Source organism: Fulvivirga sp. AWR4_260 (assembly GCF_056158185.1).
The window spans coordinates 4152342-4201690 of sequence record NZ_JBSWSU010000015.1; the positions used below are offsets into that span (position 1 = coordinate 4152342).

At 36.8% G+C, this 49349-nt stretch carries 37 protein-coding genes (1 of these 37 only partly in view); 18 read left to right on the forward strand and 19 right to left on the reverse strand.

Going from position 1 to position 49349, the window contains the following annotated elements; genetic code table 11:
- The 8 genes from ACXACQ_RS23380 to xerD all read right to left on the reverse strand — a co-directional run.
- A protein-coding gene (locus tag ACXACQ_RS23380) for a DUF2851 family protein (RefSeq protein ID WP_474978427.1) crosses the window boundary here: on the reverse strand, positions 1 to 644 show its 5' portion. 631 nt of this gene lie to the left of the window's left edge; 644 of the gene's 1275 nt are visible here — the first part of the coding sequence; the start codon lies at positions 642 to 644; its stop codon lies off the left edge, out of view.
- Between the two features lie 9 nt (positions 645 to 653).
- A complete protein-coding gene (pyrF, locus tag ACXACQ_RS23385) occupies positions 654 to 1475 on the reverse strand; it encodes an orotidine-5'-phosphate decarboxylase (RefSeq protein WP_474978428.1) in 822 nt (273 codons plus the stop codon).
- 131 nt (positions 1476 to 1606) lie between these two features.
- Positions 1607 to 4324, reverse strand: coding sequence for an alpha-amylase family glycosyl hydrolase (locus ACXACQ_RS23390; RefSeq protein ID WP_474978429.1), 2718 nt, complete (start codon positions 4322 to 4324; stop codon positions 1607 to 1609).
- A 234-nt stretch (positions 4325 to 4558) separates the two neighbouring features.
- Entirely contained in the window at positions 4559 to 6163 is a 1605-nt protein-coding gene (locus ACXACQ_RS23395) for a DUF6377 domain-containing protein (protein WP_474978430.1), read from the reverse strand.
- 126 nt (positions 6164 to 6289) lie between these two features.
- A complete protein-coding gene (gene lolA1, locus ACXACQ_RS23400; RefSeq protein WP_474978431.1) occupies positions 6290 to 6931 on the reverse strand; it encodes an outer membrane lipoprotein periplasmic chaperone LolA1 in 642 nt (213 codons plus the stop codon).
- A 122-nt stretch (positions 6932 to 7053) separates the two neighbouring features.
- Complete coding sequence (locus ACXACQ_RS23405) at positions 7054 to 9552, reverse strand: FtsK/SpoIIIE family DNA translocase (RefSeq protein WP_474978432.1); 2499 nt, start codon at positions 9550 to 9552, stop codon at positions 7054 to 7056.
- 179 nt (positions 9553 to 9731) lie between these two features.
- Positions 9732 to 10757: a quinone-dependent dihydroorotate dehydrogenase gene (locus ACXACQ_RS23410; RefSeq protein WP_474978433.1), complete on the reverse strand. Its 1026-nt coding sequence runs from the start codon at positions 10755 to 10757 to the stop codon at positions 9732 to 9734.
- Positions 10758 to 10884: 127 nt separating this feature from the next.
- Entirely contained in the window at positions 10885 to 11784 is a 900-nt protein-coding gene (gene xerD / locus ACXACQ_RS23415; protein ID WP_474978434.1) for a site-specific tyrosine recombinase XerD, read from the reverse strand.
- Positions 11785 to 11864: 80 nt separating this feature from the next.
- On the opposite strand from xerD, the gene aroQ reads away from it, so the two are divergent.
- The 3 genes from aroQ to ACXACQ_RS23430 are packed head-to-tail and all read left to right on the forward strand — an operon-like array spanning position 11865 to position 14316.
- Positions 11865 to 12296, forward strand: a complete 432-nt coding sequence (aroQ, locus tag ACXACQ_RS23420; protein ID WP_474978435.1) for a type II 3-dehydroquinate dehydratase — start codon at positions 11865 to 11867, stop codon at positions 12294 to 12296.
- The gene (locus ACXACQ_RS23425; RefSeq protein ID WP_474978436.1) at positions 12293 to 13375 is read left to right on the forward strand and encodes an aminotransferase class V-fold PLP-dependent enzyme; all 1083 of its coding nucleotides are present in this window, start codon (positions 12293 to 12295) and stop codon (positions 13373 to 13375) included. Before aroQ ends, ACXACQ_RS23425 begins: the two co-directional genes overlap by 4 nt.
- 38 nt (positions 13376 to 13413) lie before the next feature.
- The gene (locus ACXACQ_RS23430) at positions 13414 to 14316 is read left to right on the forward strand and encodes a cation diffusion facilitator family transporter (protein ID WP_474978437.1); all 903 of its coding nucleotides are present in this window, start codon (positions 13414 to 13416) and stop codon (positions 14314 to 14316) included.
- 282 nt (positions 14317 to 14598) lie between these two features.
- Here ACXACQ_RS23430 and hslU read toward each other — a convergent pair whose 3' ends face one another.
- The 3 genes from hslU to lon are packed head-to-tail and all read right to left on the reverse strand — an operon-like array spanning position 14599 to position 19526.
- On the reverse strand, positions 14599 to 16005 hold the full coding sequence (gene hslU / locus ACXACQ_RS23435; RefSeq protein ID WP_474978438.1) for an ATP-dependent protease ATPase subunit HslU: 1407 nt from the start codon (positions 16003 to 16005) through the stop codon (positions 14599 to 14601).
- A gap of 2 nt (positions 16006 to 16007) precedes the next feature.
- Positions 16008 to 17036 (reverse strand): type IX secretion system protein PorQ, encoded by a 1029-nt coding sequence (gene porQ, locus ACXACQ_RS23440; RefSeq protein WP_474978439.1) that lies wholly within the window; start codon positions 17034 to 17036, stop codon positions 16008 to 16010.
- 27 nt (positions 17037 to 17063) lie between these two features.
- On the reverse strand, positions 17064 to 19526 hold the full coding sequence (lon, locus tag ACXACQ_RS23445) for an endopeptidase La (RefSeq protein WP_474978440.1): 2463 nt from the start codon (positions 19524 to 19526) through the stop codon (positions 17064 to 17066).
- Between the two features lie 121 nt (positions 19527 to 19647).
- Here lon and ACXACQ_RS23450 point away from each other — a divergent pair, with 121 nt between their 5' ends.
- Entirely contained in the window at positions 19648 to 21678 is a 2031-nt protein-coding gene (locus tag ACXACQ_RS23450; RefSeq protein WP_474978441.1) for an OmpA family protein, read from the forward strand.
- Between the two features lie 46 nt (positions 21679 to 21724).
- Here the strand turns inward: ACXACQ_RS23450 and ACXACQ_RS23455 are convergent, their stop codons facing one another.
- The 3 genes from ACXACQ_RS23455 to ACXACQ_RS23465 all read right to left on the reverse strand — a co-directional run bounded on the left by ACXACQ_RS23455 (position 21725) and on the right by ACXACQ_RS23465 (position 25756).
- Positions 21725 to 22300 carry a C40 family peptidase gene (locus tag ACXACQ_RS23455; protein ID WP_474978442.1) on the reverse strand — a complete coding sequence of 192 codons (576 nt, stop codon included), beginning with the start codon at positions 22298 to 22300 and terminating at the stop codon, positions 21725 to 21727.
- A 93-nt stretch (positions 22301 to 22393) separates the two neighbouring features.
- A complete protein-coding gene (locus ACXACQ_RS23460; protein WP_474978443.1) occupies positions 22394 to 24553 on the reverse strand; it encodes a glutamine synthetase III family protein in 2160 nt (719 codons plus the stop codon).
- 408 nt (positions 24554 to 24961) lie between these two features.
- Complete coding sequence (locus ACXACQ_RS23465; protein WP_474978444.1) at positions 24962 to 25756, reverse strand: M57 family metalloprotease; 795 nt, start codon at positions 25754 to 25756, stop codon at positions 24962 to 24964.
- A gap of 209 nt (positions 25757 to 25965) precedes the next feature.
- Here ACXACQ_RS23465 and ACXACQ_RS23470 point away from each other — a divergent pair, with 209 nt between their 5' ends.
- Complete coding sequence (locus tag ACXACQ_RS23470; protein WP_474978445.1) at positions 25966 to 28830, forward strand: S8 family serine peptidase; 2865 nt, start codon at positions 25966 to 25968, stop codon at positions 28828 to 28830.
- Position 28831: 1 nt separating this feature from the next.
- Here the strand turns inward: ACXACQ_RS23470 and ACXACQ_RS23475 are convergent, their stop codons facing one another.
- The gene (locus ACXACQ_RS23475) at positions 28832 to 29737 is read right to left on the reverse strand and encodes a CDP-alcohol phosphatidyltransferase family protein (RefSeq protein WP_474978446.1); all 906 of its coding nucleotides are present in this window, start codon (positions 29735 to 29737) and stop codon (positions 28832 to 28834) included.
- Positions 29738 to 29942: 205 nt separating this feature from the next.
- On the opposite strand from ACXACQ_RS23475, the gene ACXACQ_RS23480 reads away from it, so the two are divergent.
- The 3 genes from ACXACQ_RS23480 to ACXACQ_RS23490 are packed head-to-tail and all read left to right on the forward strand — an operon-like array spanning position 29943 to position 33580.
- Positions 29943 to 31772 carry an LTA synthase family protein gene (locus tag ACXACQ_RS23480; RefSeq protein WP_474978447.1) on the forward strand — a complete coding sequence of 610 codons (1830 nt, stop codon included), beginning with the start codon at positions 29943 to 29945 and terminating at the stop codon, positions 31770 to 31772.
- Complete coding sequence (locus ACXACQ_RS23485) at positions 31773 to 32678, forward strand: diacylglycerol/lipid kinase family protein (RefSeq protein ID WP_474978448.1); 906 nt, start codon at positions 31773 to 31775, stop codon at positions 32676 to 32678.
- The gene (locus ACXACQ_RS23490) at positions 32657 to 33580 is read left to right on the forward strand and encodes an SMP-30/gluconolactonase/LRE family protein (RefSeq protein WP_474978449.1); all 924 of its coding nucleotides are present in this window, start codon (positions 32657 to 32659) and stop codon (positions 33578 to 33580) included. The genes ACXACQ_RS23485 and ACXACQ_RS23490 overlap by 22 nt, the downstream gene beginning before the upstream one ends.
- A gap of 16 nt (positions 33581 to 33596) precedes the next feature.
- Here the strand turns inward: ACXACQ_RS23490 and ACXACQ_RS23495 are convergent, their stop codons facing one another.
- Entirely contained in the window at positions 33597 to 34319 is a 723-nt protein-coding gene (locus tag ACXACQ_RS23495) for a DUF4197 domain-containing protein (protein WP_474978450.1), read from the reverse strand.
- 280 nt (positions 34320 to 34599) lie between these two features.
- On the opposite strand from ACXACQ_RS23495, the gene ACXACQ_RS23500 reads away from it, so the two are divergent.
- Together ACXACQ_RS23500 and ACXACQ_RS23505 are read left to right on the forward strand one after the other, a co-directional pair.
- Positions 34600 to 35865, forward strand: a complete 1266-nt coding sequence (locus ACXACQ_RS23500) for a competence/damage-inducible protein A (RefSeq protein WP_474978451.1) — start codon at positions 34600 to 34602, stop codon at positions 35863 to 35865.
- Positions 35866 to 35906: 41 nt separating this feature from the next.
- Positions 35907 to 37217, forward strand: coding sequence for a dihydrolipoamide acetyltransferase family protein (locus ACXACQ_RS23505; protein ID WP_474978452.1), 1311 nt, complete (start codon positions 35907 to 35909; stop codon positions 37215 to 37217).
- A 48-nt stretch (positions 37218 to 37265) separates the two neighbouring features.
- On the opposite strand, the gene ACXACQ_RS23510 is transcribed toward ACXACQ_RS23505, so the two are convergent.
- Positions 37266 to 37616: an arsenate reductase family protein gene (locus tag ACXACQ_RS23510; RefSeq protein ID WP_474978453.1), complete on the reverse strand. Its 351-nt coding sequence runs from the start codon at positions 37614 to 37616 to the stop codon at positions 37266 to 37268.
- A 152-nt stretch (positions 37617 to 37768) separates the two neighbouring features.
- On the opposite strand from ACXACQ_RS23510, the gene ACXACQ_RS23515 reads away from it, so the two are divergent.
- The 8 genes from ACXACQ_RS23515 (at position 37769) to bioA (ending at position 44906) form a co-directional block, all read left to right on the forward strand.
- A complete protein-coding gene (locus ACXACQ_RS23515) occupies positions 37769 to 38395 on the forward strand; it encodes an AAA family ATPase (RefSeq protein WP_474978454.1) in 627 nt (208 codons plus the stop codon).
- Between the two features lies 1 nt (position 38396).
- Positions 38397 to 38753: a hypothetical protein gene (locus ACXACQ_RS23520; protein WP_474978455.1), complete on the forward strand. Its 357-nt coding sequence runs from the start codon at positions 38397 to 38399 to the stop codon at positions 38751 to 38753.
- Between the two features lie 78 nt (positions 38754 to 38831).
- Positions 38832 to 39971: a cystathionine gamma-synthase gene (locus ACXACQ_RS23525; protein ID WP_474978456.1), complete on the forward strand. Its 1140-nt coding sequence runs from the start codon at positions 38832 to 38834 to the stop codon at positions 39969 to 39971.
- Between the two features lie 145 nt (positions 39972 to 40116).
- On the forward strand, positions 40117 to 40809 hold the full coding sequence (locus tag ACXACQ_RS23530) for a hypothetical protein (RefSeq protein WP_474978457.1): 693 nt from the start codon (positions 40117 to 40119) through the stop codon (positions 40807 to 40809).
- A 122-nt stretch (positions 40810 to 40931) separates the two neighbouring features.
- Entirely contained in the window at positions 40932 to 41795 is an 864-nt protein-coding gene (locus ACXACQ_RS23535) for an SDR family oxidoreductase (RefSeq protein WP_474978458.1), read from the forward strand.
- A 102-nt stretch (positions 41796 to 41897) separates the two neighbouring features.
- Entirely contained in the window at positions 41898 to 43037 is a 1140-nt protein-coding gene (locus ACXACQ_RS23540) for an aminotransferase class I/II-fold pyridoxal phosphate-dependent enzyme (RefSeq protein ID WP_474978459.1), read from the forward strand.
- A complete protein-coding gene (bioD, locus tag ACXACQ_RS23545) occupies positions 43034 to 43648 on the forward strand; it encodes a dethiobiotin synthase (RefSeq protein WP_474978460.1) in 615 nt (204 codons plus the stop codon). Before ACXACQ_RS23540 ends, bioD begins: the two co-directional genes overlap by 4 nt.
- Positions 43635 to 44906 (forward strand): adenosylmethionine--8-amino-7-oxononanoate transaminase, encoded by a 1272-nt coding sequence (gene bioA / locus ACXACQ_RS23550; protein ID WP_474978461.1) that lies wholly within the window; start codon positions 43635 to 43637, stop codon positions 44904 to 44906. Before bioD ends, bioA begins: the two co-directional genes overlap by 14 nt.
- On the opposite strand, the gene ACXACQ_RS23555 is transcribed toward bioA, so the two are convergent.
- Together ACXACQ_RS23555 and ACXACQ_RS23560 are read right to left on the reverse strand one after the other, a co-directional pair.
- A complete protein-coding gene (locus tag ACXACQ_RS23555) occupies positions 44907 to 46526 on the reverse strand; it encodes a mechanosensitive ion channel family protein (protein ID WP_474978462.1) in 1620 nt (539 codons plus the stop codon). It lies immediately after the preceding gene.
- A gap of 12 nt (positions 46527 to 46538) precedes the next feature.
- Positions 46539 to 49250 (reverse strand): hypothetical protein, encoded by a 2712-nt coding sequence (locus ACXACQ_RS23560; RefSeq protein WP_474978463.1) that lies wholly within the window; start codon positions 49248 to 49250, stop codon positions 46539 to 46541.
- Positions 49251 to 49349 lie beyond the last annotated feature (99 nt).

Sequence of the window (49349 nt, forward strand, 5' to 3'; positions counted from 1 at the left end):
ACCTCATTATTTATATGTTTTTGAATCAACTTTTGAGGCAAGAACTGTGATAGCTGAAAAAAGCTTTCGGCATTTATTTTAAAACCGAAATTTTTCGCCAAGAGTTGATGTGCTGTTTCTTGCCAATTATTAGTATTGTTAGCCAGTAATTTCAGCACTAGTGATGCTTTAATGTGTAAGCGCTCAAGCAGCATCTTATCTAACAAAGAGAGCCAAACCAAAGGCTTTACCCTTTCAAAAAGTCCACTACAAGGAATAGCGACCTTTTTATTAACCAGCTCTTGATAATTAAATATCAGTCTTTCATCAATTTTACCAGAAAGGCTTAAGGTTGGAATTTCACTACCATCTTCCCTTAAAATGGGCTTATCATTTTGCCACACCACATGCAGCACCACACTGTTATATGACTTATCGAATTGATGCAGGTGCTGGTTCCAGTCCGAAGACTTAACATGAATTTCAACATGACCTCGCCATTCAATGCCATCAATTAAGATTTTAGCCTCCTTAAAATCAGGTCCTGCATCATTATTATAAAATCCGGGGTGAATTACATTTAACTCATTTCCCAGAGCTGTTAGAAGCTCTCCTTTCTGAAAATACTGATACTGCCATATAAAATGAAGGAAAGCCTCTTTCATAGACCTGATTTATTCCATGAACTTATCTATATATAATTTCATTTCTTTTTGTAATGCTTCTGCTTCTTTAGCAGCCACTTCGGCAAAGTCTTCGTTCTGAGAAGCATAGATAATCCCCCTAGAAGAATTTACTAACAACCCACATTCGGGAGTCATACCATACTCAGAAACGTCTTTAAGGCTACCACCCTGAGCTCCTACACCAGGCACAAGAAAGAAGTTTTTCGGTGCAAGCTTACGTATCTCCCCTATTTTATCAGCCCTTGTAGCGCCTACAACAAACATCAACTCATCTTCTGATGCCCACTCCTGGCTTTTCTTGATCACATGTTCATACAAGGCCTGATCACTCTCCCTATCGGTTAAAAGTTGAAAATCCGCACTACCAGGGTTAGAAGTATGTGCTAACAAGATAACCCATTTATCTTTAAACTCAAGAAATGGCGTAACAGAATCACGTCCCATATACGGAGCCACTGTAATGGAATCAAAATCCATATTATCAAAAAAGGCTTTAGCATAAAGCTTAGAGGTGTTGCCTATGTCCCCTCTTTTTGCATCTGCGATGGTAAAAATATCTTCAGGAATATAAGCCACTGTTTTGGCTAAGCTTTCCCATCCCTTGGCTCCTAAAGCCTCATAAAAAGCAATGTTTGGCTTGTATGCTACTGCAAAATCTTTAGTAGCGTCTATTATGCGCTTATTAAACTCAAAAATTGGATCTTCAAATTCATGCAAGAATGCAGGTATCTTTTCAAGATCGGTATCTAACCCTACACATAAGTAAGATTGCTTTTTCTTAATTTGTTGTATCAGTTTAGCCTTATTCATAAAACAAAAATAAAAAAACAAATCAATAGAAAGCTGATATTCAGCTAAAGATACTCCACTGACGTACAATCTCTAATAAATAAAAAAAGCCTCCTCAAACTAAGGAGGAGGCTCACTAACAATCACCACTCTTACTTCTTCTGAATTAATTTAGTAGTAATTCCATCTTCAGTGATAAGCTTCAATACATAAATTCCTGATTTCAGCCCTATCAAATCAATCTCATTATTCTCAACTTTTACGTCATTCAATATTTGCCCTTTACTGTCTAATAGCATTACATCATTTACCTGATTACCTGCTATATGCAACACATCACTTGTAGGGTTTGGATACACCTCCACACTTACCGAACTTTTTATATCATCAACACGAGCTGTTATACTATTCACCTTAGTTATTTTCAACCAATTGATATTCCAATCAGACTGCAATGCGTAAATACCAAAATTGTAAGTTCCTGCATTTATATTAACCATGTGCGACACTGTTGTCCAATTTTGCCAACCACCTGTATTAGCAAAACTAACTTCACCCAGCACATTAGCTCCTGCGTTTACATCTAAAGTGAAATTACCTCCATCACCTCCGCTTGCTACGCGGTATTCAACCATGTAGGTTCCGCTTTCTGGGATATTAATATTAGCGTAAGACATCCAGTCTCCAGCGTTAATATAACCCACATTACTACCGCCTTCAGCACAAGCTTCCACTTCTACTCCACTCATAGACGCATAGCTTTCAGCCTCTATAGTAAGCTCAAAATTCGCTTGACTTACTGCTTCTATGGTCCATTGACTACTATAAGCTCCCTCTCCAATGCCTTCAGTATATTCTGCATAACCTAGGAGGTTTTCAATATTTATGTAGCTATCACTTTTCCATCTATTCTGTATTCTCACATACCCTGAGGTCTCCACTAACTCCCATTGAGCGCTCCAAAAGTCAGTACCTGCCCCTGACGCTTCCACATAAGCTAACTCGTGTTCTACATTTAATAAATCTCCTGTAGCTCTATTTTTGAACAATATGTATCCATCTACCGTAAGTTGCTGCCACTGCGCATTCTCTCCTGTAATATCGCCATACTTAGCTTGGTCGCCATCATCGTACAGGTAAGCATTATTCCATCTGTTTTTAATTGTTACATACCCATCCGTTCCCTGTGGAAGTACCGCAACCACCACCTCATCAGTGGCCGTTAAATCACCATCACTTACAGATAGCCTAAACACATAGGAATGACCTGCCTGCAAACCTTCAACCTGTGCAGTTAACTGATGAGAAGAAGTTATACTTACAGCATCGCCCGAAACTTGAGTCCATTCAACAGATAACTGATCTCCATCTTCATCAGTAGCACTACCTTGAAGTATAGCACTTAAAATATCACTACTCAACGATTGATCGGCTCCGGCATAAACTTGAGGAGCATGATTACCAGAATCACCTGTACCTTTCTTAAACACTTTATATTCAAAAGCACCCAGCGAAATTGTGCTGCCTAGCGATATGGATCCGTTGCTGTAAGCATCGCTCCATCCTGTTTTAGAAAGCTCACTTGGCAAAGACACTGCCCCTTGATTACCTCGTAAATTAATAGCCACTAGCACCTGCTCACTTCCATATGTTTTTGTAAACGCGAGGATATCATTATTACTAAAATTCCAGAGATCGCCACGTCTTATTGCAGCACTTTCTGTTCTAAAGCTCAATATTTTTGAGTACTCATTAGCTATGGCAGGATCTCCATTCCAGTCGATATCAACAGCGGTCCATGGCCATGGGTTACGCTCATTAAAACCAACCTCTTGTCCTCCATATAAAAATGGCACACCCCTCATGTAAGCACACGCTACAAAGTTTGCCATAATTGCAGATTGAGAACCAAAGACTTTCATTGCAGGTCCAAACTCATCATCCCTTCCGTTTACATCATGATTATCAGTAAACCTCACCACGCGCTGATTTGGATTGGCAGTGCTATATTCAGAATTAGTTACCTGTTGCAAAACATTGACAGACGCCCCGTCCTTTACATCAGTAATACCATCGTAGTAAAATCTAAATCCAAAAATCATGTCGAAGCCTGCGGTAAAAAGATCTGTTCGATCACCCTCAGCAAATAATATCAAATCGTGAGAAGAAATCCCTCTCAAATTATCAACAGCTTGTTTCCAAAAATCTGTGGGAGGATTATTAGCATAATCCATTCTATAGCCATCAATATTGGCCGCAAACACCCAATATCTTAGAGCTTCTATCACTTGATTTCGCATTTCATAATTATCAAAATTAAGAGCTGCTACATCCTGAAATTCTGGCAAAGGTTGAATTTCCCCTGCCCCATTGCGGACATAATAATCCGGGTGCTGAGATATCCATTGGTGGTCCCATGAGGTCTGGTTAACTACAAAATCTAACATCACAGCCATGTTTCGCGCATGAGCCTCATCTACCAAGTGTCTTAAGTCATCTAATGAACCAAACTCACTACCCACCGTTTTAAAATCTTTTACACAATAGGGAGATATGGTACTTCTTGAATCTTGGCCTACAGGATAAATAGGCATTAAATAAAGGACATTTGTACCTAATGCTTTTATTTGATCTAAGCGCGAAGTAACTCCGTTAAGGTCTCCATTTTGACTAAACGCCCGAATGTTAACCTGATACATATTTACATCTTTTGGGTCAGGCACACCTGAAAAAGGCGTACCGTATTGTGGAGGATCCTGTGCCAACACTGGTAGTGACAAAAGCAAGAACAGGCCACAAATGAATAAATACTTGTAATTACGCCAGCGCATGATCACGCTGACCTTTGGGTGGTGTTTTTTTAATTTCATTTTTATTGGGATTAGGTATTGTTTATTTAGCACCTCTACCATTTCGCTCACGGCTACATTGGTAGTAAGCTGCTAAACAACAAAGCACGTTGTCAACCCAATTATTCACAAAATGTAATTAACAAATATAAATAATTATAAACTCAAATAATATTTAATTACCTGACAATCAAACATTTAAAACAAAACCGGATTTACAAAAATATAAATACAATATGGCTATTTTTTCCTAGGTCAATGAGCTTTAATGTGCATTAACTGTTGGTCAAACTTCACATTACTGACAAAAGATTTATTTTTAACACGATTTTTATAAGCGTAAATAGTGTTAACAGAATACCCCAAAATATTTGCAATTTTTTCAGCGTCATTAATCCCTAATCTCAATAATGCAAATATTCTCAACTCCGTAGTAAGCGTTCCATCAGCAGGCACATTCCATTGATTTGCTTCATCAAACATCTCATTAAATTGACTTACAAAATCAGGGAATATCCTAAAAAAAACCTGATCAAACTTTTTGTAAAGTTGCTCGCGTTCCGCTTTCATATGAATACTATTGACCAAGAACTTAGCATCGTCATATTTTCTATCCATTAACTTTCTAGAAAGACCATCTTTAAGTTTTTCTATCTTAGCCAGGTATTCACTATTACTACTAAAGTAATCTCCAATATATTCATCCTTAATTTTATCTGACTCTCTTAGTAAGGCAATGGTATTCATCAGGTCATTATTAGTTTTTTTAATAATGACCTCAGCTGCTTTCATTTTTTTATATTGCTTAAAGCGGATATATAAAAACCCACCTATAGCTATTACCACCAGAGTAATAATTAAAGCATAAAATATTAACAATTGTCGCTGCTCTTCAAGCTGCCTTAGCCTTGCCGCATCTATCAGCGGAATGAATGCCGCAACCTGAAGCTTACGTTGCCTAGCTCCATAATACTCCGCATCATCCATAGCCTTATGGATAAAGTCATCAGCATCATTTAAGGCCCCCTTTTGATACAGTATCTTGGCAAGGTTTAGCGCTGCAAGATTTTCTTTTGTGGCAGATTTCACATCCAAAGCCACTGCATTTAACAAAAGTACCTCGGCTGTAAGGGTATCTCTTTTAGCCAGAAACAAAAAACCTAGTGTAGAACTAACGATAGCTTTTTGATGAGTAGTTAAATGTGGCAATGACAGCAACCTTTTAACTTTTTTGGTTGCTAAAACCACTCTACCATTACGCAAATGCTTTACCCCTTGCATAAAAAGATGGTCATAACTATCTGCTTCACTAAGCATAATGGCAGAATCCGCATAGGCCTCAGCATTAGCCCCATACATACCCGAAAAGTGATTATCGCTATTATAATCCTGAAGATCATAATATGCCCTAGACAGCAATGAGAAATAATCGACCTTTAGTTTTTTACTTAAAAGTTTACTATCAACTCTGGTTAAGGTGTCAAATGTTTCTTTAAATAAGCCGGAAGACAAAAGCGTATGCGCTAATTGCACTTGTGCTGCGGCTATCTTTTTATGATTTCCAATTTGGTACCCTAAATGAATTAGATCAGCAGCATATTTAAAAGCAGAATCATACTTAAAATTCTGATATAGGTCACAAAGCTTTTCACACACCTCGTATTTTTGATCGGAAGATTTGGCCACTTCATACCTCTCTCTCCATTCACTGATTACTTCGCTCCTTTTATCATCATACTGCTGATAGTTGTGCACCAAATGTAAAACATGAGTTTTTAGGCTATCGTAATTAGAAAGGCAAATAGCCTGCGAAAAAGAAAGCAATAAAAATAAAATTGATAAAAATGATTTACACATCATAGGTTATAAAGCTACCCGCTAAAACAAAAGTTAACGACAATTTATATCATCTTGTATGAAAATCACAAAACAAAAAAAGCCATACCTTCCGGCATAGCTTCTATTCAATAATTTATCGTAAGTATCTTACCTTAAGTCAATTACATCTACACCAGGATACTTAGCTTTGTCAAAAGCAAAGAAATTAGGCTTTGGCGTAATGTTACTGTTAAAGTTTTTAATAGTGTACTTATACTTATTTCCAGACTTATCGAACATAATCCAGCTCTTCAGCTCATTACTCTTCTGACCTATAAATAACTTGATTTTGAAAAATTGAGCATTTTTATCGTTGGGTACTAAGTCCACAACTGACGACACCTCTCCATCAACCGTTTCAGTACCTATGTATATGTATTTATATCCACTTTTATATGCATCATAGATTTTAGATGGTGAAATTTCATCCTCATCAGGATGGTATGTATCAATATTTACCTCATTCACATCGGGCAAATAAGTCCATACTGTAGTGCCGTTATTTATCACTACCTGATCGTCCATCTCTAATTTATACATATCACCCTTTACAGTGATTTTACCTCCAAACTCTTCGTTAATACCGTCAGTTTCGTTAATTAACGATGAAGTAATATCTGCACTGTAAGCAGGTATTTTCTTCATTTTATTACTCATGGCATCCAGCACTTGTTTTGCCTGTGGGTCTTGCTGAGCAAATGAAACTATTCCGATAAGTGAAAACATCAATAAGAAAGTGATCTTTTTCATTACAATGTATTTAATTAAGTTTTTTTATTCTAAACAAAGGCCTGCAAAGCTAAACAATATATATGGCAGAGTCATGAGTTTTAGGACATTTCCCAGATAGACCGTTTTAACTTAACAAGTTATTAAAGATCCTTCAATAATTGTTCCAAACTATATTCATCCGGAATTAATACTTCTCTGGCTTTACTTCCTTCAAAAGGACCCACGATACCAGCAGCCTCTAGCTGGTCAATTAACCGACCTGCTCTATTGTATCCCAGTTTTAGTTTTCTCTGAATCAATGAAGTACTTCCTTGCTGATGCATAACTATCAACCTTGCGGCATCATCAAAAAGAGCATCTCTATCAGCCAAATCTACTTCACCCACACCTGAAGAATCGTCATCGCCTTCAAACTCTGGTAGCATATAAGCAGACTCATAACCTCTTTGCTCACCAATGTAATCACAAATGCGCTCTACTTCTGGTGTATCGGCAAATGCACATTGTAATCTAATGGTGTCAGAACCTTGAGAAAGCAGCATATCTCCCATACCGATCAGCTGATCAGCACCACCAGCATCAAGAATGGTACGTGAGTCAATTTTAGAAGTTACCCTAAATGACAGACGAGCCGGGAAGTTAGCCTTAATAACACCGGTAATTACGTTTACTGATGGCCTTTGGGTGGCTACTACCAAGTGAATACCGATAGCACGTGCTAGCTGAGCCAAACGTGCAATTGGGGTTTCCACTTCTTTACCTGCCGTCATCATCAAATCTGCAAGCTCATCAATAACTAGCACTATATAAGGCATAAACCTATGTCCTTTTTCAGGATTTAATGATCGCTTAACAAACTTGGCGTTATATTCTTTTAAGTTTCTGGTACCTGCCTCCTTCAATAAGTCATAACGATTATCCATCTCAATACACAAAGAATTTAGTGTATGAACCACCTTTTTGGTATCTGTAATAATCGCCTCATCAGTATTAGGCAACTTAGCCAAGAAATGCCTTTCGATTTTATTAAAGAGTGTTAATTCCACCTTTTTAGGATCCACTAACACAAATTTTAGCTGAGAAGGGTGTTTTTTATAGAGAAGTGAAGTCAATAATACGTTAAGCCCTACCGACTTACCTTGACCTGTAGCACCTGCCATAAGTATGTGAGGCATTTTGGCTAAATCAATAACGTGTACCTCATTAGAAATAGTTTTACCCAATGCCACAGGCAGCTCCTTATCGCTTTTCATAAACTTCTCGGTAGAAAGCACAGATTTAATACCAACCATTTCGCGGTTAGTATTCGGCACTTCTATACCAATAGTTCCTTTCCCAGGTATTGGGGCAATAATCCTAATCCCCAAGGCGGCCAATGATAGAGCAATATCATCTTCAAGGTTTTTAATTTTTGAAATTTTAACCCCCGCCTCTGGCACTATCTCATATAATGTAACTGTTGGGCCAATGGTAGCTTTAATACTGGAAATCCCAATTTTAAAGTTGACCAAAGTCTCTATAATCTTGTCTTTATTTTTCTCTAACTCCTCTTTAGATACTTGTACCCTACCGGTATCATAATCTTCTAATAAATCTAAAGTAGGGTATTGATAAGAGCCTAAATCTAATGTAGGATCATAATTTTCCTGTACAGAGGCCGCTGTCTCTTTCGGCTCTTGTGCTACAGAAAATGCAGGGGTATCGGGCCTATTATTCTGAATAGGGCGCTCTTCCGGCATAGTAACATCTAATTCCAAAGATGCCTGATTGGTAGGCTTCCTTGTGGGCGCAGGCCGTTGCTCCAACACAAATTCATTCTCGGCTAATTCATCCTCCTCTTCTACTGGCTCTGGCCTTACCGGCTGATTGCTCACTGGCTTGGTAGGTTGTTCAGGCTGTTTTTTCACCTCGTCTTTCTTCATCTCGTGCACCATGGCACTTTCACTTTCTGCCACACCTGATTTAATTTCTTTCTCCAAGTCTTCTACACCTTCTTTAATTTTACCTTTAAAGCCCATAATGGTGGTAACATTATAGAAGTAAATGATAAATGCTATTAGAGAAAATATCAGCAACAAAAGCGTACCCCAACCGATAAGCCCTTCAGAAATGATAGATAATTGATAACCTATTCCTCCGCTTAAGAAGCCCCATTCGGAAACGCCTTCAGTACTAAATACTAAGTATCCTAATAAAATACTTACCCAAAGAGTAAAGAACAGACAAAAAACAAAAGTGGAATACACACTTACCAACTCCCTTTTCATTACTATTTTATAACCTAATACAAAAAGTAATGGAGGTGTAAAAAAGGCTGCTAACCCAAACCAACGAAATATAAAAAAGTGAGATATGTAGGCTCCGTATAATCCTAACCAGTTATCGGCATCTCGCCCCGACTGCACTATTCCTGTCTCTCCAATGGCTTCTACCACACTTTGATCAGCCTTACCTGTAAATAGGTATGATATAAAAGCTGTAAGCAAAAACAATGAGCTTATTAATAAGAAAAATCCGAAAGTCAAATGAAAGCGTCTATCTTTCAAAAAAGCTAGCTTCAAATTCAGATTAAGCTTTTTACCTTCCTTTTTTTCTTTTGGTTTTTTAAATGTATTCGATTTATATGTGTTTTTTGCCATATTTCAAAAAATACAAAAGTAATAAAATTTAAATGCCATATCCAGTGAAAACGGATAGTCATCTTATATATTTTAAAGTATTAAAATAGAGAGAAAAATAACGCCACACAGAGAAAATAACACCCTGATAATCAATATAAAATAACCGAAATTCTCTCTTTAAATGAAAAGACTACTTACTAAACAAGTTTTTTATTAATTCGTTTGACCATTGCCGGTCCATCATAAATAAAACCAGAGTAAACCTGAATCAAAGAAGCTCCGGCCTCCAAACGAGCACGAGCATCATCAGCATTCATAATTCCACCTACAGATATAATTGGAAAATCAACCGGCAGTTGTTGCCTTAAGTATTTTAGAATATTCAAAGCTCTTACTGTGAGAGGTTTTCCACTCAACCCTCCGGCTCCTATAGCTTCTACCTTAGCTGCACTTGACTTCAGCCCTTCTCTTGAAATTGTAGTATTATGAGCAATTAATCCATCTAGCTTTACTTCTTCTACTATGTTCACAATATCATCTAATTGCGAATTGCTCAAATCTGGAGCTATTTTTAGTAATATAGGCTTCGGCTTTTCTTGCTGACGGTTCAAGTCCATTAAACCTTGTAATAGCTTAGTTAAAGGTTCCTTATCTTGTAATGCTCTTAAATTAGGTGTATTTGGTGAGCTAACATTAACTACAAAGTAATCTACTACCGGAAATAACTTCTCATAGCAGTATTTATAATCATCAAAAGCATTCTCATTTGGTGTAATCTTATTTTTACCTATGTTTCCACCTACTACTACAGACGATTTCCTTTTTTTCAAACGCTCTACAGCGGCCTCTACCCCTTCATTATTAAAGCCCATGCGGTTAATAATGGCCTGGTCTTCTGGCAACCTAAATAACCTAGGTTTTTCATTTCCGTCTTGGCCTTTTGGTGTTACAGTACCTATTTCTATAAAACCAAAGCCAAAGCATTCTAACTCATCTACAATTTTAGCATCCTTATCAAAGCCAGCCGCCAAGCCTACAGGGTTTTTAAACTTGATACCAAAATATTCTCTTTCCAGCGATTTATCTTCTACACAATAAGAGCTTCGCCAAATGGCTTTCATACCAGGAATAGCTGCAGCAGTTTTAATACTGTTAAAAGAAAAATGATGAACCTTCTCCGGATCAAATTTAAATAACAGTGGTCTAATTAAGGATTTGTACACGTTTTCAGTCAGTTAATGCCAATTTAGCTGCAAAGATAATGGTTTGTCCATCTCCTGCACAGTTCGTTATAGAAAAAGGACTTACATCTCTACCAAAAGTCTCTGATAACTTTAAACGGTAAGCCTATTAACTTCTAGGGTGAAATTCCTGAATCACCTGCCTCAGGTAATCTCTATCTAGGTGTGTGTATATTTCTGTTGTGGTTATAGATTCATGGCCGAGCATCTCTTGCACTGCCCTTAGGTCAGCTCCACCTTCTATTAAATGTGTGGCAAATGAATGCCTAAATGTATGTGGACTTATATTTTTATTCAACCCGATTTCCTCTGCCAACCTTTTTATGATGGTAAATATCATCACGCGAGTTAGTTTCTTGCCCCGCCTATTTAAAAAAGCATAATTCTCATGACCATCAGCTATATTCAAATGCAAACGCACCTCATCAGTATAAATCTGCAAATATTTTAATGCCTCTTTACCTACTGGCACCAGCCTTTCTTTATCTCCTTTCCCTATTATCCTTAAAAAACCAATGTCTTTATAAATATTGGTCAAGCGTAAATCTACCAGTTCAGAAACCCTTAACCCAGAGCTATATAACACTTCAAGCATCGCCCTATTGCGCTGCCCCTCTGGAGTAGAGTGGTCAATAGCGGCAAACAGCTGATCTATCTCATGCACATTTAACGTATCAGGAAGCTTCCTTCCCAGCTTCGGCCCTTCTAGCAAGGCAGTAGGATCTTCTTCTATGTAATCTTCAAACAACAGATATTTATAAAAAGCTTTAACACCAGAGAGAACACGCGCCTGCGAGTGCGGAGTCATTCCCAATTCATTCACATAAGTGAGGAAGTCACGTAAAAAAGCAGAAGTTACTTTTATTGGACTCAAGCCCGAATTGGACATTTCGGCAAACTGTTTTAGCTTTACGATGTCATGCACATAGGCTTCTATTGAGTTCGCTGATAATGATCTTTCCAGTTTAAGGTAATTCTTAAAATGATTGATGTAAGTATCCCAATTCATGTAATAATCTCTACTTTTAAATATTAGTAGTAACTAGCGCTGGCAATAATAACTACAAATAACACTGTAAGGTATATTTAATGAAAATAATTATCGTTAACGGGCCCAATTTAAACTTACTAGGTAAAAGAGAGCCTGAAATTTATGGCAGTCAGGATTTTGAAAGTTTCTTCAACAGCATAAAAGATAACTTTGAAGGTGTAGAGCTAGAGTATTACCAATCGAATATAGAAGGCGAACTAGTGGGTAAAATTCAAGAAAAGGGATTTTCATACGATGGCATAATTCTCAATGCAGGAGCATACACCCATACTTCAGTAGCCATATCGGATGCTATAGCAGCTGTTACCACCCCTGTAATAGAAGTGCATATTTCAAACATTTATGCTCGTGAGGAGTTCAGACATAAGAGTATAATAAGTAAAGAATGTATTGGCATGATTTCCGGATTAGGAATTGAAGGATACTTATTAGCCATAACATACCTTATTAATAGAAAAAATAAAAAATGATAAGCTTTTATCCAGGCCCTTCAAGAGTAGAAGAAAACATCCCTGCTTACGTGCAAGAAGCATATGAACAAGGTATATTAAGCATCAACCACAGAAGTGATGCTTTTATGAAAATATATGCTAAAACTGTAGGCTTACTCAAAGACAAATTAGACATTCCTGCTGATTATGGCATTGTTTTCACCTCTTCAGCTACTGAGTGTTGGGAAATAATAGCACAATCGCTAATTGACAACCAAAGTTATCATTTTTATAATGGCGCCTTTGGTCAAAAGTGGTTTGAATACACTCAAAAACTTTCACCCTATGCCATCGGCTATCAGTTCGATATAGAGCAAGAGCTAAAAACTGGTGAAATTGATTTATCTTCTGAAGAAGGCGTGATATGCATTACTCAAAATGAAACTAGCAATGGCACTCAACTGGACAACAGCAGAATTGCCAAATTGAGAAAAAAATATCCTAACCATATTATTGCTGTTGATGCCACATCATCTATGGCCGGTGTTAAACTCGCCTTTGAAAATGCAGATGTATGGTATGCTTCTGTTCAAAAATGCTTTGGATTACCCGCGGGGCTAGGCATAATGATTTGCAGCCCTAATGCTTTTAAAAAGGCAGAAACATTGAATGAAAACTCTCATTACAATAGCCTTAATTTTCTAAAAGAAAAAATGGAGTTATACCAAACTTCTTATACGCCAAATGTGATGAACATTTACTTATTAATGCGTGTAATGGAGAACAGAAAGCCTATAAATAAAGTAGAAAAAAAATTAAAGAAAAGACTTAATGCGTACTACAACATATTAGAAAGTAGCATGGGTAAGTTTCATTGTTTAATTGAAAACGAAAATGTAAGATCAGAAACTGTGCTGGTAGTTTCGGGTAAGGCTGAAGATATAGAGCAAGTGAAAGAAAAAGCCGTTCTGCAGGGAATAATATTAGGAAATGGCTACGGAGACTACAAGGCTACTACCTTTAGAATTGCTAACTTCCCTGCCATAAAAAAAGAAGAGTTTAAGCTTTTAAAACAGTTTTTAAAAGAAAATATAAGTAGCAAAACAGTGAGCGCCTAACATCGCTACTGGTTAATTTCATTATGTAAAACGGCCACATGGGACACCACCATCACCATCACGGACATGACCATCATCATCACCATGGTTCAGGAAATATAAAAGTTGCTTTTTTCCTAAATCTCACCTTTACTATTATTGAAATAGTTGGTGGTTTTTTCACCAATAGCATGGCCATTTTGTCTGATGCTTTGCATGATTTGGGCGACTCGCTTAGTCTTGGGCTATCCTGGTATTTTCAAAACCTATCTGCTAAAGGCAGAGACAAGACCTTCTCGTATGGTTATGCAAGATTTTCATTATTGGGTGCCATCATTAACTCTGTAGTTCTACTTACAGGATCAATTATTATTATTTACAAAGTAATACCTAGGCTAATAACACCACAACAGCCCGAGACCAATGGCATGATTTGGATGGCGGTTTTAGGAATATTAGTAAATGGCGCAGCAGTTATTCGCCTTAGAAAGGGCAGCTCTATTAATGAAGAAGTAGTATCTCTTCACTTACTGGAAGATGTACTCGGCTGGGTAGCTGTGTTAATAGGAGCTATTGTAATGCATTACTTCGATGCCCCCATCATTGACCCTATACTTTCTTTAGCTATCTCTGGGTTTATTTTATTCAATGTATTCAGAAATATCAAAAAAAGTTTTACCATAATACTACAAGGCACCCCAAAACACCTCGAGCTTGAAAGCATTAAAAATAAAATAGAAGCTTTTACAGAAATTAAAGAAGTCCATGACTGCCATTTATGGTCTATGGATGGAGAATACAATATTTTCAGTGCCCACTTGGTTGTAAAATCTTCATACAACATAGAAGAGCTAGCCGCCATTAAAAACAAAGTAAGACTAGCGCTAAAAGAAGATGAAGTAGCCCATGCTACATTAGAATTCGAAACAGAAAACGAAACCTGTTCATTAGCGCACTGTTAAAAAAAATAGCCTTGAAAATATCAAGGCTATCAAAATGCACTCCTTTTGCATATAGCACATTTTATTCGTAAAGAATTTCTTATTGAACCAAAAGCAGTATCAGTAACACGACCTGCTTTCTATATGAATTAATATAATTTTAGTCTGAAAAGCAAGTTAAATTCTCACTCTTTATTCACTTTAGCTGCATTAATACAACTCCTTAATGGTTTTGGTTCATCCATTTAAAGCAAAAAAGCACCCGATAAATCAGGTGCTTCTCAAGTCTTTAGGATTTATTACTTAAAGTATAAATTCACTTAAATCTTTATTCTTAACAAGACCCGTTAGTTTATCCTTCACCATCTCTCTGGTTATAACAATATTAGCATTAGGCCCTATTTTATCTGGCACATCAAACAAGAATTCATTCAATAGCTGGCTCATTACCGTATGTAGTCTTCTGGCACCGATATTCTCTACCTCCGTATTGATATTAAATGCGGTTTCAGCAATTTCTTCAAGCGCTTCTTCTTGAAATGAAAGCTTCACTTCTTCTGAAGCCATTAAAGCCTCATACTGTTTCGTGAGTGCATTTCTTGGCTCTTTAAGAATATGATAAAAGTCTTGTTTAGTCAAATTATCTAATTCCACACGGATGGGAAAACGCCCCTGAAGCTCTGGTATCAAATCAGAAGGTTTGGCCACATGAAAGGCCCCAGCTGCAATAAACAAAATATGATCAGTTTTTATAACTCCGTATTTTGTATTTACTGTACTTCCTTCTACAATGGGTAATAAATCACGCTGTACACCTTCTCTGCTCACATCTGGTCCGCCACCACCTTTCTTAGAGCCACCAGCTATTTTATCAATCTCATCAATAAATATAATCCCAGTGTTTTCTGCTTTGGCTATTGCCAGGTCTTTCACCTCATCCATATCGATAAGCTTGGCAGACTCCTCCTCCATCAAAATTTTTCTAGCCTCTTCTATGGTCACCTTCCTCTTCTTAGTTTTTTTAGGCATCATGCCACTAAGCATCTCCTGAAGGTTAATCATTGAAGATTCGTCAACCATTCCTCCTCCGATCATACCTACTCCAGGATTAGAGGGCTTTTTAACATTAATATCGATCTTACGATCTTCTAGCTCTTTATTTCTAATTTTCTCTCTAAAGCGCTCTCTCGTTTGCTCATTGAGTTCATTATCATTAGATGGCAGTTCTCCTGTTACAGTTTCTGTAGAAGCCGGATTTTTAAACTCACCATTGTTTCCCTTAATAGGTGGTATCAATGCATCAAGAATAATATCTTCTACTATCTGCTCAGCCTTTACTTCCACTTCCTTCTTCTTCTCCTCTTTCACCAAGTTCACTGATTGCTCTACCAAATCACGAACCATGCTTTCTACATCTCTACCTACATAACCTACTTCAGTAAACTTTGAAGCTTCTACTTTGGTAAATGGAGCATTGGCTATTTTTGCCAACCTACGAGCTATTTCTGTCTTACCTACACCCGTAGCTCCTATCATTAAAATATTATTAGGTACTATTTCCCCCTGAATTTCAGACTTCACATTCATCCTCCTCCACCTGTTTCTAAGAGCAATAGCTACATTCCTCTTCGCCTCTTTCTGACCAATAATATATTTATCAAGCTCCGCAACTATCTCTTTGGGAGTTAAATATGTCTCCTGATTTATCATAATTACATTGTTCTTTTTCTAAAAAATAAATTTGTATTAGCAGTAAGGGTAAATACATTAGAACCTCCGGCCGCATGGTACCCCACCCTACTATATGCTATACTAAATGCTTTTATTTTGGCCATAAAACCAAATGAGAATCCTGCTCCACCAGCTGTATTCTCTAACTTTAACTCTTGCCTAACCAAATGGTTATACCCTAGTCGTAAATTAATATTTTTTGTTAACAGCACTTCAGCACCTATTACTACATGGCGCATCACTTTATCAAAAGTACCTTTCTCTTCTTCCACAATCACCGATTGAGGATTGTAGTAACTGATATTTCCTTGATATAAATTGTAAGCTGTCAAAGAAAAACGAAAAGGCATATGAAGTGGCTTATAAGTTACCCCAGCCTGAATATCAAACGGAAGCTTGCTATTTGCTGTTTCAGTATAATCATTGAACTTAAATCCAATATTTTTAAAAACCAGACCCGCTGTAAAATTAGCGGTAGGATGTACAAACGCTCCTCCTAAATCTACCGCTAACGCATTGGCATTATATACATCAATATTAGAATTGAAAAATTTTAGAGAGCTACCCATTATAAAGTTTCCAATCTGATGCGAAGAACCTAGATAAACTACGGTTTCTCCTGCATTAAAATCGTTTAAATAAGCCCCCGTTGCGTCATAGCCTTCCATTTCGCCATAAGAGAACCTACTAACCCCCATAAACCAACTGCCCCACTTTTCAAATTTGTGCTGATACGCAGCAGAAACTGTATTTACATCTGCCACATAGTTGAGGTAACTAAAAGATGCTTGGCCTGAAAGCGTATCGGTGGCCAAAGCCGGATTGGAAAAAGCAAGATTTATGTCCTGCCCTACTAAAGAAACATTAACACCGCCCAAGCCTGCTAAACGGGCTGTAGTAGGCACATTATTAAATTCAAACGAACGATTTCCTCCTATTTGAGCATATAAAGAGTGGGTAGCGAAAAGTGCTACCCATATTATTAAGAATGCCTTAATGCTTCTTGTCATATTCTACATGTCTAAAGTACTGGTAATTTAATCCTTATCTTTAGACTCTTCAAATGTAAAAGCTACTGGCTTTTTAACCTTTTCCTTCAAAAGCGCTAATTCCAATACCTGTCCTACATTTTCGACATAATTAATTTTTAAATCCTTGATATAATTATCATCGATTTCAGCTATATCGCGTTTATTTTTAACTGAAAGAATAATTTCTTTTATACCAGCTCTTTTTGCTGCAAGAATTTTCTCCTTTATTCCTCCCACAGGCAATACCTTTCCTCTCAAGGTAATCTCACCAGTCATGGCAAGTTTATCTTTTACTTTACGCTGCGTATAGATTGACGCTAATGAGGTTAGCATAGTAATACCCGCTGAAGGCCCATCTTTAGGCACTGCGCCTGCAGGCACGTGTACGTGAAGATCGTAATGATCAAACGCACGCTGATCTATTCCTATTTCTTCGGCATTGGCTCGTAAATATGAAATAGCAGCCATAGCCGATTCCTTCATTACATCCCCTAACTGCCCAGACAATGTAAGCTTACCTTTACCTTTACTTAAACTTGACTCTATGAAAAGAATCTCTCCACCCACAGGAGTCCACGCCAAGCCAGTAACAACTCCTGCTATATCATTACCTTGATACAGTTCTTTATCAAAACGTTCTCCTCCAAGGATATCAATAACTTTCTCAGGAGTTACGGTTTTCTCGTATTCCTCCTCCATAGCTATAGACTTAGCCACATTTCTTATTACAGACCCCAGCGTTCTTTCTAGGTTTCTTACCCCAGACTCGCGAGTATAACCTTCTATCACTTTCTCTATGGCCTTTTTATTTAAAGTAACGTCTTTGCTTTTCAAGCCATGCTCGTCCTTTTGCCTAGGTATTAAATGCTTTTTAGCTATTTCTACCTTTTCCTCTTGTGTATAGCCACTAATTTCTATAATCTCCATCCTATCTCTTAAAGCAGGGTGAATAGTTTCCAACGAGTTGGCTGTGGCTATAAACAATACCTTTGAAAGGTCATAATCCAATTCAAGGTAGTTATCCGCAAAGGTATTATTCTGCTCAGGGTCAAGCACCTCCAATAAGGCAGAAGCAGGATCACCTCTAAAATCAGAACTTACTTTATCTATTTCATCTAAGATAAAAACCGGATTAGAAGATTGAGCCTTTTTTAAGCTCTGAATAATTTTACCAGGTAAAGCGCCTACATAAGTTTTTCTGTGTCCTCTAATTTCTGCCTCATCATGTACCCCACCCAGTGACATTCTGACATATTTACGTTTCAATGCCTTCGCAATTGATCTTCCCAATGAGGTTTTACCAACCCCAGGAGGGCCATAAAGGCACAAAATAGGCCCTTTCATATCTTGTTTCAGCTTTAATACTGCCAAATATTCTATGATCCTATCTTTGACCTTTTCCATTCCAAAGTGATTTTTATCCAAAATCTTTTTGGCTCTCTTTAAGTCAAAATCATCTTTAGTGAACTCATTCCAAGGCAATTCTAAGAGAAGCTCTACGTAGTTCATGGCTACTGGGTACTCTGCTGCAGCCGGATTCATACGCATAATCTTATCCAACTCTTTGTTAAAGTGCTTCTGCACCTCCTCATTCCACTTCTTCTTATTACCTTTAGCTCTAAGATTTTCTACCTCCTTATCTGGTCCATCATAACCTAGTTCATCTTGAAGAACCTTCATCTGCTGCCTTAGGTAGTAATCGCGCTGCTGTTGATCTATATCAGTATGTACTTTCTTCTGAATATCATACTTTATTTCCAACAATTGAATTTCCTTAAGCATAAATTCAAGCAACAAGGTTGCTCTTTCCATGCCATTACTAATCTCTAATAACCTTTGCTTATCAGAAACTTCAGCATTGAGGTTAGAAGAAAGAAAATGAGTTAGAAAACCAAGATCATGTATATTATCTAAAGCCATTTGTGCTTCCTGAGGAATCTCAGGGTTAAGCTTCAGTATTTTCGATGCTGCATCCTTTAATGACTGAATTACAGCCTTGATCTCCTTTTCATCATCAGCAGGATACTCACTAGTAAGCAAGTTTATCTTAGCTGTAATGTAAGGGTCTTCTTTTACGATTTCATCTATTTCAAAGCGGCTTTTCCCCTGTATTATAATAGTAGTATTTCCATCAGGCAACACTAGCATCTTTATAATCTTAGCTACCGTACCTATCTGATAAATATCTTCTACACTCGGATCTTCCGTTTTTACATTTTTCTGTGCTACTACACCTATATATCTATCCCCTTCGTAGGCCTTCTTTACTAATTTAATAGACTTTTGCCTCCCTACAGTAATAGGAATTACAACCCCTGGGAAAAGAACCGTATTTCTGATGGGCAAAATAGAAATCTCCTCAGGCAAGTCCTCCTTAGTTACCTCAGAATTATCTTCAGGATTAATCAACTGAATCAAATCTTCCGAATCTTCCTGCACTAAATCTGATAAAAACAATTTATTAAACATATGATATGTCTTACGTTAGTATAAATATGCCACAATGACACATTTTATATATAAATATCTGAATTTTGAGTTTCCATAATATTTGTCAATAGCTATGCCAAAAACTCTTTGTACGGAATTCTTGAAAAAATTACAATTTTATAACATCTTTAAACACTGTGGGGCTATTGACGTACGTTTACTAGGAATGATTAAATGGATTTTAAGTATTTTATTAATTTTTGGAGCTTCTGGCATCCTTTCCGCGCAAATAAAATCGGGTGGTGTACTTATGCTCAATGACAGCACATCAGGATATAGCAGCTCTGACTTATTCCGTTTTCCTAATATAAATAAAATACCTTACTTCCGTAATGAAAGCAAACTAAAGCACATAGAAAAATTACAAAAGGAAGATGCATGGATAGCTTTATATCCACAGTTGCGCACCTACATAAAGCAGTTTGGCATTATGAATTTCTACAAAGACACCAAAATGCTTTGGAGGCTAGCCAAACTTACCGAAACCTACGGAGACTATGAAGAGGCTAAGCTTCTATACAAACTTGTATTAAAACATCATAGAGAAGACATTAACATTACCGAAGTAGAACTTTATTATGACTCGTTAACTACTAACGACCGCGACTACTTTGTACCTCTGGAATATTATTACGAATTGGTTGATTACAGAAAAGAGGTAGACACGCTGCGCCCTCCAAGAAGTGTACTTCTCAACATGGGCCAAGTGGTAAACTCCCAAAAGTCTGATTATGGCCCTACCCTAAGCTCTAATGACGACATATTAATATTCACCTCAAAAAGAAACAGTCATTATAGAGGTTTTGACCCTGTAAATGATGAAGATTTATTTTTCACAGATTACGCGTATGGAAACTGGGGAGAAGCTAAGGAACTAAAAAAACTGAACAGCTCGTACAATGAAGGCTCTGCCACTTTAAGTAAAGATGGAAAAACTATATATTTTGCGCGATGCAACTCCCCTGGAGGCTATGGCGACTGCGACTTATTCGTGTCTCACCTATCCGAAGATAGCACTTGGACTCAACCCCAAAACTTGGGGTCAGGAGTAAACAGCATAGCCTGGGACTCTCACCCATCACTGTCTCATGGAGAAGATACATTATTCTTTGCCTCCGATAGGATTGGTGGCTTTGGCTTATCAGACATATACTATAGCACAAAATCTATTGATGGAAATTGGAGCAAAGCCCAAAACTTAGGTCCAATAATAAACACCAGAAACTCAGAAGTAAGCCCATTTTACCATCATACCAAGGATGTGCTTTATTTCAGCTCTAATGGACAAAACCTGAATTTTGGAGAATTTGACATTTATAAGGCGTATTATGATGATCACAATTGGACTGAGCCTCTTAACATAGGGCCACTTGTAAATGGCACAGGAAGTGAATTTTATTTTACGATAGATTCTAAATCACAAAATCTGTATTATGCCCGCTCAGTAGAGGAAGAGATGAGCAACCTTGACCTCTATTCTTTCCCTGTGCCCATGGAAGCTCAACCTGATGCCACCACCAAAGTAACAGGCTCATTAACTAATAGCGAAACAGGCGAACCTTTCAAAGGCATTGTTTCTATTATTGACCTTGATAATGGAATTGAAGTGGCTCCTAAATTCCTTAGGCCTGACGGTTCATTTGAATTTGACCTTATCAACAAGAACAATTACTTGCTGATTATACAGGGAGAAGACTTCTTTAGAATAGAAGAAATATTTTATCTGGATGGCGAAATGGAGCTACACAGGCAAACGACCCCTATAGCCACCAAATTAAAATTCGAGTCAATGGAGTTTGAAGAAAACAAAGCTGACCTTACCTCTGCGATGTATGGAGATTTAGACAAAATGGCCGATTTCTTATTAGACAACCCTGATTACAGCCTAAAAATTAATGGCCACACAGACTCTGATGGAAACGAAAGTTTTAATTTAAGGTTATCTCAAGAGAGAGCTGATGTAATTAAGGAGTATCTGGTACATTTTGGAGGTGTGGAAGCCGAACGAGTAGAAGCAAAAGGATATGGCAGCTCGAAACCTATTGTAAAAGAAGTAACGCAAGAAGACAAACACCTCAACCGAAGGGTGGAGTTTCAGATATATAAGACTAACGAAGCGGAAGGAAACTAAAAAAACAAAAGGTGAACCTAGAACTAGGTTCACCTTTTGTTTTTTTTTAATCTTTTAAAACTCTTCTAGCTCCCATAAAACGAGCATTATAATATTTATTACTTAGCGTATCTTCCACCACTCCCCTATGTGTAGAGCTATGAATGAAACTTACCCTACCATCAACATTAGAAGTTACAATACCAACATGCCCCACTCTATTTACGCCTTTGGTCGGACTTTTAAACACCAACAAATCTCCCTTAGACACAGCATCAGTGTCGATTGACTCTCCAAACTGAGCCTGCAGAATAGATGAAGCAGGCAGCGCTACATTAAAATTTTTAAACACATAACAGGTAAACCCAGAACAATCAAAAGCTCCAGGACCTTTCGCAGCATACTTGTAAGGCAATCCTTTAAATTGTACTGCATAATCAATGAGGCTATCGCGTAGGGTTTTAATTTCTGCCAAAGCCGTAAAGTTCATACTATCTACAGAATCAATTTCTGGATGGTAATATTCCGCCAATAAATCAGGATGCTCCGATTCATTATGACGCATAGCAGTGTTTATAACCACCACAATTAATAGCACAACATAAAACAACTTGTCTTTTACAATACGAGTCAAAATATGCATAAAACGTTTTCTGTTAAGTTTCGCCCTATATAAACAAAAAGCAGGTGAAAAAATTCCACCTGCTTTTATCTTTACGAGAGCTTTGTTTTTTTATTATCTCAAAAACAACATTTCTCTATATTTTACTAGAGGCCAATCTTCATCATCAACTAGCATCTCTAATTTATCTACTGCATAGCGAATTTTCTCGAAATAAGCTCCTTTTACATCATCGCAGTATCCTGTAGCTCTTTCTCTCAAATCATCTACTTTATTAAGCTTTTTACGAGCCTCAATCATACCATAAACATCTTTTCTTAATGAACTGATGTATTCTGATACCGATTTAATGATATTAATCACTTCATCATTATTAACTCCTAAAGCTTTTAACCCTTCAGCGTTTTTGATTAACTTATTTTGATAGGCAATAGCTGTAGGTATAATATGGTTAAGCACTAAATCTCCCATTACTCTCGATTCAATTTGAATCTTCATAATGTAGCTCTCCCATCTAATCTCGTTTCTGGCATCAAGTTCAATATCATTCAACACTTGATGTTTGTTAAACATTTTTCTTGATTTATCTGTAAGGTAAGCATCAAGAGCTCTAGGTGTATCCTTAATGTTAGATAAACCTCTTTTTTTAGCTTCTTCCACCCACTCATCAGAGTATCCGTCACCTTCAAATCTAATAGCCTTTGAATCTTTAATATACTTACGAAGAGTGTTTACAATGGCCATTCTCTTCTCAGTTCCTTTTTTCATCTCAGCTTGTACGCTTTCATAAAATTCTGTAAGCTGCTCTGCTATGATAAGGTTAAGCACAGTCATTGGAGATGATGAGTTTTCATTAGCTCCTACTGCTCTAAATTCAAATTTATTACCTGTAAATGCGAAAGGCGAAGTCCTGTTTCTATCAGTGTTATCTAGTATAATTCTAGGTATTTTATCTATACCTAATTTCATATACATGTTTTCACCTTTTTCTACTTTAATGTTACCTTTTTTCTCTAACTCATCTAACACTTGAGTTAATTGAGACCCGATAAACACTGACATAATTGCCGGAGGTGCTTCGTTAGCTCCTAATCTATGATCATTACCTGAAGATGCAATACTTGCACGTAATAAATCTGCGTGCTCATAAACTGCTTTAATAGTGTTTACAAAGAAAACTAAGAATAATAAATTTTCTCTGGCACTACTACTAGGCTGAAATAAGTTAACTCCTGTATTAGTAATTAATGACCAGTTGTTATGCTTACCACTACCATTAAGCCCCGCAAATGGCTTTTCATGGAATAAAACTTTTAGGCTATGACGCTCAGCCACGCGAGACATCACATCCATCAATAACTGGTTATGATCAGAAGCTACGTTAATATCTTCAAACAAAGGAGCTACCTCAAACTGACTTGGCGCCACCTCGTTATGACGAGTACTTACAGGAATACCTAACTTCAATGATTCGGCTTCAAATTCCCTCATAAAATCATAAATACGAGAAGGAATAGACCCAAAATAGTGATCATCAAGCTGCTGACCACGCGCTGGATTATGTCCAAATACCGTTCTTCCAGCCATCACAAGATCAGGGCGAGAAGCATATAACGCTTTATCTACCAAGAAATATTCTTGCTCGCAACCTAAACTAGGCTTAACACGAGTCACCTTCTTGTCAAACATTTGACAAACCTTAGTAGCTGCTCTATCTACAGCCTCTACAGCTTTTAATAAAGGAGCTTTATTATCTAGCGCTTCTCCTGTGTAAGAAACGAAAATTGTAGGTATACATAATGTAGTACCATAAACAAACATTGGAGAACTAGGGTCCCAAGCGGTATAACCTCTAGCTTCAAATGTACTTCTTATACCTCCATTAGGGAATGAAGATGCATCAGGCTCTTGCTGAACAAGAGCACTTCCTTTAAATTTTTCTAATCCTAGTCCTGCATCAAAAAACGTATCGTGCTTTTCGGCAGTTGAACCTGTTAATGGCTGAAACCAGTGAGTATAATGTGTAGCTCCTTTATCTAAAGCCCATGCCTTCACTGCAGATGCCACCGCGTCAGCTGTGTCTGCATCTATTTTAGTTCCGTCTTCAATAGCTTTTTTAACTCTCTTGTATACATCTGGCGCTAGCAAAGTTTGCATTTGCTTCATACCAAATACATCTTGACCATAAAAGTCTGATATTTTCCCTGGAGCAGTAACCTTAATAGAAGGTCTGTTATTAGCTAACTCCAAAGCTTTAAAGCGTAAGTGTGCCATATTGGTTTTAATATAATTTTAATTCAAGTAATAAAATGTAAATTTTATCTGATTCGGCCATTAAATGAGTTTAATACTAACCGAACCCTTTCAAATCTACCTATTATTCATTCAAAAAAGAAAAAGTTATCAAAAAATGAATGGTTTAGATAAAAAATAACGTAAACCTCAAAATTTCAAACCTTTTCGAAGTCAAAACGCTTAAAATTTCACGTATATTGCTCACTTTTTAATTTTAATTTAACATTTCAGCCAAAAAATTAACCTTAAGGCTTGAAGGCCATTTCTACTCTAGAATAGAAAATAAAATAAATGAAAAAAGCCGAGATTACTCCCGGCTTTGTCAGCGATTATAAGCTTATGATATTTTAATAAATTGTTTGTTTAATGGGGTTTTGGATACTTATATTAATATAAGTACTCTAGTGCAACTCTGTCATAGTAAGAAAACTCACCATCTTCGCTAGCACTGAAACATGATAACATAATAGAATTTGAATCATATGAAGAAGGAGTTCCTGGGATTTGGACTGCTCCAACACCACCATCACCTTCATTACCACCTGATCCACAGCTATAAGCTCTGTTGAAATAATCTGTATGACGTAATCCTACAGTGTGACCAATTTCATGAGTCATTACGTGTTCTACTACGTCAACTCCGTAATTAGCAGTACCTGGATAAACATTAACACTGCTATAAGGAGCTCCATTACCTGTAGGGAAACCAGCAACACCACCAGCGCCACTACCACTACTTTGAACAAGTATGTCGTAGCTACCAGTACTTCTTACAAAAGTTAACCCAATGTTTAAGGCATTATAGTTAGCAATAGCCATATCTAATCCTTGGCTCATAGTTGTACTTAAGCCATAGCCTCTTACACGGATAGTTCTTGGTGAACTTACCAAGTTGTAAGTTCTATACTGCTCACCTTCGGGTCCGTTTACAATTGTAGGCTCGCCCATATTGGCTAAAGCCTCTTCAGTAACAATCAGGTCACCTTCTACTAAATAACCCTCTTCTACTTTTTTAATACCATCAGTATTAAATTTCAGATCCTGAAATCTTTTAATTACGGCTTCAGAAACACCGCTATTATTTACAGTAGGTTCAGATTGTTGCTCTTCTTCACAAGAAGTAAAAACGATTGATAAAGCCATAGAAGTTATAGCTAATCCTGTTTTTAAATTTAATTTCATAGAATTGTTTTGTTTAGGTCGATTATAATCACTGACGGCCGCAAGGTAAACCAAGGATTTCAGTATCAAAATTATTTTTCGACCCCAATATCAATCATGTAATATTATTCTGAATTTGAAATAGATGAATGATTTTTATTTTGTCAATATTACATTCTATATACTTTAAGCTATAGAATTATTGATTTCATTACAATATTCAATCAAAAATGCCCAAATCAGCCACCATTATCACTATACTTATAATTTTAAGCCGACTATCTTTAGCTCAGCAAGAGGATTTTAGAAATGAAATCAGCAAGTACAATTTCATCGTTGATAACCAGGAAGTTAAAAACCTTAACTCTTGTAATGAAGGATATTACATGGTCTCTTTAAGTGATAATCAACCCGCAACACTTCAAGAGTATATTAAAAACACATCTGCACGTAAACTAAGTGAGGAAAAGTACATAATTTATCTAAGCAAAGAATACACAGAAAGTGCGCGCACAAATGCATTAAAAGGGTATAAAGTCAATAACAATTGGAAGCTGACCAAGGAGTTACAATCAATATTGAATTCTGATTCAAATAGTTCTACAAGACAATTTATTATCAAGACAAAGAACATTAAGTCATGTAATGTTTTAACAAACTATAACAAAAACTTAAAGATCATTAAACAATTTCATCACACTCATACATTAATTGTTGAAACAACAACCGAAACCTTAAAAAATGAAATAATACCAAACAAAGATATAGTTTTCATTAACTTATTTTCTCCATTTCCATCACCTGAAAGCACTATTCCAGGTCACAACCTTAACGTAAACCAAATCAATAAACTCAAGCGCTATTTCCCCTACTTAAAAGGTGAAGACATTCGTATTTCATTAAAAGAAGAAAAGTTCAGGGAAACCGATTTAGATCTTTTAAACAGGAGCATTCCTTCATCCTTGGCTTCTAACAACTATTCATCTCACGCCACAGACATGGCCACAATAATAGCCGGGGCAGGAAACACCTCCCCATACACTGTAGGAGTAGCTTCTGCCGCTCAACTTTCATCTTCTTACTACACCAATCTATTACCAGACGATGCCTCATATTTCGCCAATGACAATATTTACCTTCAAAACCACTCTTACGGCACCAGTATAGAAAATTATTATGGAGCATTGGCTGAGGCATATGATTACAGCACTGCTCAAAATAAAAAACTACTGCACATATTCTCCATCGGAAATAATGGTGCAGGCATTGACAGCCTAGGCACCTACCAAGGAGTATCAGGCTTCGCCAACATGACGGGGAATTTCAAAATGGCAAAAAACATTATAACTGTAGCCTCTGTAGATACGGTCTATAAGCCTGACGCGGTAGTATCTCGAGGCCCTGCTTTTGATGGCAGGGTAACGCCAAGTATTTCCGCCTTTAGCCTCTCAGGCTCTTCAGCATCTACAGCCCTAGTGTCGGGCACTGCTGCCATTATGCAAGAAGCTTATTTTAAGCAATTCAACTCTATGCCTGATGCTGCTATAATAAAAGCCATACTACTCAACACTGCTGACGATGTAGGCAGAGAGGGAATTGACTTTGCCACAGGCTATGGCAACCTTAATAGCTATAAAGCGCTTAAAAATTTAAAAAACGAACAATATCTAATTGACAGCATAGAGTCATCATCGAGCAAAAGCACCACTATTGACATACCTGAAAATGTACAGAACCTAAAGATACTAATTACCTGGTGGGATCAGCCTGCCGCTGCCAATGACTACAAAGCACTTGTTAATGACCTTGATCTGAGCATATACCATAATCAGAAAAAGTGGCTCCCGTGGGTATTGAACAGCTACCCACACGAAGATTCCCTGATGCAACTTCCAAAACGCAACACAGATCACCTCAACACGGTAGAACAGATAACCATAGAAAAACCTGATGTTGGAACATATAACATCGAAATCAAAAGCAATGAACTAAAAACTCCATATCAAAAATTTGTTATTTCATATGACTGGGATACTGTCAATAATTTTAATTGGAGCTACCCCGTAAAAAACGATATACTCCCCTACACTTCTGAAATAAATAGCATCATCAGGTGGAAAAGCACCTTCTTCACTCATGGCTCACTTAGTTACTCCTTAGATAATGGTAACACTTGGACATTAATTAACAACCACGTTGATTTAAGCAAAGGCTACTACACATGGTCAACGCCCAATATTTACAGCAGGGCATTGCTAAAAATGTCCATTGATGATGAAGAATATATTTCTGAGGGCTTTAGCATAAGCACAACCCCAAAACCTACTGTAGGCTTTAACTGCACCGATTCGGTTATGATTGCTTGGCCAAAGAATGACGTTTATAAAAAGTATATAGTTTATTCATTAAAAAACAATTTCTTAGAGCCCATTTTTGAAACCCAAGACACCAGCTACATATTCAACAAAGAAACTACAGCCGAGCAATTGTTTGCTGTAGAGCCTCAGTTTACTGATAATGCTCCTGCGGCAAGAAGTCTAACATTCGACTATCAAATACAAGGAACAGAGTGCTATTTCATCAGCTTCTTAACTAATGAACATCAAGCAGAAGGGTATATTGAACTAAACTTAAAACTAGGAACACTTTATCAAATTGAAGAAGTAGTGTTTGAAAGACTTAATTCAAGTGGCAACTATGATATAATTTCAAGCTCTAGCCCTAATAACATAGAGATATTAGCTAAAGACAACAATCCAAATCAAGGTTTAAACTTATATAGGGCGAGGCTTATTTTTAAGAATGGTCAAGAAATTTACACTGATAACATTCCGGCTTATTTCCTTTCTACTTTAGAAGCATTGATATTTCCTAACCCCGTTAACAACAACAGCGAATTAAGTGTATATTCAAAATCCTTTGAGTCATTTCCTTCTGCGCTAACAATTTATGATGATATGGGCAGAGAAGTATTATCACAAAAACTAAACTCAGAAAGAGAATTTGTACTTATCCCCAATTTAAAACCCGGAATTTATATATACAAGATCAACAACCAAAACACCTCAACTACAGGCAGGTTGTGTATAAAGTAGACTATTCTTTTACATCAGTTACTGTTTCCACCTCACCTACAGACAACGTTTTGATAGCCTTCACTAATAGTAATATAATATTAACCAATAAGTACACACTTAAAATAAAAATAGTGTAATTAGGTTTAAAGAATGAGCTAAAGTAATGGACTGTCAGAAATATAGGCAAAAATAAATCAGGGCTGCGCTCCACTCCATCACCAAGCTGCGTCAACAGTAAACGGCCAACATACAAAACTCCGTAAAAAAGAAGGACCACCAATGCAACCAAAAGACCAAATGACAGATAAGTAATAAACCCTACAGCAACAAAAAGCACAATAAACATCCAACCACCATAAGTAATATTAGGTGTGCGAATAATATTAGCGATTAAGTTGAACACCACTCCTACTAATACCACAATCATACCTGCTTCTATAAATGAATAGCTAGACACATCAGGAACATCAAAAAAAACATATATTCCTTCATTAGAAGACGCTAAAAAAACAACGACTAAAATAGCCTTTAGCTCTAAAAACGAAATCTTTTTCTTTACTAGAATACTCGTTTTATATTGTTCATAATATTTAGTCATGTTAACAAGGCAGGCTGTTGCCATTAAAGCAAGAACAAGCCACTCATGAGAAATAGTATAAAAATTAAGAACTATAAGCAAAAGTGCCCCTTGATTAAACAATTCAAAAAAGTGATCTAAAAATTCACCTAAAGCAGATGCTCTCCCACTCATCCGAGCTTTTACTCCATCTACCTTATCACATACAATCTGAAAAACCAGTAGTCCAGTAACCATCAAAAAATTGGCATACAAAGAAAAAGGCGAATAATAAGAAATGAAAAGCGCCAAATAAATAGCGAAATGCCCTAGTACCGTAATAAGGTTTAAAGAAATTTTATCTGACAACTTATTCGCTAATGGTTCAGCTAGTTGCTTTTCAAAAACAGGTGATAAGGCCGACTCATTTCGAGTCCTGTATTCATAAGATCTCATTTCACAAAGAAAGCGAAAATTGAGCGATCGTAAGTAGTCAAGCATCACTTTAAAACACCTCAGTTAATATAAAATTAATATTATCTTTGCGCTTATTTAACAAAATGACGGGTAGGTAATGAAAGAACGCATTAAACTTTTTTTAAGTTATGGTGCTTATTGGATGATATTTTTCTTCGTTTCAAGAGTGCTTTTTCTATTATATTACTACAATCTCACTACTGAGCTTACATCACAAGACATATTTTTATCTATACTAAATGGCGCCAGACTAGATCTATCTGCCACAGGGTATTTCCTGCTTTTACCAGGACTGGTCATATGCATTACAAGCTTCTTTAGATCATCATTTACAGAATATTTTCTAAATATTTACACCGCATTAATCACTTACATATGCGGCTTTGTTGTTATTCTGGATTTGGAAATGTACCAACATTGGAGTTTTAGATTGGATGCAACACCTTTATTATACATTGGCCAAGACACAACTATTGCTATTAGCGGCACAGCATTGGCCATTTTAATAATCAGCTGGCTTTTATTAAGCACCATATTTTATCTAGGCTATTCACGTTTTATAAGACTACAGGCAAAAGACCTCAATGCCTCTGACTGGAAGACCAGTTTAGTGATGCTTCTATTCACAGCGGCAATGATTGCTCCCATTAGAGGAACTACAGACGTAGCTCCCATCAACACGGGCACGGTTTATTTCCACCCTACTAATACTTATGCGAATCATTCTGCAATAAATGTGGTATGGAACACTGGGTATGCGCTTAGCAAATTAAATAAACTCAGGTACCCTGAAAACTTCTACGACAAAGATAAAACCACTGCCTTTTTCCAAGAACTCCACTCCAAGCCAGTTAATACCGAAAAATTATTAAAAACTGATAGACCAAATGTAATACTGATAATTATAGAAAGCTTTACATACAGGTTTATAGAACCGCTAGGCGGAATACCCGGAATAGCTCCCAACTTCAGCCGGTTGGCGAAAGAGGGGGTATTATTTGATCACATTTATGCCAGCGGTGACAGAACGGACAAGGGTATTGTGGCTGTACTAAGCGGATACCCATCACAGCCCTCAGGTTCTATCATCAAATACCCCAAAAAGACATCGAGCCTACCTTATCTAAGCAAAAAATTTGAAGAGGCGGGATACACTACAGGTTTTACCTATGGCGGCAATATTGATTTTGCTAATTTCAGGTCATACTTGAGCACTGCTCGTTTTAATCAAATCACACATAGCGGAAGCTTCCCTGATGAACTCAACAATTCTAAATGGGGAGTGCACGATGGGTATGTCTTCGAAAGGTTTGGGCAAGAAGCTGACACCATCTCTCGTCCATTTTTCAAAACAATGCTAACCCTTAGCAGTCACGAGCCTTTTACTGTACCAATGGAAACTTATATTGAAGGCGATGATGATATCTCTAAATTTGAAAATTCAGCACATTACACAGACAAGTCATTAGGTGAATTTATAGATCATGCTAAAAAATCAGATTGGTGGGACAATACATTAATTGTAATCACGGCTGATCATGGTCACCCTATGCCCGACAATCAAGGCTTGACCAATCCAAGAAGATTCAAAATACCATTGCTTTGGCTAGGTGGGGCTCTCAACAAAACTGACACTGTTGTACATACTTATGGCAGCCAAACAGACATTGCTACAACAATACTCAATCAGGTACAGTTGCCTCACGAAGACTTCATTTTCTCCAAAGATTTACTCAATAAGAATGACGAAGGTTTTGCGGTATTCATATTTAACAGTGGCTATGGCTACGTAGCCCCTGAGCACACTTTTGTTTATGATAATGTAAGCAAAAACTATGTAATAGAAGAGGGTGAAAAAACAGAGGATGACTATATGCCCGGAAAAGCCTTTATGCAGATGTTGTACACAGATTATAATAAGCGCTAAATGAAGAGCAATATCGTAAAAGCTTTATTTATCATCAACCCTAAGTCAGGCACTTCAAAAAAGAAGAACATGCCCGATTTAATCTCAAAATGTATTGATCAGAATATCATTGAATCACATATCATATTCACTGAATACGCTGGCCATGGCATTGAAATAGCAGAAAAACATAAAAATGGTTTCGACCTTGTTGTAGCCATTGGTGGAGATGGCACTATTAACGAAATAGCCCGACCTTTAATAAACACCTCCACCAAACTAGGAATTATACCCATGGGCAGCGGCAATGGACTGGCCAGACATTTAGGAATTCCGTTAAACACAAAAAAGGCTTTAAAACTTTTAAACCTAGGGCACTCCACTACTATAGACACTATTTCATTAAATGAAGACATGTTTTTAAATGTGGCTGGAGTAGGATTTGACGCTCATATCGCCAAGCTTTTTGCTGGCAGCGAAAAAAGAGGGTTCATTTCGTATACAAAACTGGCCTTTTCTGAAATATTGAAATTTAAATCGCTAGGGTATAAACTTATTATAGATGGAGAAGAGAAAATTGAAAAAGCACCATTTTTAATCTCCATTGCTAACTCTTCTCAATATGGAAACAATGCCCATATAGCTCCATTAGCAGAAATTACAGATGGACTAATGGATGTTTGTATACTGCAAAAAGCGCCCACATGGTATTATCCCAAACTCATTTTCCATCTATTTAACAGAAGCTTGCCCAAATCACGGTATTACCGAAGCTTCAAAGGCAAGGAAGTTATCATGGAACTTCTAACCCCAGACTCAGAAAAAAATATCCATATTGATGGCGATCCGTATCTACTTAAAGAAACATTAAAGCTAAAAGTAAACCCACTGTCTCTTAAAGTAGCATGCAAACCAATAAACAAGTAAAATCATTCGCTTATCTGACCTTTCTATTATCACTATTCACCACATTTACCAATAAGGCTCAGGTTGAAGACTTTCAGCACATCATCGCCCCAGAAGCTGAATTAACATTAATTGATAGTTCATTCAGCTTTACAGAAGGGCCTGCCGCTGACAGCAATGGAAATGTTTACTTTACCGATCAGCCCAATAATGCCATTTACGTTTGGAATGCTACCAATGATAGCATTTCGCTTTTCACTAAATCATCAGGCAGGTCTAATGGATTATATTTTGATAAGCACGGTCATTTAATAGCTTGCGCAGATTTAGACAATCAATTATGGAAATACGATAAAGAAGGAAATCATAAAATTTTAATTGAAGAATATAATTCCAATCTATTAAATGGCCCTAATGACGTATGGGTGCATCCTAATGGAAAACTCACCTACTTCACTGACCCTTTATACGAGAGAGATTATTGGGGCAGAAACAAAAGCATGCAGCAAGATGGCCAACATGTATACTTACTTCATAGAGGGAAACTTAAAAGAGTTACCACAGATCTCAATAAGCCAAATGGAATTGTAGGATCTAAAAATGGCAAAAAGCTCTTCATTGCAGATATTGGAGCTTGGAAAACTTACGAATACGACATCAATAAAAAAGGCGACTTAACCAACAAAAAACTATTTGTAAAACAAGGAGCAGATGGCATTACAATAGATGAAAAAGGAAACCTTTATTTGAGTGGAAAGGGTGTAACAGTATTTAATCCAGCAGGTGAAAAAATAGCTTACATTCCAGTACCCGAACCTTGGACAGCTAATGTATGCTTTGGAGGCCCGAGTAACAAAACTCTATTTATTACAGCCAGCAAAAGCATCTATAAAATAAAAATGAATGTACAAGGAGCTAATTAAGCTCCTTGTACATTCATTAGTCTTGTGCTGCAAATACCTTTTTTAATAAATCTGTAGTTCGAGCTACAGGGTCTTCTCTTATTTTCTTTTCTTCCTGAGCCACCAAATAAAATAAACCTTCAATAGCTTTATCGGTAGCATAATCATTCAAATCAGGATTTACATCATCTACAAGTGGGATTTTATTATAAGTATTAATAATATCACCATAATATTTTGTAGCACTTACCTTATCCAGCGAACTTTTAATAACGGGCTTAAACTTTGACTTCAATTGAGCTGAAGTTGTGCGCATTAAGTATTGAGTTGCAGCATCATCATCTCCTTTTAAAATATTCCATGCATCTTGAATAGTCATAGCCTTAATAGCCGAAACAAATATGGATTTAGCTTCCTTAGCGGCATCTTCAGCGCCTCTATTCAAAGTCATCACAAACTTATCCACCTCATTTCCTAAGCCTATCTGCCGAAGCTTATCTTCCACCTTTTGCACATCTGGAGGAAACGGTATTTTTATCTTACCATTTTTGTAGTAGCCATCCACTTTAGACGCCTGAGCAGATCCATTAGTAATACCTTTTATTAATGCCTCCTTCAGACCCGCAGCCACTTGTTCGGAGGTTAATCCTCCTCCATTACCCAGCGCATCGTTGATACTTCCTAGCGTCTGGTTAATTTGAGTACTAGTACAGGCCATCACCAGCACCATTAATAACATTATTGAACTTATTCTCAGCATATCAGTGGTTTATTTTCTGCTACAATTTACAAAATAGCTACCAACATTCAGAGAAAAGCGCAAAATTCACCCAACAAACAATAATACAAATACATATTTAATAAACGATCATTTGGTAAAATCATAGCTATTCACACTAATCTATCGGCTTTTAGTTAACGTGTAAAAAGTTGTTAATAAATAAGTAGATTTGTAATGCTCGGTATTATTAAATAGTTGAAATAAAGCAGCTTCAACTACATTAAAACTAAGCATTTAACATTGATCGTAACTAAGAAAGATGTACAAAACCAAAGCTGAAATACTGACCATTGGAGATGAAATACTCTATGGCCAAATAACAGATACTAACTCACAGTGGATGAGTGCCGAACTTGACAAAGTTGGCATTAAGACTATTCGAAAAACTACCGTAAGTGACGATAGAGAAGAGATTCTTACTGCTTTTAAAGAAGCTGAAAATCGTGCTGACATAGTACTTATAACAGGAGGTTTAGGCCCAACCAATGACGACCTTACAAAACCTTGCTTAGCAGAATACTTTGGCTGCGAAATTGAAATGCATGAAAAAGCATTGGAAGAATTGACCGCTTTTTTCGAAAGCAAAGGAAGAGAATTAACAGAAATAAACCGTCAGCAAGCAGCACTACCTACTTGCTGTGAAATGGTGAGCAATATTCTAGGTACCGCTGCAGGTATGTGGTTCAATAAAAACGGAAAAGTTTTTGTTTCCATGCCCGGTGTACCGCACGAAATGAAAAGAATGATGACGGACACCATCATTCCTAAACTACAATCTGTTTTTAAAACAGACATTATATATCATAAAGTAATTAAGACCATAGGCATTGGTGAGTCGTGGTTAGCTGACTTAATCAAAGAATGGGAAAATAATTTACCCTCTCACATAAAACTAGCCTACTTACCTAGCATGGGGCAAGTACGCTTAAGGCTAACAGCTATTGGTAACGATAAACCGGAGCTTGAAAAGCAAGTAGAAGAGCAGATAACTGCCCTACTCCCGCTTGCAGGAAAATATGTTTATGGTTACAATGAAGACCAAATAGAATCTGCCGTAGGTGAAATACTAAAAGATAAAAAGCTCACTCTATCTATTGCAGAAAGTTGCACTGGCGGTTTTGTATCGCACCTTATCACAAGTATAGCAGGCAGCTCTGAATATTTAAGGGGCAGTATAATCCCTTACCATAATGATTTAAAAATTGGTAATTTAGAAGTAAACGAAAACACACTTAAAACACACGGAGCAGTTAGTGAAGCTACTGTAAGTGAAATGGCTAATAATGTTAGAAATATTTTTAATGCCGACATTGGAATAGCCACAAGTGGAATAGCAGGCCCCAACGGAGGAACACCTGAAAAGCCTGTAGGCACAGTATGGATTGCTTTTGCTGACGGAGAGAAAACAATAACTAAAAAATTACAGTTATGGAAAGACAGAAGTATTAACATAAAAGCAACTGCCAACGCAGTACTTAACCTGATCAGAGTTAGCTTAACTCAAACAACAGGTGACAATAACTAATACTTAAATTTTGCTTATTTTTTCAATATAGATATAATAACATGGCTCTAGTAGAATTAATAATGCCCAAAATGGGTGAAAGCATCATGGAAGCAACCGTTCTTTCATGGCTCAAAAAGGAAGGTGATACTATAGAACAAGATGAATCTGTTCTTGAAGTAGCTACTGACAAGGTGGATACTGAAGTACCTTCTACTCATGCAGGTGTTCTAAAAGAAATTTTAGCCAAAGATGGAGAGGTAGTAGAAGTTGGTAAACCCATAGCTATCATAGCCACAGAAGGTGATGATTCAGCACCTACTAAATCCAATGAATCTGCCGACACTAAAGTCGAAAAACAAGAGACGGCAGAAGTTTCGACTGCAGCAAGTACAGAGACAACAACAGCAACTATAGAAAAAAGAGATGCTAATGGCAGATTTTACTCTCCATTAGTTAAAAACATAGCAAAGGAAGAAGGCATCTCTATGAACGAGCTGTCTGCCGTGCCTGGCACAGGAAAAGAAGGACGTGTTACTAAAAAAGACATACTTAGTTACGTAGAAACTAGATCAGCTCAGCCTATAGCAGCAGCACCAAGTGTACAAACAGCAAGTGCCCCAGCTAGGGAACCTCAAAGAGTAAATGTTTCTATCAGTGCTGGCGATGAAATCATAGAGATGGATCGCATGCGCAAAATGATTGCAGAACGCATGGTAGATTCTAAAAGAATCTCTCCACACGTAACATCATTTGTGGAAGCTGATGTTACCAACTTAGTATTCTGGAGAAACAGAAACAAAAATACATTTAAAGAAAAAGAAGGTGATGCATTGACCTTTACTCCTCTATTTATAGAAGCTGTGGCCAAAGCCATTAAAGACTACCCAATGATTAATGTACAGGTAGATGGCGATAGAATTATAAAGAAGAAGGATATCAATATTGGAATGGCTGTGGCACTTCCTAGTGGCAATCTTATAGTGCCTGTAATAAGAAATGCCGACCAATATAACATTACTGGGTTAGCCAAAAAGGTAAACGACTTAGCTAGAAGAGCACGCAAAGGCAAACTCAGCCCTGACGAGCTTTCTGGAGGCACATTCACTATTTCAAATGTAGGTTCTTTTGGCAATGTTATGGGCACGCCCATAATTATGCAGCCTCAAGTAGGCATTATGGCATTAGGTGCTATTGTTAAAAAGCCAGCCGTAATTGAAACGCCTCATGGCGATGCTATAGCCATAAGACATAAAATGTTCTTATCACATAGCTACGACCACAGAGTAGTTGATGGCTCACTTGGAGGAATGGTAGTAAGGCGAGTAGCTGACTTCCTAGAAAGATTCGATATGAATAGAGAATTAATATAAAAAAAATAGGGCTGATTAACATCAGCCCTATTTTTTTATTCACTTTTATTAAGCTAGCTTTTCTTTTAATGCTTCCACGTTTTTCTTGGAGTTGCCGATAAAGATATCTCCGTCAACCAAAAACACTGGTCTTTTCAAAAAAGTATACTCCTCCAATATATAAGACTTATAATCAGCTTCAGTTAAAGCTTTCTCTTTTAAATTAAGCTCCTTGTACTTTCTAGCTACTCTACTGAACAAAGCTTCGTAGCTGCCAGCCAACTCTTTCATCTCTATTAACTGCTCTTCAGTAATCTTCTCTGTTTTTATATCCTGCTTATCAAAATTGTCAGATACCCCAACCTCCTTCATAATTCGTTTACAGGTATCACAAGTTGATAAATAATATACTTTCCTCATGTTTATAATATTTTTTCAACTCAAAAATAAGGTCTAAAATTAACTAATACCCGCTAATTCACAGCATTTATATATTCTTAACTCGTAACGCATAAAATACCACCACCGCCCTTCACTTGTATTTATACTCTTGTATGATTATTTTTATCACGATGACTAAAGTAATCTCATTTGTAAGCAGAAAGGGTGGCACTGGAAAAACTACTAATGCTATCAACTTAGCTACAATGCTCAATAACCTGGGTAATAAAGTAGCTTTAATTGAAACTGATACTAACTACACACTTAGTACTCTTCGGAAAATGGAAACCTTCGAATCTGGCGCTAAGGCCAATTCACTTTTTGAAATTTTAGGTTCAAAGGATGAAAAAATATCAGATGAAATTAAAGGCTTAAAAAAGTCTGATACTCCGTATGACTATATTATTGTAGACAGTGCCGGAAAACCCACCGATGAAGGCATTAAAAAGCTATGCTTAGTGAGTGATGCTGTTATAGTACCCACCAGCCTTACACAAAATGACCTACTGGTAACATATCAAACAATAACAGATTTATCTCCAGCCAAAGAGCTCAATGAAAATCTTAAAATAATGGTACTCCCTAATCGTATCCACAGCCTAACTAAAAGAAGCACAATACTTGACACCTTAAACAATTTAGAAGCTCAAGTTTTGGATGTAGCAGTACCTCAAAAAAATCTTTACGTTAATTTCAGCACCATTTTAGCAGAAAAACAGTATTTAGACATTGCTCAAGCAATCATAAAAGAGTTATAATATGGCCAAGAGAAAAAATCCACTTAAAGATTTAGATGCTTTTCTTAAAAAAGAAGCTTCATCGCTAGTGACCCCTGACGAGGTAAGTAAAAGCAAAGAAACAGAAGCCATTGCCAATACTCCTACATTAGAATCTTTAGCTAAAGATATCAGAAAAGAAGATATCGTTTCATTACTACAATTACTAGCAGAAAAAGAAGGCAGCAGCTTCAAACATACACTTTGTGAGATATTTTTAGAAACACTGGAGTCTACTCAAAACAAATCTGCTGAAGACAAAATGTTAATCAATACCCTGCTTTATGTTTCTGATAAAGACCATTGGAAAGAAAACATCAAGACATATTGGAGTAAATAACTAAACACCTCTGGAAAGTAATATTAAAGTGTAGCTTTGTGGTTTAAGGTATTTGTTAAATCTTAACAGAATCAAACTATGAAGTTCGGTACAAAAGCCATACATGCAGGCGTAGAGCCTGATCCATCTACAGGAGCTATCATGACTCCTATTTTTCAAACCTCAACCTATGTACAAGCCTCTCCGGGAGACCACAAAGGGTACGAATATTCCAGAACTCAAAACCCCACCAGAGATGCGCTTCAGAAAAGTATAGCCGCCTTAGAAAATGGCAACCATGGTCTTTGTTTTTCATCAGGGTTAGCTGCAATAGATGCAGTTCTTAAATTATTAAAACCTGGAGATGAAGTAGTTGCTGCTAACGATCTTTACGGGGGCACATACCGTTTATTTACTAAAGTATTTTCTAAGTACGGTATCAAATTCCATTTTGTAGGAATGGAGAATATCGCAGATATTGAAGCCTACATTAACGAAAATACTAAGCTCATTTGGGTAGAAAGTCCAACTAACCCCATGATGAATATAATAGATATTAAAGCTGCAGCTGAAATATCTAAAAAGCACAATTTACTATTAGCCGTAGACAACACTTTTGCTACACCTTATTTACAAACGCCTTTAGATTTTGGAGCCGATATTGTTATGCATTCTGTAACAAAATATTTAGCTGGTCACTCTGACGTAGTAATGGGGGCATTAGTAGTAAAAGATGATAAACTTAAAGATGAACTTGCCTTTATACAAAACAGTTGTGGTGCTACTCCTGGCCCTCAAGATAGCTTCTTAGTTTTAAGAGGAATAAAAACATTGCATATCAGGATGCAACGCCATTGTGAAAATGCTAAGAAAATCGCTGAATTTTTAAAAGATCACCCTAAGGTAGAAAATCTGTACTGGCCAGGCTTAACGTCTCACCCGAACCATGATATTGCTAAAGATCAAATGAAAGACTTTGGCGGAATGATTTCATTTACACTTAAAGGAGATGATCAGGCAGAAGCTTTTAAAGTAATGGAAAGCTTTAAATTCTTTTCACTAGCAGAATCTTTAGGTGGAGTAGAGTCTATGGTTAACCACCCGGCTACTATGACTCACGCCAGTATCCCAAGAGAAGAGCGTATTAAAATTGGATTATTAGATTCCTTAATCAGACTAAGTGTTGGTATTGAAGAAGCTGATGATTTAATAGCTGATTTAAAAAATGCATTGGCATAATTAATCATATTTGTAAAGCCTGAAAACTCAGGCTTTACCCCTTAAAGACAACTAACAAAACACTGAAAATCAACACTTTAAAAAAGGAAAATCTTTTTTGGCATCATGATTGATTAACTATACTCATAATCAAACATTTAAGGCCATGAAAAAGATGATACTAATATTAGGTTTATGCCTAATCATAAAAGTTCAAAGCCAAGCGCAGCATTTTACCGCATCATTTGGAATAGAACACACGTGGGGAGTTCCTACCAGTGTTTCTCACGTAGTATATGATCGCTATTATGGGTATGACTGGGTGCACGCATCTAGAGTTTACAATCATGGAGATTTATTTTTTGATGTAGTACTACAAAGAGGAGATGTGTTTGTAGAGGTAAGGCTTGATAATTACGGACATGTAATGCACAGACGCGTAAGAGACTATTACCCTTTGGTAAATCACGTTTGTTCTAACCATTGCGGATACCATTCAAATTATTACTCTTCACACTTTAATGGTTGCCATAGTCATCACCACCATGGGCACAATCATGTAGTTTATTCAAGGCCCACGGTTGTGCATCATCACAACACTCATGTAGTGCACCACTCAGCACCAACAAAACATGTAGTTCATAAATCAAAAACTGTGGTTGTTCATGATAATCATAGTAGTAGAAATAGAATGCAAGCAAAAAGCAGCAGCCCTACAAGAAGAGGAAGGTATAATCAATCATCATCTAGAAGTAATGAGCGCCATTCTTCTTCCAGAGGTAGCAGCCGTGGCAATAGCCGCTCTAGCGGAAAAAGCCAAAGAAGCTCTGGCTCTCAATATGCCAGAAGAGGCAATTAATATATTTTAAGCCACCTAGTTGAGCCTATTCTTACTAAATAAGAATGGGCTTTTTTTTGATATTCCCATTACATCATTGAGTAAATTATAATTAACTTTAAAGAAGACCAATTGAATAACTCATGGAAGGAATGCTAAAAGACAATGCCTTAAAAGGCAAAACGTATATAGTTACCGGTGGAGGAACCGGACTGGGCCGCTCAATGGGCAAATATTTTTTAGAGCTCGGGGCTAATTTAGTTATCGCCAGCCGAAAGCTCGATGTACTTGAGAAGGCCGCTGAAGAGTTAGAAAAAGAAACTAATACTAAAGGAACCGTATTACCTCTAGCTTGTGACATCAGAAATTATGAAGAAATTGAAGAGGTACTTCGCAAAACTGAAGAAAAGTTCGGTTCAATTAGTGGAGTACTAAACAATGCTGCAGGAAACTTCATCAGCCCTACCGAAAGATTATCTCACAGAGCCTTTGACATAGTAGTAGACATAGTTTTAAAAGGAACCTATAACTTTACTTTAGCCGCTGGCAAAAATTGGATTAATAAAAAACAAGCGGGGGTTTTCCTCAATATAGTTACCACCTACGCCTGGACCGGTTCAGGTTATGTAGTGCCATCAGCATCTGCAAAGGCTGGAGTTTTAGCTATGACAAGGTCGCTAGCTGCCGAATGGGCAAAATATAATATAAGATCAAACGCCATTGCTCCTGGCCCATTCCCCACAGAAGGTGCATGGAAAAGACTTTTCCCCGGAGATTTAGCTGAGAAGATTGACCCTCTGAATAGAATCCCATTAAAAAGATATGGAGATCATCAAGAGTTGGCCAACCTGGCGGCTTATCTCATGTCAGATTATGCAGCATATGTTAATGGTGAAGTAGTAACCATTGATGGTGGTGAATGGATAAACGGAGGTGGTGAGTTCAATAGCTTGGAAGCCGTACCACAAGAAATGTGGGATCAGATGGAAAAAATGAGAAAAAAATAAAACTAAAGGCTCCAATTCGGAGCCTTTTCTACTTAAGGAAATCTTAAAAGCTTCTTTCATCAGTAAAACAATCCTTACTTTTGCCGCCTAAATTAAAGCTGCATGGATTTAAATGAAAGGCTGAGTATAAAGCTGGAAGAAAGAAAAAAGCTTCAATTATACCGTCAATTAAAAACAATAAAGGGTTCTAATTTAATAGATTTCACTTCTAACGATTATTTAGGCCTTGCCGCTAGCAGCCAACTTCATCAGCAAATAATAGAGCTCGACAAAAAGCACGGTTTCTTCAATGGGTCAGGAGGCTCACGATTACTTTCTGGCAATCACGAATACACCGAATTTGCAGAGAAATATTTAAGTGAATATTTCAAAGCTGAGGCATGCCTTATATTTAATGCTGGCTATAATGCCAATCTAGCCATTTTATCGAGTATTCCACAAAGAGGAGATACCATCATTTATGATGAGCTATCACACGCCTCCATTAAAGACGGAATAAGGCTCAATTTAGCTCACAAATATCCATTTAAGCATAATTCATTATCGGATTTGCAAAAGAAACTTGAAAAGGCAACAGAGAACAAAGGGCAGGTATTTGTTGTGGTGGAATCTGTTTACAGCATGGATGGTGATGAGTGCCCATTGAAACAAATCATTTTACTTAGTAAAAAATACAAGGCTGAAGTCATATTAGATGAAGCACATACAACAGGGCTTCGCGGGCATTTAGGGAATGGTCTTTCCAATGAACTTAATGAACAAAAAAATGTATTTGCTCACATTTATACTTTTGGCAAAGCAATGGGCATACATGGAGCTGCAATTACAGGAAGTACTAACTTAAAAAATTACTTAATTAACTTTGCTCGTCCTTTTATTTATACTACAGCTCCTGCTTCACACAGTATTTCTACGGTAGTTGGTGCTTTCCAATTTCTGAAAAACAACTACGTTATAAAAAGTCAGCTAGACAAAAACATTCAATTTTTCTGTCAATTAGTAAAAGAAAGTCATTTAAAATTTAAAGCCTCTACGAACTCGCACCCTATTCAAACCATATTAATTTCTGGCAATGAGCAAGCCCGTAACGCTGCCCTACTTTTACAAAATAATGGATTTGATGTACGACCTATTTTATCTCCTACCGTAAAAACTGGTGAAGAGAGGCTCAGAATATGTTTGCATGCTTTTAATAACGAATCTCAAATAGAATCATTAGTTAATAATTTACAACTACTATGAAATATTTTATATCGGCTATTGGTACTGATAGCGGAAAAACTTTTGCTTCCGCCATTATTACTCAAGCATTACAAGCTGATTACTGGAAACCCATTCAAGCAGGTACACCTACAGATAGCGATAAGGTTAGAAGTCTGGTTACAGATAATATTATAATTCATCCAGAACAATATTTTTTAAAAACTCCTGCCAGCCCTCATTACGCGGCAGAAGTTGAAAATATCGATATAACTATTGATAGGTTAAAATTACCTGACACTCAAAACAACCTCATCATTGAAGGTGCTGGAGGGTTAATGGTACCTATTAACCGTAAAGAAAAAATGATTGACCTGCCTGAGCATTTTAATGCTGAGGTCATTTTAGTCTGCAATCTATATCTAGGAAGTATAAACCATAGCTTGCTTTCTATTGAGGCCTTGCAGCACAGAAATATTAATGTAAAAGGGATAATATTTAATGGCGAAGAAAACCCTTCAAGTCAAAAAATCATTCTTGAACACACCAACGCGCCATGCCTTTTGCACATAAGACAAGAAACAACTATAAATAAAAACATTGTAAATAAGTACGCTAGCATACTAAAAAAGAACTGGAATGAGCTGGATTGAAAGAGATAAACAAAGTATTTGGCATCCCTTTACGCCACTACAAGGAGTAGATGACCCCATTTATGTTAAATCAGCAAAGGGAGTATATCTATATACTGAAGATGGCAGAAAAATAATTGATGCTGTATCATCATGGTGGGTAAATTTACATGGCCATAGCCATCCAAAAATTGCCGAAGCCGTAAGTGAGCAAGCCAATAACTTAGAACATGTAATTTTCGCTGGGTTCACGCATAAACCTGCCATCACTTTGGCTGAAAACCTATTAAATATATTACCTGATAATCAATCGAAAATTTTTTATAGTGACAATGGCAGCACCTCAATAGAAGTAGCATTAAAAATGGCTTTTCAGTTTTGGTATAACAAAAAGACTGTTAAGAAAAAGGTAATAGCCATGGATGGAGCATATCATGGAGACACATTCGGCTCTATGTCTGTTGGTGAAAGAAATGATTTCACAAAACCGTTTCAAGATCACCTTTTTGAGGTCACTTTCATTGATTTTCCTAATGGAAATAATGACGATGAGGTATTTAATCAGTTCAAAGCATTAGTTGACCAAGGAGAGGCCGCTTCTTTCATCTTTGAGCCATTGGTACAGGGTACTGCAGGCATGCGTATGTATAGTGCCGAAATACTCGACAAGCTAATTGCATACGCTCAAGAGCATGGTGTAATTTGCATTGCTGATGAAGTAATGACTGGTTTTGGAAGAACTGGTAAAAATTTCGCCAGTGATTACCTAAATCATAAGCCAGACATTCTATGCCTCTCAAAAGGACTTACAGGAGGTACTATGGCATTAGGCGTAACCTCATGCACAGAAGAGATTATTAATGCCTTCAAGTCCCCTGATCTCTATAAAACGTTCTTACACGGGCATTCATATACTGCAAATCCTATTGCATGCGCTGCTGCTAATGCCAGTTATGACATATTATTATCGGATGAATGTCAAAATAATATTCAAAGGATAGGCCAGAAGCACAAAGAATTTTGTAATAAGCATCAAGATAATGCCAAAGTAAGAGACATCAGAAGTTTTGGAACTATACTGGCACTTGATTTTTTCACTAATAATGACAGCTCTTATTTTAGTGAAATGAGAAATGTACTTTACCCTTACTTCATTAGTAAAAACATTTTACTCAGACCTTTAGGTAATTTAATTTATATAATTCCTCCATACATTATGTCCAATGATGAACTAGACATTGTCTATAATGCAATAGAGGAATTTTTAAAGTTAGATTAATTAATTCTTACCCTTACTGAGATATGTTTCAAGCTTGGCCTTTAACTCAGGTGAGCTTGAAGTATACTCAGGCGAGTTTCCCTTTTTCTCGGGAAAAGTCTCAACATGTAGGGTCTGGGTTGGGAATGCAAAACTCACTCCAAGAACTTCTGCCAGCTTCACTACTTCTAACAACACTTCGTGTCTAGCTCTCAACTCATCTGTCCAAGAGGGTACCTTAAAAAAGATATAGAATAAAACATTCAATGAAGAATCTGCCATATCATTGAAATGAATTTCAAAATAGTCTTTCCTTGTCTCTGGATGTTGCTTCACTATTTCTCTCAGCCCCTCTACAAACACCTCTATTAGTTCTGGAGGTGTGTCATACGTAAGGGCAATATTAGTCATAAACCGTCTGTATACCCTCAACCCATGGTTATCAATCATCTGGTTGGTAATAATGCCATTAGGAATATACATCAATGAATTTCTAAAAGTTCTTATTCTTGTAGATCTGAATCCAACTTCTTCCACTGTACCATCTACATCGCCAGAGGTTATCCAGTCTCCTACCTGAAATGGTCTATCTACAAATATCATTAGAGACCCGAAAAAGTTCTTAATTGTATCCTGGGCAGCCAAAGCAAATGCCAAACCTCCTATTGATAAACCTGCGATAAGCCCAGTAATATCAAACTCTAAATTATCGAGTATAAAGAGCCCACCTACTATTACAACAAAAGTTTTCAGCACCTTTCTTAATAATGGTACCAACTGATCATCTAGCGTACTTTCAGTCTTATCTGCTAATTTCCCAAGGTAAATACAAACTATATCAACCAACCTATAAAGAAACACAATAGCAAATACCGGCCAAATTGCCCTTAATGCAATTACAACATACTTATTCATCTCAATAGGTAGCTGAAGCACTGGCACCAAAACGATAAGCAGTGGAAATATAACTAAAAAACTAATTGGCCGCGCCACAGGTAATATCACTTCATCAGCAAGCTTCTTATAGCCCATTCTCAATAGCACCTGAATAATAAGTTTCTCAATCAAGAATGTAAAAAGCTTATGCAGCAAGAAACTTACAAAAACGAGTAACAATATACCTATCATTTGCCATAGGTATAAGCCCAATATCTTAGTAGAACCTAATGATGGTAATATCTCCAACAATTTATCAGTACCAAAAGGATAAACCTCCTTATGCAATGATGGTATACTTTTTACCGTTTTAGATGAATAATACCACTTGCCTCCTACTTTCTCCACATACAGCGATGGAAAACGCTTAGCTAAATAATATCTTTTTTTCTGACTATGCGTAGAATCTACATAATCTTTAGAATGAGGAATTTCCTCTAAGTCGAGGTAAATACCTGCACCATCTAAAACCTGTTTTAATTTGACAGCTAGCTTTTCAGCCGCTTTCCCATTAATATCTTCAGGGTTAAAAACCTTCGCAGCTACACTTGGATAATAGTTATCATCTTGTAAATAGCTTAAATGAGTATAAATAGTATTGTAAGGTGAACTCAAACTATACTCTAAAGTATCGGCTTCCTGAGCATTCACCTGGGTTGTAAATATGGCCGTGAATATAACCAGCCAACAAATTAAAGTACGCATCAATAATATGGATTAAAATGACAGAATTTTCAATTGATTTTCTGACGTGCAATATATATTATATTTTTTATTCGTATCGAAATATATAATAGCTATTTCATGTGCACTATCAATAGGTCTTGAATTTACTAAAGTCCCTTCTTTGTCATAAATATATGTAAAACCCTGATCCCTATCTGTAATGGCATAAATCTTATTCTCGGGAGAAAAATTATAATACTGCACCGTTAATTTCCCGTAACTCAAATAGTCTTTAGACAATACTTCTTCATTATCTGAATTTAAAAGGACTAGCCTATTCATATCCTGCCGCGCTATTAAATAAGATTTACCCAGCGCATCAGGTATAATAGTAAATTCAGAATCTTTATTCTCCTTATAGAGTTGCTCGGTTCTTATTACCTCTCCCAATAAATTTAACTTAACAACTTTCCCATCCTTTCCTAAAACACTAAAAATTGTGTTTTTGAAATCAGAACCAATATGAACATGAGGTTCCGTATTTACTCTTAAGTCTAACTGAAGCGGAAAACCTGGCATATCTTCACCACGCCTATTCAGCACATTCATAACACCATCACTTTGCATAGCTACAATGCAATCCTTCCCTCTCACACGCAAATGAAACGGCTTTGAGGCAAGTTTTCCTGTTAATTTCCTTGGCATCCAACCTTCTAAATTAACACCTGCCTTATTGAACAAATACAAACTACCATATTCATCTCCCAGCAAAAATCTATACCTTTTGCTTTTATCATAATCCACAACATTGGCATATTGTAGCTTATTCACTCCCAACGTAATCGGATAATTTTCAACTTTATTGCCTAACCGGTCTATAATATGCAACCTGGTATTAGTTGCAAAAAAGTATTGAACCTTCCCATTTTTATAATAATCAACTTGTTCAATTTCTCCCACTATAGGCTCTCCAATGGAATCAGTCCATAGTACTTTTCCCTCTTCTGATATTAAATGCAAATTATAAACCGAATCCTGAACTAGTGTTTCCAATCCATTAGTTATATGATTCCTCACCACAAATGGCTTAGTTATAATTTTATTTTCAATATTTGATGTTAATAATGATTCAAACTGTTGCCCCTTTACATAATACTCATGCGGTTCATGCCTAAGCGCAATACTGGTATAAAAACTCTCATCAAGTGCACTAAACTGTATCGATCCTAAATCAAAGTTTTTATAAACCATTGACTTCTCTTGAAAATACCTCTGCCATTTATCGTCAAGTTTATTTATAAAAGCATTCCACCCCCTATTTAAGTTAAAAGTATAGGCCAAATTAGCCTCTTCCATATTACCGTTTAAAAACTTATTGAATGTCACACTTCGCCCCCACGTCTCCTCTTTATCAATGTCATCAACAAGATCCTTCATTACCTGCATACTAGTCCCCATTACTATATACTTGCCTAAAAGCATATAATAACATTCCTCAAAACCTGTAAAATCCGGCCCAAACACTAAGTAAGGAAATTCTTTAATGTTTAACTCACGGATATCATAACCTCCAAAATTCTCTTGATATACCGTATCTGTAGATGTTTTAACTATTGACTCACTCAGCTCATTAAGGTAATTCAAACCTTCATTTACATCTGAGCACTCAATATAGGCAAGCCTATCTGACTTATAGTCCCCATAAGCTTCCATCGTAGCACAAGCCAGCGATCCATCAATCCATGAATACAAATCCTTTAATCGAATTCCATACTCATTAATAAATGTATTCCGTTCAGAAAAATAACTTTTCCTTTCTGCTAAATAATATTGTGAAGTAGACTCCAAATAAGTAACTGCATCAGTTATAGTCAACTCAACTAATGCCGTAGTCGAATTTGATACATAATATTTAAGATCTGATTTTTGGGGAACCTGATTCTTAAAAATATTCAAATAATCGGATTCACCAACATGAGTAAAACCATTTAACAACAATCGTTCATCATTTATGCTTACGTCTAAAAAGCTATTTTTGCCCAGCTTAACTACATTAGCCCTCTGATCTCGTGCACCAGATTCTCCAAAGGCAATAAAGAACTTCCCTAACTCACTTACATTGATATATAAATTCCCATCATCATCTGCCAACTTACTGATTTCATCAAACTCAGGATTATTAGTCTTAAAGGCATCTATCTTACCATCCAACAATCTCACAACGTCTTCCACCAAAAACGGTGTAAAACTCCCAATAAAAATATTTTCATCTATTAAATAAGTGAATGGCTTATCCTTCTCTCCTATTTCATGAAGTGTATACCCTTGATACAACCTTTCTTTTTTACTTCCTTTATATTTATCTATGATGTCATAAGCCAATGCCTGCTTTTCTGCAGTAGAAAGATCAATGTAAAATACAAAATCAAACCAATTTTTAGAAGTCAATTGTAACGAGAGTAAGCTATTATTTTTAAGCAACTTATCTACAGCCCCAGACTTACCTCCTAGACTATCCAGCTCTCTCAAATAATCATTTATACTTTCAAAAGAGTCGTCCTGTGCTAAAGACTGCCATACATTACTATCTAATAACCCATTCCATCTTCCAATAGGATCATTACATTCATACACTAATACAACATTATCAGGTACTTTACTCCAGATATCACCTTTAACCAACTTTAGCTGATTCCAATAATAATATCCTCCAAGTAAGATCAGGGTTAGTGGTAGTAGTATATATAATAATTTCTTTGCCATATTTTAATTTTGTACAAAGTAACCCAAAACAATAAAGAAGAAAAACCAGAGGTATTAAAAATAAGCTGTCGCTTTAGAAAAGAGGTATTATTACAAACA

Bases quoted from the DNA above. Each gene is read 5' to 3' on its own strand.
- pyrF (WP_474978428.1), bottom strand. From the start codon at position 1,475: ATGAATAAGGCTAAACTGATACAACAAATTAAGAAAAAGCAATCTTAC.
- ACXACQ_RS23390 (WP_474978429.1), bottom strand. From the start codon at position 4,324: ATGAAATTAAAAAAACACCACCCAAAGGTCAGCGTGATCATGCGCTGG.
- ACXACQ_RS23395 (WP_474978430.1), bottom strand. From the start codon at position 6,163: ATGATGTGTAAATCATTTTTATCAATTTTATTTTTATTGCTTTCTTTT.
- lolA1 (WP_474978431.1), bottom strand. From the start codon at position 6,931: ATGAAAAAGATCACTTTCTTATTGATGTTTTCACTTATCGGAATAGTT.
- ACXACQ_RS23405 (WP_474978432.1), bottom strand. From the start codon at position 9,552: ATGGCAAAAAACACATATAAATCGAATACATTTAAAAAACCAAAAGAA.
- xerD (WP_474978434.1), bottom strand. From the start codon at position 11,784: ATGAATTGGGATACTTACATCAATCATTTTAAGAATTACCTTAAACTG.
- aroQ (WP_474978435.1), top strand. From the start codon at position 11,865: ATGAAAATAATTATCGTTAACGGGCCCAATTTAAACTTACTAGGTAAA.
- ACXACQ_RS23425 (WP_474978436.1), top strand. From the start codon at position 12,293: ATGATAAGCTTTTATCCAGGCCCTTCAAGAGTAGAAGAAAACATCCCT.
- ACXACQ_RS23430 (WP_474978437.1), top strand. From the start codon at position 13,414: ATGGGACACCACCATCACCATCACGGACATGACCATCATCATCACCAT.
- hslU (WP_474978438.1), bottom strand. From the start codon at position 16,005: ATGATAAATCAGGAGACATATTTAACTCCCAAAGAGATAGTTGCGGAG.
- porQ (WP_474978439.1), bottom strand. From the start codon at position 17,036: ATGACAAGAAGCATTAAGGCATTCTTAATAATATGGGTAGCACTTTTC.
- lon (WP_474978440.1), bottom strand. From the start codon at position 19,526: ATGTTTAATAAATTGTTTTTATCAGATTTAGTGCAGGAAGATTCGGAA.
- ACXACQ_RS23455 (WP_474978442.1), bottom strand. From the start codon at position 22,300: ATGCATATTTTGACTCGTATTGTAAAAGACAAGTTGTTTTATGTTGTG.
- ACXACQ_RS23460 (WP_474978443.1), bottom strand. From the start codon at position 24,553: ATGGCACACTTACGCTTTAAAGCTTTGGAGTTAGCTAATAACAGACCT.
- ACXACQ_RS23465 (WP_474978444.1), bottom strand. From the start codon at position 25,756: ATGAAATTAAATTTAAAAACAGGATTAGCTATAACTTCTATGGCTTTA.
- ACXACQ_RS23470 (WP_474978445.1), top strand. From the start codon at position 25,966: ATGCCCAAATCAGCCACCATTATCACTATACTTATAATTTTAAGCCGA.
- ACXACQ_RS23480 (WP_474978447.1), top strand. From the start codon at position 29,943: ATGAAAGAACGCATTAAACTTTTTTTAAGTTATGGTGCTTATTGGATG.
- ACXACQ_RS23485 (WP_474978448.1), top strand. From the start codon at position 31,773: ATGAAGAGCAATATCGTAAAAGCTTTATTTATCATCAACCCTAAGTCA.
- ACXACQ_RS23490 (WP_474978449.1), top strand. From the start codon at position 32,657: ATGCAAACCAATAAACAAGTAAAATCATTCGCTTATCTGACCTTTCTA.
- ACXACQ_RS23495 (WP_474978450.1), bottom strand. From the start codon at position 34,319: ATGCTGAGAATAAGTTCAATAATGTTATTAATGGTGCTGGTGATGGCC.
- ACXACQ_RS23500 (WP_474978451.1), top strand. From the start codon at position 34,600: ATGTACAAAACCAAAGCTGAAATACTGACCATTGGAGATGAAATACTC.
- ACXACQ_RS23505 (WP_474978452.1), top strand. From the start codon at position 35,907: ATGGCTCTAGTAGAATTAATAATGCCCAAAATGGGTGAAAGCATCATG.
- ACXACQ_RS23510 (WP_474978453.1), bottom strand. From the start codon at position 37,616: ATGAGGAAAGTATATTATTTATCAACTTGTGATACCTGTAAACGAATT.
- ACXACQ_RS23515 (WP_474978454.1), top strand. From the start codon at position 37,769: ATGACTAAAGTAATCTCATTTGTAAGCAGAAAGGGTGGCACTGGAAAA.
- ACXACQ_RS23520 (WP_474978455.1), top strand. From the start codon at position 38,397: ATGGCCAAGAGAAAAAATCCACTTAAAGATTTAGATGCTTTTCTTAAA.
- ACXACQ_RS23525 (WP_474978456.1), top strand. From the start codon at position 38,832: ATGAAGTTCGGTACAAAAGCCATACATGCAGGCGTAGAGCCTGATCCA.
- ACXACQ_RS23530 (WP_474978457.1), top strand. From the start codon at position 40,117: ATGAAAAAGATGATACTAATATTAGGTTTATGCCTAATCATAAAAGTT.
- ACXACQ_RS23535 (WP_474978458.1), top strand. From the start codon at position 40,932: ATGGAAGGAATGCTAAAAGACAATGCCTTAAAAGGCAAAACGTATATA.
- ACXACQ_RS23540 (WP_474978459.1), top strand. From the start codon at position 41,898: ATGGATTTAAATGAAAGGCTGAGTATAAAGCTGGAAGAAAGAAAAAAG.
- bioD (WP_474978460.1), top strand. From the start codon at position 43,034: ATGAAATATTTTATATCGGCTATTGGTACTGATAGCGGAAAAACTTTT.
- bioA (WP_474978461.1), top strand. From the start codon at position 43,635: ATGAGCTGGATTGAAAGAGATAAACAAAGTATTTGGCATCCCTTTACG.
- ACXACQ_RS23555 (WP_474978462.1), bottom strand. From the start codon at position 46,526: ATGCGTACTTTAATTTGTTGGCTGGTTATATTCACGGCCATATTTACA.
- ACXACQ_RS23560 (WP_474978463.1), bottom strand. From the start codon at position 49,250: ATGGCAAAGAAATTATTATATATACTACTACCACTAACCCTGATCTTA.